This window comes from Chryseobacterium sp. SIMBA_028, from assembly GCF_046535285.1.
Taxonomy (GTDB): domain Bacteria; phylum Bacteroidota; class Bacteroidia; order Flavobacteriales; family Weeksellaceae; genus Chryseobacterium.
The window spans coordinates 115,343-173,013 of sequence record NZ_JAWRWZ010000013.1 but is presented as its reverse complement, the minus strand read 5'-3'; the positions used below and the strand labels follow the sequence as shown (position 1 = coordinate 173,013).

At 34.4% G+C, this 57,671-nt stretch carries 51 protein-coding genes (1 of these 51 cut by a window edge); 45 read left to right on the top strand and 6 right to left on the bottom strand.

Annotated features, from left to right (window positions below; all coding sequences use genetic code 11):
- Window positions 1–698: the 5' portion of an extracellular solute-binding protein gene (locus SCA31_RS17980; protein ID WP_410698395.1), read on the bottom strand. The gene continues 754 nt to the left of window position 1, outside the view; the window shows 698 of its 1,452 coding nt (coding positions 1–698); its start codon is at window positions 696–698; the stop codon falls past the left edge of the window.
- A gap of 512 nt (window positions 699–1,210) precedes the next feature.
- Between SCA31_RS17980 and SCA31_RS17975 the strand changes: the two genes are divergently transcribed.
- The 4 genes from SCA31_RS17975 to SCA31_RS17960 all read left to right on the top strand — a co-directional run bounded on the left by SCA31_RS17975 (window position 1,211) and on the right by SCA31_RS17960 (window position 7,561).
- Window positions 1,211–1,597: a hypothetical protein gene (locus SCA31_RS17975; RefSeq protein ID WP_410698394.1), complete on the top strand. Its 387-nt coding sequence runs from the start codon at window positions 1,211–1,213 to the stop codon at window positions 1,595–1,597.
- A gap of 683 nt (window positions 1,598–2,280) precedes the next feature.
- Window positions 2,281–2,793 carry a hypothetical protein gene (locus SCA31_RS17970; protein WP_410698393.1) on the top strand — a complete coding sequence of 171 codons (513 nt, stop codon included), beginning with the start codon at window positions 2,281–2,283 and terminating at the stop codon, window positions 2,791–2,793.
- A gap of 449 nt (window positions 2,794–3,242) precedes the next feature.
- The gene (locus tag SCA31_RS17965; RefSeq protein WP_410698392.1) at window positions 3,243–3,857 is read left to right on the top strand and encodes a hypothetical protein; all 615 of its coding nucleotides are present in this window, start codon (window positions 3,243–3,245) and stop codon (window positions 3,855–3,857) included.
- Window positions 3,858–3,937: 80 nt separating this feature from the next.
- Window positions 3,938–7,561, top strand: coding sequence for a hypothetical protein (locus SCA31_RS17960; RefSeq protein WP_410698391.1), 3,624 nt, complete (start codon window positions 3,938–3,940; stop codon window positions 7,559–7,561).
- A 114-nt stretch (window positions 7,562–7,675) separates the two neighbouring features.
- Here the strand turns inward: SCA31_RS17960 and SCA31_RS17955 are convergent, their stop codons facing one another.
- The 5 genes from SCA31_RS17955 to SCA31_RS17935 form a co-directional block, all read right to left on the bottom strand.
- A complete protein-coding gene (locus SCA31_RS17955; RefSeq protein ID WP_410698390.1) occupies window positions 7,676–9,244 on the bottom strand; it encodes a hypothetical protein in 1,569 nt (522 codons plus the stop codon).
- A gap of 6 nt (window positions 9,245–9,250) precedes the next feature.
- Entirely contained in the window at window positions 9,251–9,823 is a 573-nt protein-coding gene (locus SCA31_RS17950; RefSeq protein ID WP_410698389.1) for a hypothetical protein, read from the bottom strand.
- A gap of 678 nt (window positions 9,824–10,501) precedes the next feature.
- Entirely contained in the window at window positions 10,502–12,160 is a 1,659-nt protein-coding gene (locus tag SCA31_RS17945) for a ribonucleoside-diphosphate reductase subunit alpha (protein ID WP_410698387.1), read from the bottom strand.
- Between the two features lie 55 nt (window positions 12,161–12,215).
- The gene (locus SCA31_RS17940) at window positions 12,216–12,506 is read right to left on the bottom strand and encodes a hypothetical protein (RefSeq protein ID WP_410698385.1); all 291 of its coding nucleotides are present in this window, start codon (window positions 12,504–12,506) and stop codon (window positions 12,216–12,218) included.
- Between the two features lie 110 nt (window positions 12,507–12,616).
- Window positions 12,617–13,591 (bottom strand): ribonucleotide-diphosphate reductase subunit beta, encoded by a 975-nt coding sequence (locus SCA31_RS17935; RefSeq protein ID WP_410698383.1) that lies wholly within the window; start codon window positions 13,589–13,591, stop codon window positions 12,617–12,619.
- A 425-nt stretch (window positions 13,592–14,016) separates the two neighbouring features.
- Between SCA31_RS17935 and SCA31_RS17930 the strand changes: the two genes are divergently transcribed.
- The 41 genes from SCA31_RS17930 to SCA31_RS17730 all read left to right on the top strand — a co-directional run bounded on the left by SCA31_RS17930 (window position 14,017) and on the right by SCA31_RS17730 (window position 57,535).
- Window positions 14,017–14,706 (top strand): ABC transporter ATP-binding protein, encoded by a 690-nt coding sequence (locus tag SCA31_RS17930; protein WP_332561700.1) that lies wholly within the window; start codon window positions 14,017–14,019, stop codon window positions 14,704–14,706.
- Window positions 14,707–14,795: 89 nt separating this feature from the next.
- The gene (locus SCA31_RS17925) at window positions 14,796–16,025 is read left to right on the top strand and encodes an ABC transporter permease (protein WP_410698381.1); all 1,230 of its coding nucleotides are present in this window, start codon (window positions 14,796–14,798) and stop codon (window positions 16,023–16,025) included.
- 93 nt (window positions 16,026–16,118) lie between these two features.
- Complete coding sequence (locus SCA31_RS17920; RefSeq protein ID WP_410698379.1) at window positions 16,119–17,390, top strand: ABC transporter permease; 1,272 nt, start codon at window positions 16,119–16,121, stop codon at window positions 17,388–17,390.
- Window positions 17,391–17,441: 51 nt separating this feature from the next.
- A complete protein-coding gene (locus tag SCA31_RS17915; RefSeq protein ID WP_410698377.1) occupies window positions 17,442–18,653 on the top strand; it encodes an efflux RND transporter periplasmic adaptor subunit in 1,212 nt (403 codons plus the stop codon).
- Between the two features lie 423 nt (window positions 18,654–19,076).
- Window positions 19,077–20,384 carry a hypothetical protein gene (locus SCA31_RS17910; protein ID WP_410698375.1) on the top strand — a complete coding sequence of 436 codons (1,308 nt, stop codon included), beginning with the start codon at window positions 19,077–19,079 and terminating at the stop codon, window positions 20,382–20,384.
- Window positions 20,385–20,404: 20 nt separating this feature from the next.
- Entirely contained in the window at window positions 20,405–20,959 is a 555-nt protein-coding gene (locus SCA31_RS17905) for a DUF6705 family protein (RefSeq protein ID WP_410698374.1), read from the top strand.
- A 402-nt stretch (window positions 20,960–21,361) separates the two neighbouring features.
- Window positions 21,362–22,891 (top strand): glycosyltransferase family 39 protein, encoded by a 1,530-nt coding sequence (locus SCA31_RS17900; RefSeq protein WP_410698372.1) that lies wholly within the window; start codon window positions 21,362–21,364, stop codon window positions 22,889–22,891.
- A 101-nt stretch (window positions 22,892–22,992) separates the two neighbouring features.
- The gene (locus SCA31_RS17895) at window positions 22,993–23,895 is read left to right on the top strand and encodes an NAD(P)/FAD-dependent oxidoreductase (protein ID WP_410698370.1); all 903 of its coding nucleotides are present in this window, start codon (window positions 22,993–22,995) and stop codon (window positions 23,893–23,895) included.
- A gap of 71 nt (window positions 23,896–23,966) precedes the next feature.
- The gene (locus SCA31_RS17890) at window positions 23,967–24,293 is read left to right on the top strand and encodes an ArsR/SmtB family transcription factor (RefSeq protein WP_106914889.1); all 327 of its coding nucleotides are present in this window, start codon (window positions 23,967–23,969) and stop codon (window positions 24,291–24,293) included.
- 58 nt (window positions 24,294–24,351) lie between these two features.
- Window positions 24,352–24,825 (top strand): DUF6428 family protein, encoded by a 474-nt coding sequence (locus tag SCA31_RS17885; protein ID WP_410698368.1) that lies wholly within the window; start codon window positions 24,352–24,354, stop codon window positions 24,823–24,825.
- 26 nt (window positions 24,826–24,851) lie between these two features.
- Window positions 24,852–25,463 (top strand): low molecular weight phosphatase family protein, encoded by a 612-nt coding sequence (locus SCA31_RS17880; RefSeq protein WP_410698366.1) that lies wholly within the window; start codon window positions 24,852–24,854, stop codon window positions 25,461–25,463.
- Between the two features lie 2 nt (window positions 25,464–25,465).
- Window positions 25,466–26,500, top strand: coding sequence for an ACR3 family arsenite efflux transporter (gene arsB / locus SCA31_RS17875; protein ID WP_410698364.1), 1,035 nt, complete (start codon window positions 25,466–25,468; stop codon window positions 26,498–26,500).
- 134 nt (window positions 26,501–26,634) lie between these two features.
- Window positions 26,635–27,900 carry a serine hydroxymethyltransferase gene (glyA, locus tag SCA31_RS17870; protein WP_410698362.1) on the top strand — a complete coding sequence of 422 codons (1,266 nt, stop codon included), beginning with the start codon at window positions 26,635–26,637 and terminating at the stop codon, window positions 27,898–27,900.
- A gap of 62 nt (window positions 27,901–27,962) precedes the next feature.
- Window positions 27,963–28,433, top strand: a complete 471-nt coding sequence (locus SCA31_RS17865) for a regulatory protein RecX (protein WP_410698360.1) — start codon at window positions 27,963–27,965, stop codon at window positions 28,431–28,433.
- A 23-nt stretch (window positions 28,434–28,456) separates the two neighbouring features.
- A complete protein-coding gene (locus SCA31_RS17860) occupies window positions 28,457–29,593 on the top strand; it encodes a DegT/DnrJ/EryC1/StrS family aminotransferase (protein WP_410698358.1) in 1,137 nt (378 codons plus the stop codon).
- A gap of 131 nt (window positions 29,594–29,724) precedes the next feature.
- The gene (locus SCA31_RS17855; RefSeq protein ID WP_410698356.1) at window positions 29,725–31,653 is read left to right on the top strand and encodes a polysaccharide biosynthesis protein; all 1,929 of its coding nucleotides are present in this window, start codon (window positions 29,725–29,727) and stop codon (window positions 31,651–31,653) included.
- A 36-nt stretch (window positions 31,654–31,689) separates the two neighbouring features.
- On the top strand, window positions 31,690–32,508 hold the full coding sequence (locus SCA31_RS17850; protein ID WP_410698354.1) for a polysaccharide biosynthesis/export family protein: 819 nt from the start codon (window positions 31,690–31,692) through the stop codon (window positions 32,506–32,508).
- An 8-nt stretch (window positions 32,509–32,516) separates the two neighbouring features.
- The gene (locus SCA31_RS17845) at window positions 32,517–34,904 is read left to right on the top strand and encodes a GumC family protein (protein WP_410698353.1); all 2,388 of its coding nucleotides are present in this window, start codon (window positions 32,517–32,519) and stop codon (window positions 34,902–34,904) included.
- A gap of 4 nt (window positions 34,905–34,908) precedes the next feature.
- On the top strand, window positions 34,909–36,195 hold the full coding sequence (locus SCA31_RS17840) for a nucleotide sugar dehydrogenase (RefSeq protein ID WP_410698352.1): 1,287 nt from the start codon (window positions 34,909–34,911) through the stop codon (window positions 36,193–36,195).
- Complete coding sequence (locus SCA31_RS17835; protein WP_410698351.1) at window positions 36,182–37,468, top strand: oligosaccharide flippase family protein; 1,287 nt, start codon at window positions 36,182–36,184, stop codon at window positions 37,466–37,468. The genes SCA31_RS17840 and SCA31_RS17835 overlap by 14 nt, the downstream gene beginning before the upstream one ends.
- The gene (locus SCA31_RS17830) at window positions 37,461–38,090 is read left to right on the top strand and encodes a CatB-related O-acetyltransferase (RefSeq protein ID WP_410698350.1); all 630 of its coding nucleotides are present in this window, start codon (window positions 37,461–37,463) and stop codon (window positions 38,088–38,090) included. The genes SCA31_RS17835 and SCA31_RS17830 overlap by 8 nt, the downstream gene beginning before the upstream one ends.
- Before the next feature lie 31 nt (window positions 38,091–38,121).
- Entirely contained in the window at window positions 38,122–39,237 is a 1,116-nt protein-coding gene (locus SCA31_RS17825) for an EpsG family protein (protein ID WP_410698349.1), read from the top strand.
- Window positions 39,238–40,029 carry a hypothetical protein gene (locus tag SCA31_RS17820; protein WP_410698348.1) on the top strand — a complete coding sequence of 264 codons (792 nt, stop codon included), beginning with the start codon at window positions 39,238–39,240 and terminating at the stop codon, window positions 40,027–40,029. It begins immediately after the preceding gene.
- Window positions 40,029–41,012: a glycosyltransferase gene (locus SCA31_RS17815; protein ID WP_410698347.1), complete on the top strand. Its 984-nt coding sequence runs from the start codon at window positions 40,029–40,031 to the stop codon at window positions 41,010–41,012. The genes SCA31_RS17820 and SCA31_RS17815 overlap by 1 nt, the downstream gene beginning before the upstream one ends.
- A gap of 94 nt (window positions 41,013–41,106) precedes the next feature.
- Window positions 41,107–42,324 (top strand): glycosyltransferase family 4 protein, encoded by a 1,218-nt coding sequence (locus SCA31_RS17810; RefSeq protein ID WP_410698346.1) that lies wholly within the window; start codon window positions 41,107–41,109, stop codon window positions 42,322–42,324.
- Window positions 42,318–42,935, top strand: coding sequence for a CatB-related O-acetyltransferase (locus SCA31_RS17805; protein WP_106914905.1), 618 nt, complete (start codon window positions 42,318–42,320; stop codon window positions 42,933–42,935). Before SCA31_RS17810 ends, SCA31_RS17805 begins: the two co-directional genes overlap by 7 nt.
- A 185-nt stretch (window positions 42,936–43,120) precedes the next feature.
- A complete protein-coding gene (locus SCA31_RS17800; RefSeq protein WP_106914906.1) occupies window positions 43,121–44,269 on the top strand; it encodes an N-acetyl sugar amidotransferase in 1,149 nt (382 codons plus the stop codon).
- Window position 44,270: 1 nt separating this feature from the next.
- A complete protein-coding gene (gene hisH / locus SCA31_RS17795; RefSeq protein ID WP_106914907.1) occupies window positions 44,271–44,888 on the top strand; it encodes an imidazole glycerol phosphate synthase subunit HisH in 618 nt (205 codons plus the stop codon).
- Window positions 44,882–45,652 (top strand): AglZ/HisF2 family acetamidino modification protein, encoded by a 771-nt coding sequence (locus SCA31_RS17790; RefSeq protein ID WP_106914908.1) that lies wholly within the window; start codon window positions 44,882–44,884, stop codon window positions 45,650–45,652. Before hisH ends, SCA31_RS17790 begins: the two co-directional genes overlap by 7 nt.
- 10 nt (window positions 45,653–45,662) lie before the next feature.
- On the top strand, window positions 45,663–46,697 hold the full coding sequence (locus tag SCA31_RS17785) for a polysaccharide biosynthesis protein (RefSeq protein WP_106914909.1): 1,035 nt from the start codon (window positions 45,663–45,665) through the stop codon (window positions 46,695–46,697).
- Between the two features lie 46 nt (window positions 46,698–46,743).
- The gene (locus SCA31_RS17780; RefSeq protein ID WP_410698344.1) at window positions 46,744–47,157 is read left to right on the top strand and encodes a sugar epimerase; all 414 of its coding nucleotides are present in this window, start codon (window positions 46,744–46,746) and stop codon (window positions 47,155–47,157) included.
- On the top strand, window positions 47,154–48,272 hold the full coding sequence (locus tag SCA31_RS17775) for an NAD-dependent epimerase/dehydratase family protein (RefSeq protein ID WP_410698343.1): 1,119 nt from the start codon (window positions 47,154–47,156) through the stop codon (window positions 48,270–48,272). The genes SCA31_RS17780 and SCA31_RS17775 overlap by 4 nt, the downstream gene beginning before the upstream one ends.
- 93 nt (window positions 48,273–48,365) lie before the next feature.
- Window positions 48,366–49,505, top strand: a complete 1,140-nt coding sequence (wecB, locus tag SCA31_RS17770) for a non-hydrolyzing UDP-N-acetylglucosamine 2-epimerase (protein ID WP_410698342.1) — start codon at window positions 48,366–48,368, stop codon at window positions 49,503–49,505.
- Window positions 49,505–50,707, top strand: coding sequence for a glycosyltransferase family 4 protein (locus tag SCA31_RS17765; RefSeq protein ID WP_410698341.1), 1,203 nt, complete (start codon window positions 49,505–49,507; stop codon window positions 50,705–50,707). The genes wecB and SCA31_RS17765 overlap by 1 nt, the downstream gene beginning before the upstream one ends.
- A complete protein-coding gene (locus tag SCA31_RS17760; protein ID WP_410698339.1) occupies window positions 50,707–51,591 on the top strand; it encodes an NAD-dependent epimerase/dehydratase family protein in 885 nt (294 codons plus the stop codon). Before SCA31_RS17765 ends, SCA31_RS17760 begins: the two co-directional genes overlap by 1 nt.
- Window positions 51,592–51,599: 8 nt before the next feature.
- Complete coding sequence (locus tag SCA31_RS17755; RefSeq protein ID WP_410698337.1) at window positions 51,600–52,562, top strand: MraY family glycosyltransferase; 963 nt, start codon at window positions 51,600–51,602, stop codon at window positions 52,560–52,562.
- An 11-nt stretch (window positions 52,563–52,573) separates the two neighbouring features.
- Window positions 52,574–53,728 (top strand): hypothetical protein, encoded by a 1,155-nt coding sequence (locus SCA31_RS17750; RefSeq protein ID WP_410698335.1) that lies wholly within the window; start codon window positions 52,574–52,576, stop codon window positions 53,726–53,728.
- 28 nt (window positions 53,729–53,756) lie between these two features.
- Window positions 53,757–54,302, top strand: coding sequence for a dTDP-4-dehydrorhamnose 3,5-epimerase (gene rfbC, locus SCA31_RS17745; RefSeq protein WP_076352575.1), 546 nt, complete (start codon window positions 53,757–53,759; stop codon window positions 54,300–54,302).
- 96 nt (window positions 54,303–54,398) lie between these two features.
- Complete coding sequence (gene rimO, locus SCA31_RS17740) at window positions 54,399–55,700, top strand: 30S ribosomal protein S12 methylthiotransferase RimO (protein WP_410698333.1); 1,302 nt, start codon at window positions 54,399–54,401, stop codon at window positions 55,698–55,700.
- A 386-nt stretch (window positions 55,701–56,086) separates the two neighbouring features.
- Complete coding sequence (locus SCA31_RS17735; RefSeq protein ID WP_410698331.1) at window positions 56,087–56,740, top strand: hypothetical protein; 654 nt, start codon at window positions 56,087–56,089, stop codon at window positions 56,738–56,740.
- Window positions 56,741–56,773: 33 nt separating this feature from the next.
- Window positions 56,774–57,535: a hypothetical protein gene (locus tag SCA31_RS17730; RefSeq protein ID WP_410698329.1), complete on the top strand. Its 762-nt coding sequence runs from the start codon at window positions 56,774–56,776 to the stop codon at window positions 57,533–57,535.
- Window positions 57,536–57,671 lie beyond the last annotated feature (136 nt).

Genomic DNA, 57,671 nt, shown 5'->3' with positions numbered 1-57,671 from the left:
TAAAGGTTCTGCCAGTTTGAAAACTGACTGGTATTCTCAAAAATAGCCGGACGGTAATAGAACATCATGGCATCTGCCCTGATCGGGATAGCCAGTACTTTTTTATTCAGAGAAACAGAATTTATAATAGAACTGAAAAATTCATCATTACGTGTTGCTATATAAGGAGATAAATCAAGGATTTGTTCTTTTCCGGATAATTTATAGATGGCATAAAACGGAGTAATAATATCACAGGAACAGTCTTTGGCATCCAGACTTTTGTCGTAGGCATCATCCATGTCTCCCGTATAGGAAAAAGGTTTGACGGTAATGTGAACACCATTGTTTTGTGCGTTGAACTGATCAATCAGGGGCTGATCCATTTGCTCGATTACAGAGGCCAGCAGCGGCAAAGGGCAATAGACCACTTCTCCTTTTGCAGAGGCCATTAGTGCTGGGTCGAGAGTGTTTGCAGTCACGGTATCCCGGCTGCTGCATGAAATACTTACCGACAGGACCGAAAGACTGGCGGCAAGAATACCGAAACGCAGAGGTGGGACTGGGAAAAAACTTTTTTCGGAGACTATACCGGAAGCATTTTCGGAAATAGGTGAAGAATCTGTTAAACCTTTCTCTTTAGAATCCATACCATTGAGAAGACGGGCGTAAACTTTTCCTGGAAAGTCTACCCCAAGACGAAATAAGATCTTGTACATGTTAAGTGTTTTGGTTGTTAAAATGGACATTTTATACCGATGTATAAAATATTACTTTATCAATGTATGGCTTTTTTTATTGCGTGTGGAATAATAATTTATGCTTTATTTCAATATCTTATATAGTAAAATATCTATTAATTTGATTTAAATTAAATTATTAATAAGATATTGATTTGTAATGAAATGTATCAATTGAATAAATAGTTTAACTTAATTTAATCAATGTAATGTCGAGATAAATTGATATTGGCTGACTTTAAATCATTCACAATCAGAAATGTTTTTTTCCGGGAACGAGAAAAGTGGTGTCTACATTCCGAATAGTGACAGTCTTTTTATTGTGAGTTTTTTTGGGGAGGATTAGTTTTACCCCTAAGCAAAAAATCTTGATCAAAGAAATTGAAGAACCTCATGTGGTAGATGACAAGTGCTAAAGAAAAACTACATAGCCATACATTATTAATATCCCTCATTAGAATAATCTAATGCAAGTTTAAAAATAATTGATGATGAATAGTAATGAAAGAAAAATTCCAGGCATGACTCCTTTTGAGTGGAAAGAGTTTCGATATGTTTCAGATGATGGAACCGGGGAGTTCCTTAGTAAACAAGACTTGTTGGAAGACAAAGGTTTATTTGAAAGACTTACTGAACAGATAGACCCACCCATTCCGAAAGCAGGAGGTGCTTTAACAGAGAATTGCAGGCTATGTCTTCCCTCCGGAGAACTCTTACATGCATTGTCCTATCGGGGAGATATTAAGGGCTGGAGAAAGCAGATTGAGCAGGGGGCCAGGCAGCTGGGCTTACTGACCGGGAAAATAATAGAAGATGAAATCATGCTTTCAGATGGCCGAAGCTACCCACTTGCACAATGTACTGCTGAACTTTATTAGATGGAGGATGGTGAAAGATATCGAAATAAATATTTTTTATAATTTGAAATTGAGAAGGATACGATTAAAAGTGGAAGAACTTTAAACAATCTCTGTTCAGCATTCTAAAGATTCCGATCAAAATAATTGTATCTGATCACTATGGAAAAGCTAAGAAAACAAAAAGAATACCTTAGAAAATAGACAGGCACTACAGACTATAGTATAGCATAAAAAATCTGCTTTCGTATAAGAAAGCAGATTTTTTATGCCCTTATTCTGAGTGAAAAACCAATACCCCGTTTCAAAGTCCCTATACCCCGTTAGGTAACCGTCTCGAGGGGGTTCGGAAGACCCTCTCGAGACGGTTACCTAAGGGGGGAGAGGGGGGAGATAAGGGGGGATAGCCCCTTAATGAACGGGCTGTAGGGTCTTCAGAACAGCCTTGAGACCGTTTGGGAAAGGGTAGGAGGTGGTTGGTAAGCTCCCTGGAGGGGCTTCGAAAGGGTCTGGAGTGGTGTACAGAGCACTTTTTAATAATTTAAGCTGTTTCTATAAGCCTGGATTATATCAAAAAGGCTGTCATTATTCGGAATAGTGACAGCGTCTTTATTGTGAGTTGATGGGGTGCAGGTTAGTTTCGCACCCGGTTAATGGCTTATCATTAACAAGATAATCGATAGAACACACTAAAAGGAAAAAACATGAATATACTGAATATTCTCAGCGACGAATGGAGTAGCTTAAGAGAAGCAGAAGAATCTCTTTTAGTCAGCAGATACAATATCAGAAGAGGAGATGATTTTATGGTCATTATCCTGCTGGCTTTAGGAACATTATCTGAACAGACCACTGCCCTTCGGTTTTTAAAAAATGATGAAATGGAACTGGAGGATGTCGAGCTGATCAGGATCATTCCGGATATTATAGATATTACCGTGGATGGCAATAAGGAGAACAGGGAGATAGCAAGATCCGTATTGATAAGGTATTCATCCCATTTCTTGGGGAAAAGACAACTTATAAAAGATGCATTGGACAGATTGCTGAACAGATACCTGATCAGAAAAGACGAAAAAGTGTACAGAAGACTGGCTGAGCTGCTCGTTGATATGCATTATCCGGAGTTCCTCAAAAAACTGATGCAGGCCTGCAAAAAAGAGCACCAGGAGAATATCTCTAAAATTTACAGTGACTTTTTAAAATTCATAGCATAGGTAAGATAGAATATAGTAATCTGGAAATTCAAAATTCACCTCTTTTTTTCTCAGTTCATCCCTATGGAAAAAAAATAAGCAGCAGAAAAATGAAGAACTTCAGTCATCACAGATTCCTGAAAAATAAAATGGGAATAGTAAAAAAATTAAAAATAGATTCTTTAATTTCTTACTAAAAATCAGTGAAATGAAAACAAAATAATAGGGATTTATAGGGTTGTTTTTATTGAGGGCTGAAAGTGGAGTTTATTGATGTATTTGTCTTGTTTATAATGTTTTGCGTTGTTGTAAAGGCTGTTATTATTCGCGAATAATAACAGCCTTATTCTTGTATACTTCATGATATCAGGTTAGTTTTGCGGTCCATTAAAATGGCTGAAACATCATCTGAAAAATAAACACATAATGGATGACATTGATTTTGTTTATTCCGTTAAAATTCTAAACTAATGAAAAAAACAATTATTTCTCTTGTACTACTGATCTCAGGATTTAGCCTTGCGCAGGTTGGAGTTCATACCCCCAATCCACAGGCCACTTTAGATGTAACGCTGCAGTCAGGATATGTTTCCGGAGGTAAAGCAGGAATCGCATTTCCACAGCTGTCCGGAAACGATATTGAAGCGATGAATATCACAGGATTAAAATCCGGAACACTGGTATACAGTACCTCTGCTTCTACGGCAGCCACCAAAGATATTACAGGAATAGGCTATTGGTACTGGAAAGATGCCACCGACAAATGGGAACCTGTCCTGATCAATGCCCCGAGGTTTTTCTATTCTCCTTCCCTGCCTATTGATACTTCCGTGGCTTCAGGATCTGTTGACCTGTATGCTAATTATACGGGACAATTTGCCACCCCTATGGCAAGCAGTACAGGATCACCTGGCAGTATTCCGGTCTATGCCGTGGATGAAATGGAATATTATGTAACCTGGTTTGACGATACCATCTTCAGCAATGTAAGAATAGATGCTGCCGGAAAACTGACCTATGACGTCTTAAGTACCGCAGATACCAGTAAGCCCACGTATATGAATGTTGTTTTTCTGGTCAAATAAAACCGGAGGAAAAAAGACATTTAATCCATAATTAATTGAACAGGATTATGAAAGCCTAAGCTTTTATCCAAAAATTAGAAATGATGACAATACAAAAACACAAATTCAAATATATCTGTTTCCTGCTGCTGTTCTTTTTATGTTCTGTAAAAGGAATGGCAGCCAATTATTATTGGGTAGGCGGAAGCGGAAACTGGAGCGACATCGGCCACTGGAGAACTGCATCCGGAGGAAGCGGTATCCCTTCGGTAGTACCCGGACCTACGGATGATGTTTTCTTTGATGCCAATTCCGGGTTTACAGCGTCCAGTAAAACGGTTACTGTGAATGTAGTGGCCAACTGCCATAATATTATTTTTTCGGAAAGTGGAATAGCTCCCATTTTATCAGGGTCTGGTACAGAACTTAATATTTATGGTTCTTCTGAGTGGCAGCTCGGGATGATAGTGAATGTATCTTCTGTTTATTATCGGAACACCAATATTCCTAAAACGATCAAAAGTAATGGAGTTTCATTTGGTGGTGATGTTAACCTGGAAGAAGAAACTTCGGTCAGTCTTTCAGATGATTTCTCAGTTTCAAGATATTTAAGACATAACGCAGGAACATGGAATACCAATAATTATAAGGTGACTGCAAATCTTGGATATTCTGGAAATTCCGGAACAAAACCAAGAACGTTGAATATGGGAAGTTCAGATTTCTTTATAGCAGAAAATTTTTATGGGTTTAATTCAGATTCATCTTTACTAACGCTCAACGCCGGGACCTCCCATATTCATTTATCAGGTTCTAATGTCAGATTGCAGCCTTATGCAGGACAGACTTTTTATAATGTGACTTTTGACAATCCATTGGCAACAGGTGAGCTTGGCTATTTTCAAACCGGAAAAGTTTATTATAACCGGGTAGAGTTTAAGGGAGGTGGAACATTTAAGAGTAATAATGAAATTAAGGAATTAATTTTTGCAGAAGGGAAAAATTATATCTTCCCTGCTTCATATACACAGACGGTCACCTCATCATTTAAAACTGTTTCTTCCGATTGCGGACAATGGATCAGCATCAGTTCTTCAACTTTGGGAACACGGGCTAAGCTAGTGGCCTTACCCGGGGTCTCCATTGATGTTTCCAGAGCCGTTATAACAGATATACAGGCTTCAGGAGGTGCTTTATTTACCGCTGCTCATTCTACTGATAGCGGAAATAATTCGGGCTGGACTTTTCCTTCTTCTTCTCTGCAGAATTTATATTGGGTAGGTGGTAATGGAGACTGGAATGATAAACAGCACTGGTCAGCGACCAGTGGGGGGAGCGGAGGTTCTTGCTTACCAGGTCCCGGGGATAATGTCTTTTTTGATGGAAATTCGGGCTTTAATACAGTTGGTAAAACAGTTACCTTATCCTCCGTTAGCTATGCTCATGATGTTACTTTTTCAGGCAGTGGTGTAGCACCCGTCTTAAAGGGAGAAAGTATAAAACTCAATATATATGGGTCTTCCGAATGGCAGACGGGAATGGAAGTAAAAGTAGATGAGATTTTCTACAGGAATACGAATGAAACAAAAACCATCAAAAGTAATGGGGTCTATTTAAATTCTTTTGTACGGTTTGAAGAAGAATCTTCAATAAGCCTACTGGATGATTTTTATACAAAGATTTTATACCATATTGCAGGGACATGGAATACCAACAATTACAAAGTAACTTTAGAGAACAGTTTCGGGATGGGAACTGGGGTAAAAGCAAAAATAATTAATATGGGGAGTTCAGATTTTTATATAGTGGGAGACGCTGGTCAATTTTCAACGAACACTTCCTTTTTAACACTCAATTGCGGGACTTCTCATATTCATTTTTTAGGGCTTAATCCTTCTTTTACGCCTTCCGCTGGGCAAGTCTATTATGATATAAGCTTTGAAAATGCGGATGGAAATGGGAGATTGGGATTTCTGCAAAGTAGTAAAGTCTATTATAATCGGGTAGAATTTAAAGGGAATGGAGCTTTGTTCAAAGATCATCAGATGAAAGAGTTGGTCTTTGCTCAGGGCAAAAAATATACGTTGAGCGCTTCTTCGACACAGACGATTACCTCCTCATTTATTGCTCATGCACCCACCTGTGGAGAATGGATATCTATAAGCTCGTACGCAACCGGAACACAGGCTAAAATAGTGGCGGCATCAGGAGTGTCCATTGATGTATCAAGGGTAATGGTGAGAGATATTCAGGCCTCAGGAGGAGCCGTGTTTACAGCAACCCACTCAACTGATGGTGGAAATAATACAGGCTGGACCTTTCCGGCTTCTTCAGTTAATAACCTGTACTGGGTGGGAGGCAGTGGAAACTGGAATGACAGATACCATTGGTCGCAAATAAGTGGAGGGACAGGTGGATACTGTATACCGGGACCAGCAGATAATGTTTTTTTTGATGAACATTCTGGTTTCACGGCTACTTCAAAAACGGTTACTTTGGCTGAGAATGCGAGCTGTCGTGATATCAATTTTTCGGATAACGTGGCATCGTGTATTTTAAATGGGAACAACAAAGAACTTAATATTTACGGTTCTTCCCAATGGCAGAATAGTGTTGCGATTAATATTTCCAAAATATATTTCCGCAATACAAATGAGGCGAAAAGCATTAAAACGAACGGAGCGCGTATGATGGATGTTTATTTTGATGAAAAAACGTCAATCAGTCTGCTGGATGACTTTTCTATATCGGGAAGTCTTACCCACAATGCAGGAACATGGAATACCAATAATTATAAAGTAACTCTATATTCAGGATATATCGGTAATGATGGGACTATCGCAAGAACAATTAATATGGGAAGTTCAGGGTTTTATATTAACTCTGGTCCTTTCTCAGCAGATTCTGCTTTATTGACCCTGAATTCGGGTACCTCACATATTCACTTTTTATCTCAATCTTATATTGCCTTAAATCCTTATGCCGGGCAGACGTATTATGATGTAAGTTATGAAGGAACTGCAGGCAGTTTAGGAAAGACACAGACCGGTAAAGTATACTACAACCGGGTTGAGTTTAAAGGCAACGGAACTTTCATCAAAGACAATCAGATCAAAGAACTGATCCTGACAGCAGGTAAAACATATACTCTTGATGCAGGCAGTACACAAACTGTTACCGATCAGCTGTATGCCAGCGGGAACTCGTGTTTTATCCTGTTTTTAAAAAGCTCAGCAGCAGGAACCAAAGCCAATTTAAATATAGAAGGAGGTCCCACTAATTTTGATTTTGCGAATGTTAGAGATATCAACGCGTCAGGACAACTGCTGAATCTCGGAAGCAAATCCAGCGATGCAGGCAATAACTCCAATATGACTTTTGAAACGTATGACCCGAGTGCTTTTTCAGGATTTGCTGGTCAGGACTGGAGTAAGGCAAGGTTTAAAAATAATGATCCTGATTCTTATACGCTGAGCTCAGCAGGGTTCTACGGAAATCCCTACACAACCTACAAATGGTCTAAAATCAATGATCCTGCACACACGGGAATAATTGCCACAGGATCTACTTTAGATATGAGAAGTTTTGGATATGGAACCTATCATGTCAAGGTAGAGTATTCTGCTCCGGGATCACCGGATTATTGTGTGGTGGAAGAAAGTATCATGGTAAAAAGTTTTGTTCCAAGTATGATGAATCCGGGATTGCCGATGAGGAATTATTAATAAATGATTGTGCTTATTTACCCAATGCAGTGCCTTATTGTGAAGTAAGTTTAATGCAACAAAAACCATAGAATTTCTATGGTTTTTATTTTTTTTATAATTGGATTTGTGTTTTTATCTCACATCCTGTGTGATCATTCCGTTGGAGATTACCGAATAGATACATCCGGAAGTTTTTAGATTCACTGTTATGGTTGCCGGAACCGAACGATAGGCTGTATCGCCATAGGGTTCAGTAATCTTTCCGTTTGAATCCCTTACCGTTCTTCCTTTTACGGTATAGGTCATTGTTGCCGTTCCTGTAAACCCGTTTGAAGGGCTGAAAGTCACAATACCTGTAGCTTTATTGTACGACCATGTTCCCTGCGGAGTTACTTTTTTGCGGTACAAAACCAAATCTGTGTCGCCGCTTTTGGTAAAACTGAATGTTTTGTAGTCAATATTTGTATTACTGGCTACCGGTGGTGTGGTAATACTGATAGGACCCTTGTAAGCAATATCGTTATTGAAAACCGGAATAGATACCGGTTGAAATTTACAGGTAGATGCCACATCATCATTCGTCACGGCCGCATACGGCAGGGTAAGCTTCACATTTCGGATGATATGCTGCTGATAGGCAGCTCCTGTTGCTGCTGCAAAACCAAGTTTTAGAACAGCCGGAACCGTGGCATCCAGCGTTTGGGAAGTGGCAGGTCCTTCCACATCTGAAGTATTGAAATCCGTGGTCTGTGGATTGGCATTTTCAGTATAGGGAACGGAAGTCTTGTAATGGTAATAATTGATGATATTGACAGGCGTACCATTTTGTGTAGTTTGCATATCCACTTTGATATCAAATCCATCCGTTGTAGTGGGACTTGTAAAATGGGGGATGAGGTCAAGATATACCTTTCTGAATTCTCCACCGTTGTTTCTGAGATCAAATACAGAGGAAAGTGTATTGGAAGTAGCCGCATAGCTTCTATCTGTCTGCAGGACTCTACCCACCACCCCTGTATTACTTAAAGTAGAACGTGTAACCAAAACCGGATATCCGGAAAATCCTAATCCTAAACCTGTTGTATTAAGGGCAGCTCCTCTTGCCCCCCTTAAAGTAACATGGCTGGTCGACTGGCCCCAGGTAACACCCGAAATCCCATTGACTCTGGAGTCCCCCTGAAAACGTTTGGATTTAAAATTTCCGAACTCATCCAGCGCAATCCCCAGATAAGCGCCGGATAAACCTGCTTTTCTTTGAGCTGAATAGGTATTCTGAGTTCTGTTATAGGAATATCCAAGTCCTGCACCTGCAGCTCCAATGATAGGGTTTGTTACCGCACCATCATAAAGGAAAAATGATAAACCGTCTCCATAGGTGCCGCTTAGCGGAAGTCCGGTTTTCATATCATATTCAAACTCAACGTGAAGTCCGTTTACTGAAGTAAAAGATCTCCCGTTGATAAACAGTCCTCCAAACTGTCCTGAAGTGTCCGGAGTAAGCTGTACTCCGGTAGCTGTATGTGAGGCATTTCCCTGTATCGTAAGTTCTGATGCTGAAGAAGCATTCATCAGTGAACTTGAATAAGAATAAAACCCATAAATACTAGCCACTTCAAGACTGTCCGTCTGTGCATACATGAAGTTTGTAAGCATCGTGAAAACAAGGCTCATCAGAGATAGCCCTTTAAAATTCTTTTTCATAACCGCTTATTTTACAACAAATACGATGTTGATGAAAGATGCTGAAGTAGCATTTGATAAGACATCATAATTCAGTACACCCGCGCTACTGATGCTGTTTATTTTGAAAACAGAGGCGTCATACCCTGTTACATAATAATACAGATCTCCTGCATTGGGAAAAAACGGAATCGCTGCCGGTGCTGCCGCACTTCTTGCATTCGCTGGTACATTCGAGAACTGGTTCTTGTACAGAGTATACAGATCTTTTGTCTGTCCTGTTCCGGTAGTGGTGGTATCAAAAACTACGCTCGGCATGTAGAAAAATTTAGCTACGTACGGCGAAAGACATACCCAGTCCGGAGTGGCGGGAGTTCCTACGTTCTGGCTGATACATTTTTTGTTGGTATCAAAAATGACCAGTCCTGTAGCGGGAGTTGTAACCGTTGAAACGTTGCTTATTCTTGGAAGAAGAACACCTTTAGAAGTACTTGTAACATCTAATACGGAGCTTGGGTCAGGCGAAGAAGTATTAATGCCTACCTGTGCGGTAATGGTGCAAAAAGCCATTACCAAAATTAAAGTAATAAATTTGTTCATTTCGAAATAATTTTTTTGTGTGTTTTGATCTATTAACAAACTTCGTGCTAATAGGAAATTAATGATTTAATCTAATAATTATGTTTTTTTATTTTTTAAATGATATTTTTTAATATCAAAAGGAAAAGTAATTCCTGGCAGATGTCATTGGAGTTTGTATAAGAAGAATGTTTGTGTTTTTTTTAGGGGTTAGAGGGTTTTTCTATTTTTTCAGGGTATTGTGTTTTTTGAAAATTTGTATTTTTTTGAGTGGTTTTTCAATGCATTATTTTAACTGAATATGTGTTTTTATTTGTAAATATTTAGTTTTATATTTTTTATGGGTTAGTTCAAAAATTTATTTTCTTTTCAGAAATTGAATTCCATGTTTAGATTGATTCAATGCTAAGGATTCTTCTGATTGTTAATTAATATTTTTGTCAAACAGTTGTTTTATTGGTATATTTTAAACAAATGTATATAAAATTGCTTCATAATAATAACTAAATATGCCTGCTATAGGGACTTGATTCACTGTTTGGGGAGTGAGGTGCTTATATATTCAGTATTGATGAATGATTAACGAAGAATAAATTTTTTTTAACAGAGTGTTAAAATTTTGTTAAATTTTAAATGTAATAAAAAAGCACGCTGAAAAGCGTGCTTTTTTATTATAGTGAAGTTGATAATGAATGAATATTAAGCCTCACAAGCTGAACAGGTAACGAAATTAACCATCATTTCTTTGGAGACAGAAGAACTTCTTTGATAATAAAGAGTCTTCACACCTTTTTTCCAAGCCTCAATGTATAGATAGTTTACATCTTTTACCGGCATTGTAGAAGGAATCTGAAGGTTCAGAGACTGAGCCTGATCGATGTACTGTTGTCTTTGTGCTGCCTGGGAAATGATTTCCATTGGGGAGATTTCCTTGAACGTTTTGAATACTGCCTTTTCTTCAGGAGTAAGTTCGTTTAAGTGTTGTACAGAACCGTGGTTCAGCATGATTGTTCTCCATGTTTCCTCATTATCCAGTCCTTTTTCTTTCAATAATTTTGCTAAATACTTATTCTTACGCATAAAGTTTCCTTTAGCAAGACCAGCTTTATAATAGTTAGAAGAGAAAGGCTCAATTCCCGGAGAAGTTTGTCCTAAGATTGCAGAACTTGAAGTAGTAGGAGCAATAGCCATTGTAGTGGTATTTCTTAATCCGTATCCTTTCAATACTTCTGGTTCTCCATAGATGTTGGCAAGCTCTCTTGAAGCCTGCTCAGCCTGTTCTTTGATATGTCTGAATGCTCTGGCATTGAACTGAGTAGCCTCAAAGCTTTCAAACGGGATCATATTTTTCTGTAAATAAGAGTGGTATCCTAAAACACCTAATCCAAGCGCTCTGTGACGCATAGCAAAGGTTCTTGCTCCTTGCAGGTAGTAGTTTCCTTCAGTTTTATCAATAAATTCGGATAATACAGCATCAAGGAAGTATACTGCTAATTTCACGGCATCAGTATCTTTCCACTCATCATACAGCTCAAGGTTCATGGAAGACAGACAGCAGATGAAAGATTCTTCCATAGTAGAGGGAAGCATGATTTCAGAACAAAGGTTACTTGCGTTTACCGTCATTCCTAAATCTTTATAAACCTGAGGCTTATTTCTGTTCACGTTGTCTGTGAAGAAAATATACGGAAGACCTTTTTGCTGACGGCTTTCCAATACTCTTGCCCAAACCTTACGTTTATCCATATCACCATCAATCATATCCTGCATCCAGTAATCGGGTACACATACTCCTGTGAATAGGTTTTGAATTGGGCTACCGATATCTTTAATTGATAAAAATTCTTCAATATCCCCGTGGTCAATATCTAAGTAAGCAGCAAAAGCACCTCTTCTTACGCCACCTTGAGAAACAACATCCATGGCTGTATCGAAAAGCTTCATGAATGAAACTGCTCCTGAAGACTTTCCGTTATCAGTTACAGCCGTTCCTCTGTTTCTTAGTTCTCCAAAATATCCTGAAGTACCACCTCCGATCTTGGTTTGCATGATGACCTCACCCATTTTGTGGGTAATTCCCTCAATGCTGTCCGGAATGTGAGCGTTGAAACATGAGATAGGAAGACCTCTCTCTGTTCCCATATTAGCCCATACAGGAGAAGAGAAACTGATCCAACCTTTAGTGATCATTTCCTTGAATGCCGCCTGAAGTTCTGGCTTGTATAATCTTTTTGCAGCAGCAGTAGTGATTCTGTCGATAGCTCCGTCCACCGTTTCACCTTTCAACAGATATCCTCTGTTCAGCATTTGCTCAGACTCTTCATTGAGCCACCATATATTTGAATTTTGCTCTTCCATAGATGTTATATTTTCGAATTCCGGAATGAGGGTATCACTCCGGAATTTTGTATTTTTATATTATTGGTTGTAAAATTTCTACTTTGTGAGAACCGTTCAGTCCACTTTCATCTCTTAATCTCTGAAATTCCTTAAAAGATGGAACATTCAAAACTTCATGCTGAACTTCTTCATTACGATAGTTTGAATAATGTACAAAAGTAACACCGTCTTCCTTTAGGTAAACCTTGTATTCAAATGTGGATTGATCCAAATTCTTGAAATCATCCAAAAATTTTTGAACATTGGCTTTGTTTGCAGGAACAAATTCAGGGTTTACAGTATAGCTTACGATTACATTAATCATCTTTTATATTGTGCTTATTAAGTCAATTGGGATTTTGTTTTTAAAGTATTATGAATGCTTTCATTCTCATACTATTTGCTTTTACGCTCGCTTCGCTCGCGCCTTTTACATTAAAACAAGTCGTTTGCTGTAATACTCTTATCGTGTTTTGTGTAATCTACAGGTCTTTTTGCAAAGAAATCATCTAATGAATTGGCAAAAACTTCCTCTTCGAACCACACCATTGGTCTGTACTGTTCCGGAGTGATGTTGTATCTTGTTTTCATGTTGATTTTCTTCAAGCTGTCATCTACACGGTACTTCATGAAGTTCAATAGATCTTCTTTAGATACATTGTCGATTTCCCCTAATTCGAAGATCCAGCTAAGGATATCCCCTTCTTTTTCGATAGACTCATCTACAAGCGTATAGATATCTTCAATATCGCTTTCCGTTAAAAGGTCCGGTTGTTCTTCACGGATCTTGTTGATTAGATAGATTCCTGCATTAGCGTGAATCTGCTCATCTACAGAAGTCCATGCGATGATGTTGGAAACATTCTTCATGAATCCTTTAAACCTTGTGAAAGAAAGGATGATGGCAAATTGAGAAAAAAGAGAAACATTTTCTACTAAAATACTGAATAGCAATAATGCTGAAACATATTCTTTAGGAGTTGCAGAGTTGGCATGTTTTAAGGCATTTCCAAGAAACTCGATTCTCCCTTTTACAGCAGGGATTTCAATTACGCTAAGGAATTCATCATTATATCCTAATACCTCTAATAAACGGGAATATGCTTCAGAATGACGGAACTCGCATTCTGCAAAAGTAGATCCTAATCCATTGAACTCCGGTTTTGGAAGGTGGTTGTATAAATTTCCCCAGAATGTCTTTACAGACACCTCGATCTGTGCAATGGCTAAAAGCGCATTTTTTACAGCATGCTTTTCATGTGGTTCCAACTGCGAATGAAAATCCTGAACATCTGCAGTAAAGTCCACTTCCGAATGTACCCAGAACGATTTGTTGATTGCCTCTACAAATTGAAGAACCTCCGGGTATTCAAATGGCTTATAACTTACTCTTTTATCAAAAATTCCCATATTAAATATCTTTATAATTTAAATAATTTAGATCTCTGTGGATAACGTTCAGGAAATACCTAACTTTTTGTTTGTCTGCTTATTGTGAATAAAATTTATTCACGGGGGCAATTCAATATTTCTTGTAAAGAACTAAGTACAAAGTTCGAAAAAAAGAACTGATTTTGAAAGGGGTAAATACTAATAGGCTGACTTTTAGCTGTAAAAGTTTTCCACATTTACATGAAACAGGCACGGATAATAGCTTAGACAGGTATACGGGGGATAAATAGATGGAAAACTTGAGTTACAGTTAAACAGTTTTATGTAATTTGTTTTAAACAAAGGATTAATCAATTAAACAAAAAAATATTTGAATAAATTTTCAATCTTGTAACAATTTGAAAATATCATCTACTTATTGGGTATAAAACATACATCACTTAATGTTAGTAATTCAGGATTTACACAAGTCATACGATACAGGAAAAAGCAAGCTTCATGTTCTGAAAGGAATTAATCTGAATATTTCAGAGGGCGAGTTTGTTTCTATCATGGGAAGTTCCGGTTCCGGAAAGTCCACTCTTCTTAATATTATTGGTATTCTGGATGAAAAAGATTCAGGAACCTATGAATTGGATGGTGTTCCTATAGAACATCTGTCTGAGGTAAAAGCCGCTGAATACAGAAGTAAGTTTTTAGGGTTTATTTTTCAGTCTTTTAACCTGATCAGCTATAAGACGGCTTTAGAAAACGTAGCACTTCCTTTATACTATCAAAATGTACCGAGAAAAGAGCGAAATCAGAAAGCGATGGAGTATCTGGAAAAAGTAGGACTTGCACAATGGGCGAATCATCTTCCCAGTGAACTTTCCGGAGGACAGAAACAGAGAGTAGCTATTGCAAGAGCTTTGATTACCAATCCTAAGGTAGTATTGGCAGATGAACCTACCGGTGCACTGGATTCCAAAACGACGCATGATATTATGAAGCTTCTTCAGGATATTAACAATGAGGGAAAAACAATCATTGTTGTAACCCACGAACCTGATGTGGCAGCACAAACCAAAAGGAATGTAGTACTGAAAGACGGTATCATTGAAAGTGATGAGTTTATTAAGCAGATTGTGCTGTAGATTAATTTTAGAATCTGAAAATGAGATAATTTGAAAATTGAAAAGCAGATTCGCTGAACAATTTTTTCAATCTTTTAATATCAAAAAAAATGTTTGACCTAGATCGTTGGCAGGAAATATTCAGTTCTATCCGTAGTAATGTACTTCGGACGGTGCTTTCAGGATTTACAGTGGCTTTAGGGCTGTTTATCTTCATTGTACTTTTTGGAATTGGAAAAGGACTCCAAAATGCCTTTTCGGAAGGATTCTCCGGAGATGCGAAAAACCTGATTACTATTTCTACCGGAAAGACAACATTGGCTTATAGAGGACTGCAATCTGAGCGAAATGTTACCATGAATAATGAGGATTACGACTTTCTAATCAATACAGAGAAAAAAAATGTTGGAGCTTCCAGTCCCAGATATAATGCAAGTTTAATGGTGAAATACGGGAAAGAAAGCGGAATCTATCAGATACATGGTGCTGAACCCGGAGAACAGGTGATAGAAAACAGAAAAATGATAGATGGCCGCTATATCACCCCAAGAGATTTGAACGGAAAGCAGAATGTTGCCGTGATTGGTAGAATGGTCCAGAGGGATTTAATTAAAAATGGAAGCCCTATAGGAAAAGATCTGGATATCAATGGAACCATGTTTAAGGTTATCGGAGTATTTTCAGATGATGGAGGAGACTGGGATGAAAGACATATTACAGTTCCAATAACCACCTTGCAGCAAATGAAAAAAGGATCTGATACCGTAAATATAGCCTACATCTCCTATAGTGACAAACTTACCCCAGAGGAAGCAATCAAATATGGGGATGAATTAAAAGATAAATTGAAATCGAGGAAAAATGTCTCTCCTGACGATGAAAATGGGGTCCGTATCTGGAACAATGCCAAAAACATGAATGATACCTTTACCTTTATGGCCGTTCTTACAGCTATTGTTGGGTTTATTGGTATGGGAACCCTATTGGCAGGAATTATCGGGATCAGTAACATCATGGTGTATATTGTAAAAGAAAGAACTAAAGAAATAGGAGTACGAAAAGCCATTGGGGCAAAACCAAAAGGAATTGTTGCTTTAATTGTTCAGGAAAGCGTAGTCATTACAGTAGTTTCGGGATTTGTCGGAGTTGGAGTAGGGGTGCTGACCCTAAGTCTTATTGGAGACAGCCTGGAGGAATTTTTCATAAAAAGTCCAAGCGTTGGGTGGGCAACCATCTTTACAGCATTCATTGCATTGGTCTTTTCAGGATTGATTGCAGGATTTGTTCCGGCATACAGAGCATCAAGAATTAAACCAATTGAAGCATTGAGAACAGAGTAATATATTGAAAGCGTAAAAGATAAAAAGCTCTGAAATAAGAAATATTAAATGAGTCATTCATAACTCACAGTTTATAATTTATAATTCAAAAAGGTGAATATCATATTTAAAATAGATACTTGGCAGGAGATTTATTATTCATTGAGGAATAATAAGCTTCGTACATTTCTTACCATGATTGGAGTAGGATGGGGGATGTTTTTGTATGTGAGCCTTCTTGGGGCAGCAAAGGGAATGGAGAATGGTTTTGATAAATTATTTTCAGGTTTTGCTACCAATTCCATTTTCTTGTGGGCGCAAAAAACCTCTATTCCCTATGAGGGATTTCCTAAGGGAAGAGAGGTCCATTTGAATCTATCCGATATGGAAATGCTGAAAAGAAAAGTGACAGCCGTAGATTATATTTCTCCTCAGAATGCAAGAGGCAGCTTTACGGGGACCCCTGGAGAATCAATGTCCAGAAACGGTAAAAGTGCTACCTATTCTCTTACAGGAGACTACTCCGTAGGAAATAAAATTTCAGAAAAGAAACTTATTTTCGGACGCTATATCAATGATGCAGACGTCTCTGGAAATAAAAATGTAGTAGTAATTGGAGAAGAAATCTATAAGAACTTTTTCGATTCCAAGAAAAAAGAAAACCCAATCGGAAAATCTATTAATATAAAAGGGCTTTTCTTTAATGTAATTGGAGTTTTCAGAGTGAAAAAAGGAGGTGGTTTTGAGAATGACCAGACAGCCTTTATTCCATTATCCACTTACACTAAAATGTATAACGCAGGAGATCAGATAGACATGTTTGCTATTGTAAGTAAGCCCAATGCCAACGTTAATTCAGTAGAAGAGGATGTAAAGCGGGTGTTGAAAACTAAAAATAAAGTTTCTCCGGAAGATACCAATGCGTTTGGAAGCTTTAACCTGGGAAAAGAGTTTAAAAAACTGACAGGTTTCCTTACAGGGATGCAGCTTTTAACCATTATTGTAGGAACACTCACGATTCTTGCAGGCGTCATTGCTATTTCAAATATCCTGCTGATTACCGTGAAAGAAAGAACCAAGGAAATTGGGATCAGAAGAGCCCTTGGAGCAAAACCAGCAGAAGTAAGAAATCAAATATTGCTGGAAAGTGTTGTTATTACCCTCTCTTCAGGATTGCTAGGTTTCCTCTTTGGGATCTTTGTACTAATGGTGCTGAATGCCATTACACAAGGACAGGATGCATTTCCTTTTTATAACCCTACGGTAAACTATGGCAACGTGTTCGCAGCAATGGCCGTTATGGTGATTTTAGGATTAATTATCGGGATGATTCCGGCACAAAGAGCCGTGAAGATTAGGCCGATTGAAGCATTAAGAACAGAATAATCTTGTCATTTTTAAATCATTCAATCTTTTAATAAAAAATAAACTATACATATGAAAAAGAAATTCACTTGGAAAAAAGCCATTTATATAGTGTTGGGGCTTTTATTTGCAGTGGCATTGTTCTCAGGGATTGGCTATCTTGTAAAATCAAATTCTAAAGAAAGCGAATCCTTCCTTACCCGTAAACCCAGCGTTCAGAACATGGATGATAAGGTGATGGCTACTGGAAAAATTGTTCCAAAGGAAGAAATTGAAATTAAACCCAATATTACAGGGATTATTGATAAGATCTTAGTAAAAGAAGGAGATAAGGTAGAAGTAGGTCAGCTGATTGCTACCATCAGAATTGTACCAAGTATCTCCGAAGTGAATGCTGCTCAGCAAGAAGTTCAGAATGCTCAGCTTCAGATCAATAATTCACAACTGAATGTTGCGAATATGCAAAAACAGTTTGAAATGCAGGATAAGCTTTTCAAGCAAGGGGTAGCTTCCAGACAGGAATATCTTAACTCTCAGCAGCAGTTATATTCTCAGCAGCAATCTCTTAAAAATGCTCAGCAACAATTAAATACAGCTCAGAAAAGACTACAGATTGCCAAGACAGGAGCAACACCTGAACTTCAAGGACAAGGTTTGGCAACGACACAAATTCGTTCCAAGGCTTCAGGAACCGTACTTGAGGTACCTGTAAAAGTAGGTAGCCAGGTAATTGAAGCCAATAACTTCAATGCAGGAACCACAATATGTTCCGTAGCTGATCTGAACTCTTTGATCTTTAAAGGAGAAATTGATGAAGCTCAGGCCGGAAAATTAAGCCAGGGTATGGATATGAATATTGTGATCGGAGCATTACAAAACAAAACTTTCCCGGGAAAACTGACGATGATCGCTCCTAAAGGAAAAGACAATGCAGGAACCATTAAATTCCCTGTAGAAGGAAACGTAGATAATCCTAATAACGAATATATCAGAGCCGGTTTCTCAGCAAACGGGGAGATTGTATTAAGCTCTCAAAAGAATGCCTTATTACTGGACGAGTCCTTGGTTCAGTATGAAAAGAAGCAAGGGAAAGATGTTCCATTTATAGAAGTAAAACAAACAGATGGAAAATTCAAAAAAGTATATGTAAAATTAGGTGCCAGCGATGGTATTAATGTTCAGATTCTTCCGGGATCTAATATTACAAAAGATTCTGAAGTGAAAGTTTGGAATCCGTCAGATAAAGACAAAGAGGAATTAAAAGAAAAATCAAAAGCCAAATAATAAACTGATAGTATAAACTATTTAACTGTTAGATCCCGAAGGAATTTTTCTTCGGGATTTTTATTTGAAAATGTAGAAATCCCTCTCATTTGTAACCTCGAAAATGAAGATCTGGTAAAAGTGGTTTAACAAAAATATGGTGAGATGTAATAAATATGAATATTAAAACATAATCGGCGAAACCAAAAGTGAAAAAATATGACTATGCCTGCCGGATATTCAACTGAAAAATTCAAACATTTTAAAGAATGTTTAAAGGCTATTTAAACCAAATTAAAAATGCACTCATTTGAGTGCATTTTTAATTTATCAATTTCCGTAATGTGATAATGAAGAATTAATTTGTTTTTACAACCGTGATAAAAAATCACGTCAAATAGAATTAATTATTATATTTACAATCAAACAAAAAAACAAATGCTTATGAAGAAAAATTTAGTCTATGGACTTCTACTGTTAAGCACGCTTACTGTATCCCTTAATTCATGTAGGACAGATGAGATGTTAACAGGCACAGAACAAACACAAAAGGAGAAAATTGCCTTTTTTGAACGCTTTGAAAAGGAAAAGAGTCTTTCCAAAAATGCAGGTTCCAGTAATTACGCAATACCCTTTGGAAACTCAATGTTGGCTTACTTTGATAAATATCCCGAAAAGAAAACCGAACTTGAAAACAAGTATGGAACAGTGGATCTAAAGGTTTCCTCACAGGATATTGGAGGAGATGAGGGAGATGATAGAAAACTTTTATTTTTCCCTATGCTAAAGGACGGAAAGGTAACGGCTGTAATAGCTGGAGTGATAAATGCAGAAAGAGACTATCTCTATTTTGATGTTCACCAAAACACTCATTCTGATGTTGTTTACCTAATTAATAAATTTCAAAACTACTACGATACCAAGACAGTATCCCGAAATAGCAATGATCCCATTGATGTGGGGGAAGTTATCATTATTGTAACCAGACCAATAAAACTAACGATGTATGACGTATGGAGTGGAGGTGGAGGTATTGGTAGCGGAGGACACGATATGGGAGGCGGAAACGGAGATTTTTCCGACGGTGGTGGTGGAGGAAGTGGAAACAACCCGAATACACCCAATACTACAAATCCTTGTGAAAAAATGAAAGCAGAAAATCAGAGCAAAGCTTTCAAAGATAAGGTTGCAGATATTGACAAGAAAGAAAAGTTTGATAAGGATAAGGAATCTGGTTTTGTTGCTGCATACGGGCCAAATACAAATTATGAACCTTTAGCAAATAATAATGATAACCTAAAAATGCCAGAGGGAAATAAGTACTTTGGATTTATGCATGCTCATTTGGATAGTAAAGATGGTATTGTTAAAATTTTTTCACCTGCTGACATTTTCACTTTCCTCACAACTTGTGTAAGAAATGCTGAATCTAAGGGATCAATGTCAGATGCATATGCAATGGTTATTACCTCCCAAGGGAATTACATTTTGAAGTATTCCGGTGATGGAAGTTTTGGTGTTGGACCGGGAACACGTGCTAGCTGGCAATCTTCTTATGAAAAAATATTTTCAGGCCTTACAGAGAGTCAACTTTTAGACCCTAATATAATTGAAAAAGAATTTACAAAGTTTATGGATGAAAAAGTGAAAATTGATGGATTAGAGGTATATAAAAGTGATAAAACAACAGGTAATACCACTAAATTAAAATACGATAAGGCTACAAATAAAGTAGTTCCAACCCCTTGTTAATGACTAAACATTTAAAAATCATGAAGAATAAATTTTTAATTATACTTTTTTTTGTTGCTACTTTTTGTAATGCACAACAAATTTACTCACTCCGACCAGCAGAAAGCTCTTTACCGGAAGGATCATATCAAAAGGATACCAATAATGAGTTGCCAGAATATGAGGGGACTTGGAAAGGGACTTGGGATAACAAAACTGTTTTCGTTACATTCAAGAAATTGACAAATCAATACGATATAGATTTAAAGTATTATAAAGATTACTTAATTGGAAAATTCAAAGTTATTGATGGTAACGGCAGTGTGCTTTTTGATAACTCAACTGCCACTGATGCCGGTGCAAAAATAACGGGACACAGTTTCAGAAGATACAATGATAGATATTTATTATCTTATATTGATTATGATTTATGTAATACAAATGCAAACATAGCGATAAAGTTTACAGATTCCTCCAAAACACAACTAATTTGGAAACTTACTTATGGAAGTAACATGATAACAATCGAATGTCCATATTATAATACTCAAGTTCCTGAAGCTTTGCCCAAGGATATTATTCTAACAAAACAATAATTAATTTTAAATATATAAAAAAGCGTTCAATTAGAGCGCTTTTTTATGCAGTTAGCTTATAGATCATATTATCTTCATATGCTGAACTAGAATTAACACGATTTGTTGTTATTTTTACTGTTTCACTAGCAAAAGGGCTACAGCCGTAATTGTTATTATGTAGCTAATTGAATAATTCAACAATTTGGCTTTTATTACTGGTGAAGTAAAAATAAGGGCGATTTTCAATTGTTCTAATAATATTAAGATAATCAGATAACTTCCACTATCTACATGCTTATAATTTTTTACATCTGTAGAAAGATAAGGTGAATCAACAATAAAAACTACATTATCTAAGTTTTTATATATTTCAAAAAGCACCTTATAAAAATGTCTTAATTTTAATATCAAAATATAACCATGAAGAAAAGCTATCTGATTCTGTTTCTCTTTATTATCGCAAAATTTGTTCTCCAGTATTCATTAATAAATCCGGAGTATGAATTACACAGGGATGAATATCTGCATCTGGATCAGGGAAATCATCTTGATTGGGGATATCTTTCTGTCCCATCTGTCAACTCACTATTTGCCTGGCTGATTAAAATATTAGGTAATTCTGTATTTTGGGTGAAATTTTTTCCGTCACTCTTTGGTGCGTTAACAATAGCCGTTGTTTGGAAAACCATTGAAGAGCTAGACGGTAATTTTTTTGCAAAGATCCTTGGTTCTCTGGGAATATTGCTTTCAGTTCTTCTTCGTGTAAATATGCTGTTTCAGCCAACATCTCTGGAGATTCTTTTGTGGACGTTTCTTTATTACTCGCTGATAAAATATATTAATTCAGAAAAAGTAAGCTGGCTTTACATTGGAGCAGTAGCTTTCGGAATTGGGTTTTTAAATAAATATAACATTGCTTTTTTGGTTTTAGGGCTTATCCCTGCGTTATTACTTACCAGACAAAGAAAAATCTTTACACAACCCCATCTTTATTGGGCAGGACTTTTAGCCTTAATCATTATTTTCCCTAATCTTCTCTGGCAGTATCAAAACAAATTTCCTGTCATCCATCATATGAAAGAGTTGGCCGAAAGACAGCTAGTGAATGTAAACAGGATTGATTTTCTCAAATCCCAGATTTTATTCTTTATTGGATCTATTGTTGTTGTTATTGCAGGCTGGGGTTCATTGCTATTGTACAAACCTTTCGAGAAATTCAGATTGTTTTTCTGGAGTTATATTATTACCATAGCATTGTTCTTATTCTTTAAGGCAAAAGATTACTATGCTATAGGATTGTATCCAGTTTATATAGTATTTGGTTCCGTTTTTCTGGCTTACTTTCTGGAGGATGGATGGCGAAGATTTCTAAAGCCGGTTTGTATACTCATTCCCGTGTTATTATTTCTTCCTCTGTATAATGTTGCCTTTCCCAATAAAAGTCCGGAGTATATCATAAATCATCAGGAAGAGTATAGAAAATTAGGATTGCTGCGTTGGGAAGACGGAAAAGAACATTCTTTGCCACAGGATTTTGCTGATATGCAGGGCTGGGGAGAATTGGCTCAAAAAGTAGATAGAGAATATTCCAAACTATCTCTGTCAGGGCATACTTTGGTTCTATGTGATAACTATGGGCAGGCGGGGGCTATTAATTATTATTCGAAAAAAGGAGTGCGGGCAGTGTCATTCAATGCCGATTATATCAATTGGTTTGATTTGAGTAAAAAATATGAAAACCTTATTCGGGTTAAGGAATATTCAGAAAATGAAGATGAACTTAAAGAAACAGGACCTTACTTTCAAAATTCCCGGCTTATTGGTTCCATAACAAACCCTTTTTCCCGTGAGAAAAGAACGATGATTTTTAGTTTTAAAGGAACAAAAATAGACATAAGGATGAGAATTAAGAATGAAATTGATGCCATTAAAAAAGAATACGAAAGATAAAATCAGTATTTCTCGCTTAATGATTATTAAAAAAAACAAAATGCAACACTATTGCAATATTAGAATTTATTTTAACTTTGCATTGATTAAATAATTAAACAATGCAAAATAAAACCTTTGATGTCATTATAATAGGAGGAAGCTATGCCGGATTATCTGCAGGAATGGCTTTAGGAAGATCTTTAAGAAATGTTTTAATCATAGATAGCGGAAAGCCTTGTAACAGGCAGACTCCACATTCTCATAACTTTATTACCCATGATGGAATTCCTCCCAAAGAAATTAGCAGTTTGGCAAGAAAGGATGTGGAAAAATACACCACAGTGCAATTTCACGAGGGAATTGCCGCACAGGTATTGAAGAAGAATAGCTTTGAGGTTGAAACATTATCCAGTGAAATATTTTATGCTAAAAAAATTATTCTGGCTTCCGGAGTAAAAGATGTTATGCCGGATATTCCCGGATTTAAAGATTGCTGGGGAGTTTCTGTATTGCACTGTCCATACTGTCATGGCTACGAAGTAAGAAACGAAGTAACAGGAATTCTTTCCGATGGCGATCTAGCGTATGACTTTTCAAAACTCATTTTTAATCTGACAAAAAGCCTGACTTTGTTTACGAATGGAAAATCTATTCTTACCAAACAACAGATTGAAAAATTAAAACAAAACGAGATTAATTTAAATGAAGAAGAAATTGAAGGAATTGAGCATGATAACGGGTGCATTCAAAAAATAATTTTTAAAAATGGAAGCTCTGCCTTGTTAAAAGCGCTGTATGCAAAAATTCCTTTTGAACAGAATATCAATATCACGGAAAGCTTAGGATGTGAATTAACGGAACAAGGATTTATTAAAGTGGATGCTATGCAGAAAACATCGGTTCCGGGAGTTTTTGCCTGTGGAGATAATGTTACCATGATGAGGTCTGTAGCCAATGCTGTAGCACAAGGGAATTTCGCTGGTGCTGTTGTAAATAAAGAATTATCTGAAGAAGAATTTTAAAAGATAGATTTTTTAAGATAAATTTTGTGATGATAATTTATTATCGTAATATTGCGATATACTTTTGAATAATGGGAGCTACAAAAACAGATTTTTTTACAGAAGAACAAAATAGGATGGCACTTATTGCAAAAGCATTGGGCCATCCTGCCAGAATTGCAATTATCGAATACTTGCTTAAGGTAAACGAATGTATTTGTGGTGATATCGTTAATGAGCTACCGCTGGCACAGCCTACAGTCTCTCAACATCTGAAAGAACTGAAAAACGCAGGTCTTATCAAAGGCAATATTGAAGGAAATTCAATCTGCTACTGTATTAACGAAAAAGTTTTCGAAAGCTTAAATCTATATTTTTCAAATATTATTTCGACAGTCAAGAAACAAAACTGCTGTTAAATTTTTTTTGAAAATCTATATCGTAATATTGCATTATAACAATTTAAAATTTTAAATTATGAAATTATCAGAAATAAAAAACATCTTACCGGAATTGGAGAATGTAGAATTTCAGTTAGAAAACGGAACATTTGTTCCTGAACATTTTCATGTAACAGAAATAGGAATGGTTACCAAAAATTTTATTGATTGTGGGGGAGTGATCAGAAAAGAAGAAAAAGTAAACTTTCAACTTTGGAATGCTGATGACTATGAACATCGTTTAAAACCAGGAAAACTTCTGCATATCATCCATCTTTCAGAAGAGAAGTTAGGAATTGGTGATTTTGAAATTGAAGTAGAATATCAGGACTCAACAATTGGAAAATACGATTTGGAGTTTAATGGAAAGCATTTTATTTTAAAAAATAAATTAACCGCTTGTCTTGCTCAGGATGCTTGCGGAATTCCACCACAGAAACAAAAGATAAATCTGAATGAACTGACAGGAAATCAAAATACATCTTGTACGCCCGGAAGTGGCTGCTGTTAATATTAATTTTTTATAATATTAAAAAGATGAATCCTAAGTTATCAGTATATATAGAAGAAGTTCTTTCTCAAAAGATCAGTGAGGAAAGAAAAAAGGTGTTACAACCATTGATCGATTTTATACAGGAAAAAGTAAAAAATCAAAAGTCTGTAAATATTAACTTTATCTGTACTCACAACTCGAGAAGAAGTCACCTAGCCCAAATTTGGGCACAAACGGCATCGGATTATTTTAAAATATCTAATATTTATTGTTATTCGGGAGGAACAGAAACAACGGCCTTATTTCCAAAAATTGCAGATACCTTGATAAATGCAGGTTTCAATATTTGGAAATTAAATGAAGGTGATAATCCAATATATTGCATAAAATATTCTCAGAATGCTTTGCCTGTTATTGGATTTTCTAAGAAATATGATGATGTTTTTAATCCGGATACTGGTTTTGCTGCAGTCATGACCTGTTCGCAAGCAGATGGAGGCTGTCCATTCATCGCAGGAGCAGAGAGGCGTATTGCAATTACGTATGAAGATCCCAAAGTTTCAGATGATACCCCAAAACAAAAAGAAATTTACGAGGAAAGAAGCCTGGAAATTGGTGTTGAAATGTTTTATGTTTTTTCCAAAATCAATCGTTAACAATGAATATTCAATTAAAATTTCTTGATAGATATTTGACCCTTTGGATTTTTATGTCAATGATAATCGGAATAGGATTAGGATGTTTTTTTCCTAATATTTCTGTAACGATAAACTCATTATCATCCGGTACAACCAATATACCCCTAGCTATCGGCCTTATTCTAATGATGTATCCGCCGTTGGCAAAAGTAGATTATTCTTTATTACCACAAGTTTTTAAGGATACAAAAGTCATATCTATCTCTTTATTATTAAACTGGGTAGTTGGGCCGATATTAATGTTTGTGCTGGCAATTATTTTTCTAAAAAATGAACCGGACTTTATGATAGGGTTGATCTTGATAGGTTTGGCAAGGTGCATTGCCATGGTTATTGTCTGGAATGATCTGGCGAAAGGAAATAGGGAATATGCGGCATTGCTGATAGCTTTAAACAGCGTTTTTCAAATCGTATCTTATAGCTTTCTGGTTTGGCTGTTTATTAATATTCTTCCCCAGAAATTAGGTCTTGGAGATTTTAATATTTCTGTACCCATTCAGGATGTTACTGAAAGTGTTTTTATTTATCTGGGAATTCCTTTTTTGGCAGGCTTTCTATCCCGTTATCTTCTGATAAAATCAAAAGGAAAAGAATGGTATAACCGAAAATTCATTCCTATGATTTCACCGGTTACATTATATGCATTGTTATTTACCATTATTTTAATGTTTAGCTTAAAAGGGGATAAAATATTGGAACTGCCCATGGATGTTGTGAAAGTTGCAATTCCCCTGATTATCTATTTTGTATTGATGTTTTTTATTAGTTTTTTGATCAATAAACTCATGAAAGTTCCATATGATAAAAATGTTTCAATTGCTTTTACTGCCACTGGAAATAATTTTGAGTTGGCTATTGCGGTAAGTATTGCCGTTTTCGGGATTCATTCATCTCAGGCTTTTGTAGGAGTAATCGGCCCTTTGGTGGAAGTTCCAGTATTAATTTTATTGGTAAAAGCGAGTTTATATTTAAAAAAAAGATATCAATTGAAATAAAAGAACTCAATAATTATAACTAAAATAATGAATGATATTTAAAATTTCGCACCAAAAATCATACTTTTTGATATCAAAATCTCAACGAAAATTCCGTACATTTGGGGTGAAAAATTTCAAAAACTAAAAGTAAAATGGATATTATTTTCGACCTGATTGAGAAGGAAAGACAAAGACAAGCCCATGGGTTAGAGCTTATCGCATCAGAAAACTTCGTTTCTGAAAATGTGATGAAAGCAATGGGAAGTGTACTGACAAATAAATATGCTGAAGGATATCCCGGAAAAAGATATTACGGAGGATGTGAAGTAGTAGATGAGGTTGAAACATTGGCTATCAACAGAGCAAAGGAGCTTTTCGGTGTAGACTATGTGAATGTTCAGCCGCATTCCGGCTCTCAGGCGAATGCAGCCATTTATCTTGCAGTTTTGAAACCTGGAGATAAAATTATGGGGATGGACCTTTCCATGGGAGGGCACCTTACTCACGGTTCTGCAGTGAATTTTTCAGGAATTCAATACAACGTAGTTTCTTACGGAGTTCAGCAGGAAACAGGTCTTATTGATTATGACCAAATGATAGAAGTAGCATTAAGAGAAAAACCGAAAATGCTTATTGCAGGTTTCTCAGCATACTCAAGAGATTTAGATTATGCTAAATTCAGAGAAGTAGCAGACGAAATTGGAGCAACACTTTGGGCAGATATTGCTCACCCTGCAGGTTTAGTAGCGAAAGGATTATTAAACTCTCCGTTTGAGCACTGCCATGTAGTAACCACTACGACTCACAAAACATTAAGAGGTCCAAGAGGAGGAATGATCATGATGGGGAAAGACTTTGAAAATACATATGGCCACAAAACTCCAAAAGGAGATATTAAAATGATGAGCCAGGTATTGGACGGAGCCGTATTCCCAGGAATTCAGGGAGGTCCATTGGAACACGTTATCGCAGGTAAAGCAGTAGCTTTCGGAGAAGCTTTGGATATACAATTCGAAACGTATGCAAAGCAGGTTAAAGCAAATGCTCAGGCGCTATCAAAAGCAATGATCGATAGAGGATTTGATATTGTAAGTGGTGGTACAGACAATCACTTAATGTTGGTAGATCTTAGAAATAAAGGAGTAAACGGTAAAGAAACAGAAAAAGCATTAGTTCTTGCCGATATTACATGTAACAAAAACATGGTTCCTTTTGATGATAAATCTCCATTTACAACATCTGGTATCAGATTAGGAACAGCTGCCATTACAACAAGAGGACTTAAAGAGAATGATATGGATACCATTGCAGGATTAATTTCTGAAGTAGTAGACAACATCAAGAATGAAGAAGTTCTTGCATCTGTAAGAAAGAACGTTAATGAACTAATGGAAGGTAAGGCATTATTTAATTATTAATATAGCCTATAAAATATAACAGTATAAAGAGTGGGCGGAAGCTCATTCTTTTTTTTATATCTATGGAAAAAAAGTCTTTTACTTTTGATGAGATTAAGCAGAAATTGGTAAATTATTGTGTTTATCAGGACCGCTGCCATGCAGAAATAGAACAGAAAATGAGAGAATTTTTGCTTATTGATGAAGCAAAAGAAGAAATTTTTCTATATCTCATGAAAGAAAATTATCTCAATGAAGAACGGTTCACGAGGAGCTATATCAGAGGGAAATTCTACATCAAACACTGGGGGAAAAATAAGATTAAAATGAATCTTAAACAGAAACAAATCTCTGAAAAACTGATCAGTATGTGCTTTGATGAAATACATGATGATGACTATATAAAAACGATCACCAGAATCTACGAAGATTACTCTTCCAAGCAAAAAGGTCTGCAGGAATATCAGAAAAAATCGAAAACCATAAAATATTTGATGGGTAGAGGTTTTGAATATGAGAAAATAAATGATATTTTTGACGGACTAATAACTTAATCTAAAAACTAAACACAAAATAATTGGACGAAAAAAAGATTTGGCTATCACCTCCACATTTAGGGGGGAGTGAATTGAAATATGTACAGGATGCATTTGATACAAACTGGATTTCCCAGTATGGCTCAAATATAAATGAATTCGAGAAAACACTTGAAGATTATCTTGGACATAATTCATTCATAACAGCTTTGTCTTCCGGAACGGCAGCAATACATTTAGCATTAAATTTATTGAACGTTGAAGAAGATGATTTTGTTTTGTGCCAATCATTTACATTTGTAGCGTCTGCTAATCCTATTCTTTATCAAAAAGCCATTCCTGTTTTTGTAGACAGTGAGACTTCTACCTGGAACATGTGCCCCAACGCATTGGAAGATGCCGTTAAATTCTGTTTGAAACAAGGCAAAAAACCCAAAGCAATTATCATTGTATCTCTATATGGAATGCCTTTTATGGTTGATGAAATTAGAGAAATATCCAAAAGATATGAAATTCCTATTATTGAAGACAGTGCAGAGGCTTTGGGAAGTAAGTATAAAAACCAGCCTTGTGGAACATTTGGTGATCTTTCAATAATTAGTTTTAATGGTAATAAGATTATAACCACTTCAGGAGGCGGAATCCTTATATCCAGGAATCAAAACGATAAAGATAAAGCACTTTATCTTGCTACACAGGCAAAAGAAAATAAAGATTATTATAGCCATTCTGAAATTGGATATAATTATAGAATGAGCAATATTTCAGCAGGAATAGGCAGGGGGCAATTAGAAGTTTTAGAAGACAGGATATCAAAAAGAAGAGACCATCATAAATTCTATCAGGATATTTTTGATAATTGTGATGGAATTAATCTTTTTGCAGAGCCTAATACAGATTTTTACTCCAATTATTGGTTAAATACTATCACCATTGAAAAAAGAGAAAATAGAATCACAAAAGAAAAATTGAAAAAAATATTTTCAGAAAATAACATAGAAACCAGATATTTGTGGAAACCAATGCATTTGCAATCATTATATAAGAATTATAATTTTTTTGGAAAGAATGTAAGTGGTATACTTTTTGACATGGGTCTATGTTTACCATCGGGTACTAATCTGTCTGATGAAGACAAAAATAAAATCAAGAATATCTTGATTAACTTCATATCCTGAATTTATTTTTTTAGATTTAAGGTATTGATGAGATTTTATTTTAATTTTGCATAAATACCAGGGATTAAAATTGATTTAGTAACTAGGGTTTTGTACCATACAATAATAATATATGAACACCAATAAAGACAATGTATAACTCTCTCAGAAAAAAAATATTTGGCGGAGATAATGTTGTCAATCTCTCAGACGTAAGATATCTTCCCAGATGGATAATACTTATAATAGATATTATTATACTGGCTATATCTTTATTACTTTCCACATTTATCATAGAAAAAATTACTCAAAGAGAATTTATTTACCATGATGATAAGAGTACTATTTTTGCTTTTATCATAGTGATAAATACGGTCTTTATGTATATTTTTAAGACCTATGCAGGAATCATTAGACACTCAACTTTTATAGATTTATTTAAACTTCTTGTATCATGTTTCTGTACAATGTTTGTCGTAGCTACGATTAATATTGTATATTTTTGGATTACAGGAGGGAAATTTATTCTGACTCCGTATTTGGTTCTATATTTTATTATCTCTTTTATGGGGCTATTTCTTTTCAGGCTTTATGTTAAGGAATTTTTTCATATTGTGAGAGAATATAGAAGAAGTGCATTGAAAAAAAGAATTCTTGTATTGGGGATAGACGAACAATCTATTGCAATAGCAAGAGCGATCTTAGATAACCCAAATCTTCCTTACCAGGTAGTTGGTTTTTTAACCCAAAGAACAGACTCGAAAAGAGCCTCACTTCTAGGCAAGCCAATCTATGCAAAAGAAAAGATTGAAAATAGTACAAAGGATGATCTTGTGGTAGATGGGGTTATCATCGTAAAAGAAATGATGGCTAAGGATGAAATGAATTCCTGGGTTAATTTATTTCTAGAGAAAGATCTAAATGTATTTAAGGCTCCATCTGTACAGAAATTAAGAGATAGTGATTTAGGAGGATCTATAAGAAATCTTCAAATTGAAGATTTACTGAATAGAAAACCTATAAAGATCGAAAACGAGGAAGTCAAAAGTAGACATTACGGTAAAAATGTACTTGTAACTGGAGGTGCGGGTTCTATTGGTAGTGAAATTATAAGACAGGTTGCTCAATTTACTCCTTCTTTAATTGTCGTGTTAGATCAGGCAGAAACACCTTTGTATGATATAGAACTTGAAATGAGAGAAAAATTCCCTCATATTAGGTTTAAATTTGTTTTAGCAGATGTTTCCAATATCCATAGGGTAGAACCATTGTTTCAAACTTATAATTTCTCAATGGTTTACCATGCCGCAGCCTACAAACATGTACCTCTTGTAGAGGATAATCCTAACGAAGCTATTCGTGTAAATGTCCTAGGCTCAAAAAATATCGCCGTTTTATCAAGTCGTTATAAAGTGAATAGATTTGTAATGATATCCACAGATAAAGCAGTAAACCCTACCAATGTAATGGGAGCATCTAAAAGGGCAGCCGAATTATTTGTGCAGTCATTACAGCATGCAGAAGGTAATACAACGAAATTTATTACCACAAGATTTGGAAATGTTTTAGGATCTAACGGCTCTGTTATCCCTCATTTTAAAAAGCAAATTGAGGCAGGAGGACCGGTAACTATTACGCATCCTGATATCGTACGTTATTTCATGACTATTCCTGAAGCTTGTGAGCTCGTTTTACAGGCGGGAACTATTGGACATGGAGGAGAAATTTTTGTTTTTGACATGGGAGAACCCGTTAAAATTTTAGATTTGGCCAACAGAATGATAAAACTATCTGGGTTTGAACCTAATATTGATATTAAAATTATTTATACAGGACTTAGACCTGGTGAAAAACTATATGAGGAATTGCTAAGTGATAATGCTAAAACTCTTCCAACTCATCATGAGAAAATTATGATTTCGAAGGATCCTGCAATGGTATTTTCAGAAATAGACGAGCTGATTAATTTGATTACAGAAGCTTCTGTAATCAAAGAAAAAGTAGAAGTTGTTAAGATCTTGAAGCTAATAGTTCCTGAGTTTAGAAGCAATAATTCTATCTATGAGGTTTTGGATAAATAAAAAAATATAAAATGTATATTTGTACAATTTTAAAATATGAAGAGTAAATTATTAGGTATTTTTGTTTTATGCCTGTTGATGTCATGTAAGGTTAATGAGAAAGCCAAAAATGACTTGAACTATATGCAAAATATAGAAAAAGTTGCTATAGAGGCATCTACGAAAAATTCAAGTTCTACAATACAGGCAGGAGATCAATTGGTGATACTTGTTACGGCTAAAGATATGGATGTTGTAAAGCCATTCAACCAAAATTATTCATCTTCAGAACTTATTCAAACTAATACTTTAGCTGGAGGAAATACACCTAATCAGGGAATGATAACTATCAGTGGTCCTACTTATATTGTAGATTCACATGGCGAAATTGATTTTCCAATTATTGGAAAACTTAATACTACTGGTAAAACATTAACAGAATTTAAAGACATGCTTCGGTCAGAAATGACACGATATGTTATCAATCCTACAATCAATATTAGAATATCCAATTTTAAAATTACTGTTTTAGGAGAGGTCAACAGACAAGGAGATTATATAGTTTCTAATGGGCAGGCAACAATATTAAATGCCCTAGGTATGGCAGGTGATTTAACGGTATATGGGAAAAGAGATAATGTATTAGTCATAAGAAGTGAAAACGGACAGATAACTCACGGAAAAATAGATCTACAGGATGCCAATCTGATAAATTCACCTTTTTATAACCTTAAACAAGGAGATGCCATCATTGTAGGGTCTACTAATACAAAAGATATAGCATCTAAACAAAACCCAAATACAGCACTTTATTTAACTGCAATTTCAATAGCCGTTACCGCGGCGGCAGTTGTTATAGGTTTAATCAAGAAGTAAACAAATTAATGAATAGCCAAAATACTCTGAATTCATCAGAAGCAGAAAACTCAAATAAAATAGATATTAATGAAATAATAAAGCCTTATCTACGAAATTGGGTTTGGTTTATTGTTTCAATGTTTTTATGTGCACTTATAACCTATTTTGCATTAAAATTTGTTACCCCAGTTTACAGTGTAAAAACAACAGTACTTATTAAAGATGCTAAGAATACACCATCCACTGCTGGTGATATGGGGGTACTTCAAGACTTGTCTGGTTTAGCAGGTATGAAGACCAACAGTGTAGACAATGAGGTTGAAATCATGAAGTCTAAGAAACTAATGCGTGATGTTGTAAAGTCTCAGGATTTACAAACAAATATATTTGCAAATCAGAAAATTGGATCGGTTGAATTATACAAAAGCTCTTCTCCAATTATAGTTAAAGTTGTATCTGAAAATCCATTAAATAAGTTTCCTAAAAAACCTGTCAATTTAAAGATAACAGGAGAGAGGCTACATCTTTCTTCTGCTGAAATTGGTAAAGATATTACTTCTACTTACGGGAAAACCATAAATCTACCTTTTGCAACAATTATTATTGTTAAAAATAATAAATTTAATCCTTTAACAGTAAAAGATTTATCTGTAAATGAACTTCAACTTGAAATCTCGTCTACAGAGTCTAAAGTTACCTCTCTTCAAAATATCTCCAATATTGGTGTTGTTAATAGAGATGCAACTGTTTTAGGCCTTGCATTAAACTATCCTCAAACAGAAAAAGCAATAGATATTTTGAATGCCTTAGTAGTTGCTTATAATAATGATGCTATTACTGACAAAAACTTTGAATCAAAGAAAACTTTAGATTTTATTGAAGGTCGAATCAAAAAAATTTCTGGAGAATTAGGTGAGGTAGAGAGTGAGAAAGAAAACTTTAAAGCAAAAAATAATCTTACTGATCTTGAAACAGAAGCCAAAATAAATTTAGAAAGTTCCGCCTCAGCGAGAGCTAAACAATTAGATGTAGATGCTCAATTAGAATTAACAAACTCTTTAATCAACTTCGTTTCAAAACAAGGTCATTTTCAGGTTCTTCCTGCTAACGTAGGGCTGAATAATACGGAGAGTGCAGCTGGAATTTCTGCCTATAACCAACTTATTATGCAACGTAATAGGTTATTAGAATCTGCTACACCTGAAAACCCTGCTGTGATTGATATTACTAAGCAGATTAACTCTATGCGTACAACAATTACGCAAAGTTTACAAAAAAATAGAGATGGTTTAGTGCTTGCTAAAAATGAATATTTAGGAGAACAGAATAAAGTTTCAAGCAAAATATCTAAATTACCTTCTATTGAAAAACTTTTTAGAGGAATTGAAAGACAACAACAGATTAAAGAAAATCTATATCTTCTTCTCCTTCAAAAAAGAGAAGAAACAGCAATCGGATTGTCTATTACAGCCCCAAAGGCAAGAGTAATTGATACTGCATATGCCTCAAGCTCTCCAGTATCACCTAAGAAAGCCATTATTCTTTTGGGTGCTTTAGCTGTTGGATTACTTATTCCACTTGTAATTATTTATTTAAAAGGGTTATTAAACAATAAGGTTGTTAGTAAGCATGATTTAGAAAGTTTAGTACATGGTGCTGTTATTGCAGAATTACCAAGTTTAGAAAAAGGAGACTCGGGTATTGTTCAGGTAAATGACATTACACCTATGGCTGAAGCATTTAGAATCTTAATAACTAATATGAACTTTATGCTTCCAAAAGATAAAAGCCATGGAAAAGTTGTTTTTGTTACTTCAACTGTTAAAGGTGAGGGTAAAACTTTCACTTCTGTAAACTTGGCTTTAACATTAGCTAATCCAAAGAAGAAAGCGATCATTATTGGCTCAGATATTAGAAATCCACAGCTACAAAGATATAATACAGCAAGAAAAGGATTGGCTGGACTTACCGAGTACTTATATTCTGAACAGACTCAATTGGAGGATATTATTCATGTATCATCTTTCAATCCACATTTAGATGTTATCTATTCAGGAATGATCCCTCCAAACCCTACAGAATTACTTTCGAACGGTAGATATGAATATCTATTAGATCAGCTTAAGTCAAAATATGATTATATCATTTTAGATACAGCACCATTGCTTCTTGTTACAGATACATTCCTGATTGCGGAACTTTCAGATGTTACAATTTACGTTACAAGGTCGAAATATACTGAGAAATCTCTATTGGAATTTGCCAATAGTAATATAGATCAGAAGAAGATTAAGAATGTTGGATTTGTATTAAATGACGTAAGTAAAGATAATCTGGGATACAGTAATAAATATGGTTATGGCTATAGTGCCACAAACAAATCATGGTTTGAAAAATTAAAAGAAAAATTTTAAATAGATGAAGAAAATTGCAGTTATTGGCCAAGGGTATGTAGGATTACCTCTAGCCTTAGAGTTTTCAAAACATTTTCCTGTATATGGTTTTGATATCAATGAAGATAGAGTAAAGGAACTGAGTACAGGAGAGGACCATACATTGGAAGCTGACAGTAATGAAATACGTACTCTTCTGCAGTTAGCAAACGATAGTACCTTTGAAAAGGGTTATAAACCTACAGCTTCTTTATCTGATATAGAAAATGCAGATATATATATAGTTACGGTTCCAACACCTATTGACAGATTTAATGCCCCTGATTTAAAACCACTATTAAGTGCAAGTAAAATGCTAGGTGGTATTATTAAAGCTGGAGATATTATTATTTACGAATCAACTGTTTACCCTGGTTGTACAGAAGAAGATTGTGTACCTGTTCTTGAACAAACATCTGGACTTAAATTTAATGTTGATTTCTTTGTTGGATATTCTCCAGAAAGAATTGTTCCAGGTGATAAAGTAAATACATTAACCAGCATAAAAAAGGTAACTTCAGGTTCTACACCAGAAATTGCTGAAGAAATTGATCAGCTTTATAAAACAATTATTAAAGCAGGTACCCATAAAGCTGCCAATATTAAAGTTGCAGAAGCTTCCAAAGCCATTGAAAATGCTCAAAGAGATGTAAATATTTCATTTGTGAATGAGTTGGCTTTGATTTTTGATAGAATTGGAATTGATACTCATGATGTATTAGAAGCTGCAGGAACCAAATTTAACTTTCTTCGTTACTCGCCAGGTCTTGTAGGGGGGCATTGTATTTCAGTAGATCCATATTATTTAGCTTATAAAGCTCAGGAGCTGGGGTATCATCCTCAGGTTATTTTAAGTGGTAGAAGAGTAAATGATATGATGGCACAGTTTATTGCTGGTAAAGTAGTAAAGCTTATGATTAGGAAGAAAATGAATATTCATGGATCTAAGGCTTTAATACTAGGTGTTACCTTTAAGGAAAACTGCCCTGATGTAAGAAATACAAAAGTTGTTGATATTTATAATGAACTTAATCAGTTTGGACTTGATGTAGAAGTCTGTGACCCATGGGCTAGTGCAGAAGAAGTAAAAGATGAGTATGGAATAGGTATTATTAATAATATTCCAGACGTAAGTCTTTATGATGTTGTTGTTTTAGCAGTTTCTCATAATCAGTTTATTAATATTGATTTTTCAAAAATGGATAGGAATACATCCGTTATATTTGACGTAAAAGCGTGTTTAGACAGATCCGTTGTTGATGAGAGACTTTAATGTAAAAGATAGTTTATCTAAGATTAAACTTAGTGTAAAAAATAATAAGACAGTCGTGGAGAATTATATTTTCATGACTGTCTTTCAAATTTTAAACTCTTTTTTCTATATTCTTATCTATCCGTATTTAATACGGGTTTTAGGTCCAACAAATTATGGGGTGTATGTTGTAGGAGTAAATATTGCCACCTATTTTCAAACCGTTATTACATTTGGATTTGATTTTCCTGCTTTAAAGGAGATCTCTTTATCTCGGGACAAACCCAACGAAATTAGTCAGACTTTTTCTGTGGTTTTTTATGCCAAACTCTTATTATTTTTATTGTCACTCATTGTTTTTACAGCGATCATATTTTTAGTGCCTGGCTTACTGGAAAATGGATTAATTTATTTCCTGTGCTTTATTAATATTTTTAGTTTTGTTCTTTATCCTCAATGGTATTTTCAGGGATTGCAACGAATGAGAGTAGTAACAATTGTACAACTTATTTTTAAACTCTTTTCCTTACCTTTTATTTTTATTTTTGTCAAAGAAAAAGATAATATATTAGTGTTTACAGCTATAACTGTAATTTTTAATTTACTATCATCTTTATATTTATTTTATATTATTTTGTATAAAGATAAAGTCAATATTGTTAGACCTAGTATAATTGAAATTAAGAAATGGATTAAGATGTCTTCACCATTTTTCGCTTCAAATTCTGCAAATGCTATTAAACAGCAGAGTACAACTACTTTAATTGCTATTTTCTTTTCAACCAAAGATGTTGCACTTTATGATTTGGCATTAAAAGTATTTCAGGTTCCCACATTGATTACTGCTAATATTAACGGAGCTATTTTTCCAAAGATTGTTGGAAATGCAAAATATAATTTAGTGAAGAAAATCGTTAAATATGAAACTTTAATTGGAATTTTTATTGTTTTATTTTTAGTTGTTTTTGGTAAATCTATTATTACACTTTTGGGTGGAGCAAATATGTTGGATGCCTATTCGTTGTTGGTTGCCATAAGCTTTAGTGTGTTTACCATTTTAACAGTGGGTGCTATCATGAGTTTTGTTTTTGTTCCCCATGGTTTGTATAAAATGGTGGCTTATAATCAAACCATTGCTTTTATTGGGTATTTTATTTTTATTATTTGTGGATTACTTTTGTTTAAAAGTATTGTTATAATGCCCCTTGCGGTGACATTTTCCTCATTTCTGGAAATTGGATTCACCTTTTATATTTTAAATAAATTTCGAAAAAAACTTTACAAGGATGAGTAGACTGTTTTCATATATTAAATCTATAATTGCAATAGTTGTTTTCAAAATTAAATGGAGAAAATTTAATTCACATAACTTCACGACTGCAAAAAGTTTATTTAGTAAAGATAGAGTTAAGGTAGGGCGATTTAGTTATGGACCATTAGAGGTATTTGACTATGGTGAAAAGAATGCTGGTTTAGAAATTGGAAGCTTTTGTTCCATTGCATTGAATGTTAAGTTTATTCTTGGAGGAAATCATTTCATAGATGGATTATTTAGTTATCCAATAAGCCCAATGTTGATTAACGATGGGGAAGGTGGATATTCTAAAGGAAAAATAATTATAGGAGATAATTGTTGGATCGGGTTTGGATCTACTATTGTATCAGGTGTCGAATTAGGAAATGGATGCGTAGTTGCAGCGGGAACAGTGGTAACAAAATCTTTTCCTAGTTATAGTATTATTGGTGGTAGCCCTGCTAAAGTTATAAGAAAAAGATTTGATGATGAAACAATAGAAATGTTAGAAAATAATCCAGATATATATAATAAAGATATTTCTTGGTATAAAGAAAACCATAAAGATCTGGTGAAAACAAAATGTAATATTGACCTAATTACTGAAATTCTAAAACGATAGAATTAAAATTAAATAAGCTTAGTAAAAATAAATGGATATTCCAATTCTAATTGTATATATTTTATCTGTACTTCTTTTGATTTTTTTTAACAAGAGTATCAATAGGTCGTTTGGTGCCTTATATGTTATTCTTGTTTTTTCCTATCTTATAGGAACAAGAACAGATAAAGTACCAGATACTATTATGTATTTGGCCTATTGGGGAGATGAGGATTCGGATCTTAGTGAATACAGAAATATTTCTGGTTTTGAACCAGGTTTCCGTTTCGTGACTAAAGTTATTAAACTTTTCACAGAGGAGAGCAGTGTTTATATGGGAACAGTATGTTTTATCAACATGCTAATAATTTGCTACGCTTCTAAAAAAATTGTAAAAGATTATAATGCTGAATGGGCCCCCGAATTGAAAAAGAAAATTGTATTTTTTTCATCCTTATTCCTCCTTCTTTATATTGCTTTTTTTGGATTATATGCCAATGCAATCTTAATGAGAGTAAGCATCGCATACTCTATTATTTATGCCGCTGCTGCTTTTGCCTTAGATACAAAAAAAAATAAATATTTAAAATATTTAATAGTTGGAAGTTTGTTTGGAATAGCAACCACATTACATACATCAGCTATTTTTGGTGCATTTATTCTTATAACTCTATTGTTTTCAAAACAACTAAAAAAAGAGGTACATATAGGAATACTTGTGGTGGCTTTTCTTATGTATTTTTTGAACTTGTCAGCTCCATTGGGCGTTTTCTTTTTCCAAACTTTAGGATCTGTAGGAATTGAGTCCTCTTTCTTAAGTAAGCTTGGAACCTATTCAACAGGATTTGGAACATTTGAAGCAGAAGGCTTTTCTCTTAAGTTCTTATTCTTTTTTATTATGTGTTTTATATTAGTTTTAAAAAGAGATGAGAATCAAGTATATTATAAACTATTAAATGTTCTAACAATTGGAATTTTAATATATTCTTTATTTAGGTCTGTTTTATTGGTTGAAAGAATTACGGATCATTTTACTATTTATTCTTTCCCACTTTTTTATATATTTTTAAGTAAAAAAAATAACATTTCATTTTGGATATATCTGATTGCAATCATTTTTATACAGATGATCTTTGCTCTTAGAATTATTAACGAAACAATTTTTTAAATGATGAAGTTTGAAAATTATAAAATAATGATTTTTACAAGGTCAATGAATTATGCCTTGTATAAAGCAAGTAATAACACTATTTTAATTCCTTTTGAAAGGAAAAGGCTTACTTATACCTCGGCACACGGTTATTTGTATGACATCTTAAAATATGATATAGATTATGCTATTAACATAGATGAAGACGCATTTGTAATTGATAACAATGCACTACTTGATTTATTGGAATTTGTAATAAAAAATGATTATGTTAATTGTGGAGTAAGAGATGGAGGTGCTTTATCTATCCGTACAGGTAATCCAGTTGTTACAAATCCATTTTTTAATATTTTTAATGTTAAAGAAATCAGAAAGCATTTTTCTTTATCGGAAATAGATCAATATATAAAAAATGGAGTAGATTATCCTAAATTTATACCTGATAATCTGCCACATGAATATAATATTACGGATAACTATGAACCTTTTTATCCTTTTTTTATTTGGCTAAATACAAAGTTTAAAACATTTTATTTAGATGCAGAACAAGATAAGGATGGGTATACTACTATTGTATATAATCAGAATAAAGTTCCAATTATGTATCATTCTTGGTATTCAAGAATGTTTGGAATAGATGAGTTTCATACTCAGAGAATAATGAATCTTTATACTCAATGTACTACCAAAAGTTTAAAATTTTCCTTATTTGAGAAAGGAAAAATTGCAGGTGAAAAATTTGTTAATAATAAACTAATGCCCTCTCTATTACCAATTAGAAGATTTATTTTGTCAAAAATTAAAAAATAATGATTAAATTTTCTTTAATAGTACCAGCATATCAGGTTGAAAACTTTATAAAAAAATGTTTAGATAGTTGCTTTTCACAAGACTTATTATCAGACGAATATGAAGTTTTATTCATTAATGATGGATCAACAGATAAAAGTCTAGAAATTGCTCAAGGATATTCAAGCTCTCATAATAACATTCATATTTTTTCACAAGAAAATAAAGGACTTAGTGAGGCTAGAAATACAGGCATTCGTAATGCTAAAGGAAAGTATGTCTGGTTTATTGATTCTGATGATTGGATAAATACTAATTGTCTCGCAGAAATGTATAATCTTTGTGAAAAAAATGACTTAGATATTTTACATTTTAATGCAACCGATTTTAAAAATGGACATGGGGTTATAAGGGAAGAGGATATAACATTTTATGATCAACTTCTTTCCGGAAAGGAATATATTTTAAATTCCAACTTTATAAGATTTCCTGTATGTCTTAATATTTTTAAAAGATCTTTTTTGGTAGAGAATCAGCTTTTTTTTAAAGCAGGTATTTATCATGAAGATAATGAATTTAGTCCAAGGGCATTTTATTATGCAAAAACCGTTTTTTTTGTTGAAAAGTCATATTATAATGTCTATCATAACCCTCAATCAATCACAAGAACGGCCAATTCAAAAAAATCATTTGATCTTTTACAAGTGATGGAATCAACATATCATTTTTTAAAAGAAAATGTTACTGAGGATAAATTTAAGACTAAGTTTTACAACTATATTGGGCTAGCTTTTAATGGCGCTTTTGATAATATTTTAGAAGCATCATTAGAAGATCGCAGGTTGTTTATAACTGAAATAAAAAAAAATCTGAAATTAATTAATGAAATTTCTAAATCTGAAATTTTAAAATATAGAGTACAGATTTTTATTTTTAATATGAGTATGCCGCTTTATTTGAATGTATTCTCAATATTGAAAAATAAAAAATTAACGAAATGGTAGTTTCTTTTTAAAAAGAAGATTTTTATTTAGAGATCAAATCAAAAATAAATGACTAGATCAAATTTAAAATAATCTTATCAAAGTGCAAAAACAAATGGAAAAAAAACATAACGAAACATCTTTAACAAAGTCAGAAAATCATAAGGCTAAGATAGTACACCTTTGTTTATCATGTTTTTATATTGATGATTTTTCTTATCAGGAAAATATGTTACCAAAGTATCATAAAGAGATGGGATATGATGTTACTGTAATAGCATCATTGGTCTCATTTGATAGTAATGGTAAACCATGCATACTTCCATCCGGAGGAGAATATATGGCAAAAGACGGCTATAAGGTTGTAAGATTAGATTATAAAAAACCATTTCATAAATTGAATAGTTTTATTAGAATCTATGATAACCTCATGAAATATATTGTAGAAGAAGCTCCAGATATTTTATTTATTCATGATTATTCTTTTATGGATATCCTGCCAGTAATGGAATATGCCAAAAAAAATAATGTGACAGTTTATTCTGATTGCCACACAGATTATATTAACAGTGCAAAATCTTGGGTTTCTAAGAATATTTTTCACCACTTAATATGGAGATTGATAGGGAAAAAAATAAAAAATGATATCAAATTTTTCTATGGGGTTACTCCTCTTCGGTGTGATTTCCTGAAAGATGCATATCAGTTACCGGATGAAAAAATAAAGTTCTTAAGAATGGGGGTTGATGACCACAAATTACAGGAACTCATTAATAGCAATGTAGGAGTTAATCTTAGAAAAGAATTACGAATAGAAGATGATGAATTTGTTATTCTAACAGGTGGTAAAATTGACTTCCAGAAAAATATTCATCTTGTTTTAGAAGCGGTAAGGAATATCAAAAATTCGAATAAAAAGTTTAAGCTGGTTGTTTTTGGGGTAATTGCTCCGGAAAGTAAAGAGATGATAGACCAACTTTTGGACTCTGAAAATATAATATTCGTGGGGTGGCTTTCTCAAGAGAAAATCTTAGATTATTTGCTGATGTCTGACTTAATTATTTTTCCGGGAACCCATTCAGTTCTGTGGGAGCAGGCAGTAGGGGCAGGTAAACCTGCTATTTTCAAATATTGGGATGGGATGACCCATGTAGATATTGGTGGAAATTGTCGTTTCTTGAAAAATGAATCCATAGAAGAAATAGAAAAGGTACTTATAGAAATTCTTAATGATCCTGATGTATATGAAAATATGCTAGAGAAAGCTAATTCACCACTAGCAAAAGAATTCTATTATTCTGTAATTTCGAAAAAATCTATTGAATTATGCTAAACAAAATTGAATACTACTGGTCTAAACTTTTGAAAAAAATTAGATTTAAGGCTGTTGTTGATTCTCAGATTCACAAAACGTCTAAGGTGAGTGCTGGCAGCCAGGTTGTAGGTTCTACAATTGGTAAACATTCAGATGTAGGATACGATTGTGTTATTATTAACTCTTCAATAGGAGCTTTTTGTTCACTAGGTGCAAATATCATTATCGGAGGCCCGCCCCATACATTAGATTGGGTTTCTACCTCTCCGGTTTTTAATGAAAATAAAGATCATCTTCCACAAAAATTTGCATATCATAAGTTTTCATTAGATACCTCTACGAAGGTTGGTAATGATGTTTGGATTGGAAATAATGTTCTCATAAAAGCTAATGTTACCATTGGAGACGGAGCTGTTTTAGGTATGGGAAGTGTGGTGACAAAAAATGTAGGACCCTATGAAATATGGGGAGGTAATCCGGCAAGAATGATTAGAAAGAGATTTGATGATGATGTCATAGAGAAATTACTCGATACAAAATGGTGGGAATGGGATGATAAAGCTATAAAGGAATCAGGTCATTTATTTAATGATGTAAAAGCCTTTATAGAAAAAAAAGGTTCTCATTAACGAGAACAATATTAATAAACTATAAGAAAAGTTTCTATTCAATATAAAGGCTTAATATTTTTTGATTCTTTAGAAAGGGAACAGGTTTTGTAGTAAAAAAAAAGAGGTGTTTTTCTATAATTAATTTATAACCTCTTAATGTTTTAGAATTTATAATGTAAATCGCTAATTTTGCAAAAAAATAAATGGAAATAAAAAAGCACGAAGTCCAGGTATGTACCAACTGTATTATGGACAGTACAGACGAATCTATTATCTTTGACGAAAAAGGAATGTGTGACTACTGTCACAATTACTATAATAATATTTTACCTTATTGGCATCCCAACGAACAAGGAGAAGCCGAAATACAAAAAGTTATTGATAAAATAAAAGCAGAAGGAAAAGGCAAGGACCACGATTGTATTATTGGTATTTCCGGAGGTTTGGATAGTTCTTTCCTTGTTCATCTTGCTGTGAAAAAATGGGGATTAAGACCACTTCTTTACCACGTAGATGCCGGTTGGAATTCAGATGTATCAACCAATAATATCAAAAACCTTGTTGACGGACTTGGGGTAGACTTATATACAGATGTTATTAATTGGGAAGAAATGAAAGATCTTCAAAGAGCTTTTATTAAATCTCAGGTTCCAGACATTGATACCCCACAAGACTTGGTGTTTTTCTCATCACTTTATAATTATTGTGCCAAAAATGGTATCAAATATATTCTTACAGGAGGAAACTTTTCTACCGAATGCGTAAGAGAACCTTTAGCTTGGGGTGCTTACTATCAAACTGATATGAAGTATGTGAGTGATATCCATAAAAAGTTTGGAAGCAGAAAACTTAAAACGTTCCCAACATGTGATATCTTCAAGTATAAAATTCAATACAGATTGATCAATGGTGTTAGAGTAGTAAAGCCTTTGGATCATGTTAAGTTTCTTAAGAAAGAAGCGGAAGATCTATTGGAAAATGAATACGGATGGCAACGCTACAAACACAAGCATCACGAGTCTAGATTTACAAGATGGTACGAGGCTTTTTGGTTACCAAGAAAGTTTGGTTTTGACAAAAGAAAGAACCACTTGTCATCTTTAGTTTTAACAGGACAAATGACAAGAGAAGATGCTTTAAAAAGAGTTTCATCTCCAGAATTACCAGAAGATGAGTTGATGAAAGAATTCGAATATGTAGCTAAAAAACTTGATTTTACTACAGAAGAATTATGGTCATACTTCAATGGTCAGAATAAGAACTTTATGGATTATAAGAATAACTATAAACTTATTCAGCTAGGAACAAAGGTAATGCAGATGTTAGGATTAGAAAAAAGAGCATTCAAGTAAAATGGTAACAATAATAGATTATGGTGTAGGTAATATTAATGCTTTTTTAAATATTTTTAAACAGCTTAATATTCCTGCAGCAACAGCCAAAAAAGTAGAAGATCTGGAACAGGCAACTAAACTTATTCTTCCTGGTGTTGGGCATTTTGATTATGCCATGCAACGATTTAATGACTCTGGGATGAAAGATAAGGTAAATGAGTTGGTTCTAGAGAAAAAACTTCCTGTAGTAGGGGTTTGCGTAGGAATGCAAATGATGGCTAAAGGTAGTGATGAAGGAAATTTAGAAGGGCTGGGCTGGGTAGATGCCCATGTTCATAAATTTGATGCGGCACAGGTTTCTGCCAAACTACCATTGCCTCACATGGGATGGAATGATATACAGTTAACCAAAGAAACTCCACTATTACAAGATCTAGATGAAAATCCAAGATATTATTTTCTACATTCATACTATTTTAAATGTGAAAATAATGATGATATCATTGCAGAAACTGATTATGGAATAAAGTTTACAAGTGCTATCAATCATAAAAATATATTTGGTGCTCAGTTTCATCCAGAAAAAAGTCATCATTTTGGCATTCAGTTATTAAAGAATTTCGCAGAAAAATGTTAAGACCACGTATTATACCATGCCTTTTAGTTCATGACAAGGGCCTTGTAAAAACAGAAAACTTCAAAAAACCAAGATATCTTGGAGATCCTATGAACGCAGTAAGGATTTTCAATGAAAAGGAAGTTGATGAAATTATCATTCTAGATATTGATGCCACTGCAGAAGGACGCGGGCCTGATTTCAAAATGATAGAACATTGGGCTGAAGAATGCAGAATGCCATTGTGCTATGGAGGAGGAGTAACTACAGTAGAACAGGCTCAAAGAATTTTTTCATTAGGAGTAGAAAAAATAGCATTCAGTAGTGGTGCATTGAAAAACCCTCAACTCATTAAAGAAATTTCAGATAAAGTAGGAAGCCAAAGTGTAGTAGTAGTACTGGATGTTAAGAAAAAACTATTTGGTGGCTATGAAGTTTATACCCATAACGGGAAAAAATCTACAGGAAAATCCCCTTTTGAACTCATTAAAGAATTTGAGAGACTAGGTGCTGGAGAAATCGTTATCAATTCTATTGACAACGACGGTGTTATGAAAGGATATGACATGAAACTGATGGAAACAGCAAGAAAAGAGACTACATTGCCAATGACCGCTATTGGTGGTGCAGGAACAATGGATGATGTGGGACAGCTAATTAATAAATTTGGTATAATAGGAGCTTCTGCAGGTAGTCTTTTTGTTTATAAAGGCAAACTCAAAGCTGTATTGATCAATTATCCAAATTTTAAGGAAAAAGAAGAAATTATAAAGCAGTACTTTTAAGGAATACCGTATGCAAATTCAACATAAAACACTTTTGATTACTGGTGGTACAGGTTCATTTGGAACAGCTGTACTTAATCGCTTTTTAGCGACAGATCATTTCAAGGAAATTCGTATTTTTTCTCGTGACGAAAAGAAGCAGGATGATATGCGAAACCTGTATAAAAATGAAAAAATAAAATACTATATAGGTGATGTCCGTGATTATAATTCTGTAGAACCGGCAATGCGGGGTGTAGATTATATTTTTCATGCGGCAGCACTGAAGCAGGTGCCATCATGTGAATTCTTTCCAATGCAGGCTGTGAAAACCAACGTTGAGGGAACTCAGAATGTTATCCGCGCAGCTGCAGCAAATGGAGTGAAAAAAGTTATCTGTCTTTCTACAGATAAAGCAGCTTACCCCATTAATGCAATGGGAATATCTAAAGCAATGATGGAAAAAGTTGCTGTTGCAGAAGCCAGAAACCTTACAGATACCGTTGTATGTCTTACACGCTATGGAAATGTAATGGCATCCAGAGGTTCTGTTATTCCTTTGTTTTTAAATCAAATTCAAAAAGGAGAACCTATAACAATTACAGATCCTAATATGTCACGTTTCTTCATGTCTCTTGAAGACGCTGTAGACTTGGTATTATTTGCTTTTGAAAATGGAAATCCTGGTGATTTGTTTGTAAATAAAGCACCGGCAGGAAGTATTGGTGATTTGGCTAAAGCTTTAATAGAGCTTACAGGTAAAGAAGTTCCTATCAAGATTATAGGGACTCGTCATGGTGAAAAGTTATATGAAACACTTTGTACCCGTGAAGAAATGCTAAAAGCTGAAGATATGGGAGATTTCTACAGAGTGCCTGCAGATAATCGTGATCTTAACTATGCGAAGTATTTCTCGGAAGGAGAAGAAGATATTTCTAAAGTAGAAGATTATCATTCTCATAATACAGAGCAGCAAGGAGTAGACGGGCTTAAAAAGCTGGTTTCAACTTTGCCGTTAATTAAAAAAGAAGTTTTTGGAGAAGATGTGATGCAATATCCTTACTAGAAGATATACTTATTCTTTCCATAAAATGAAATAAAATAGAGTATTTATGTTTAATAAAGGGAATAAGTTTAAGGATGAAAGAGGAGTTATTAAATTTAATAATGATTTCGATGCTTCAGCTGTAAAAAGAATTTACACAATAGAAAATTCGAATATTGATTTTATAAGAGGATGGCAGGGACATGCTATAGAGCAGCGTTGGTTTGCTTGCACGCAGGGCTGTTTTAGAATAGCCGTTATCTATGTTGATAACTTTGAAAACCCGTCACCTGATTTAGAAATAAAATATTACGATCTCAATGCTGATACTTTAGATTTTCTTCATATAGAACCAGGAGGTATTACTGCGATCAAGGCTATGGAAGAGAATAGTAAATTGTTGGTACTTGCTGATCACGGATTGGGTGAAATTAAAGATGAGTACAGATTTCCGCTCAATCACTTTAATATTAATTTATGAAAAAAATTGGAATAACCGGACAAAATGGATTTGTTGGCCGGCATTTATATAATACCTTAGGATTATTTCCTGAAGAATTTGAACGTGTTGATTTTCAGAAAGAATACTTCGAAAATACAGAAGCTCTGGATGCCTTTGTTGCAACATGTGATGTTATTGTGCATTTAGCTGCAATGAACCGCCACGAAAATGCAGAAGTTATCTACGAAACGAATGTTAGGCTAGCCCAAAATCTTGTTGATGCTTTAAAGAGAACCAACTCCAAAGCACATGTTCTTATTTCATCCTCTACACAAGAAGAGCGTGATAACCTTTATGGCAAATCCAAACGTGAGGGAAGAGAAGCTTTAGTAAATTGGGCAAATGATAATGGAGGCAAAGTTTCAGGATTAATTATTCCTAATGTTTTTGGAGCTTTTGGAAAACCATATTATAATTCATTCATTGCTACATTTTGTTATCAGCTAACCCATGGCGAAGTACCTAATATTGATAACGATGGCGAAGTAAAGCTAATCTATGTTCAGGAGCTGGTTATGAGAATTATTTCTGAAATTCGTTCAGAAGAAAGTCATCCGGAATTATTTGTAGATGCAACTGCTACAAAAAAAGTTTCTGAAGTTTTAGCCTTATTGAATGATTTTAAAATCAAATATTTCGAGGGGGGAGAAATTCCTGCTTTAAAGGATACATTTGAGCATAACTTATTTAATACGTATCGTTCTTATATCAATCATCAAGAACATTATCCTGTAAAGTTTACACAGCATACAGATCCACGTGGAGCCTTTGTTGAAGTAATCCGTCTGGGAATTGGCGGACAATGTTCATTTTCCACAACTGTTCCGGAAATTACAAGAGGAAACCATTATCATACCCGAAAGATAGAACGTTTTGCAGTCATTAAAGGAAAAGCCTTGATTCAATTAAGAAAAATTGATACTGATGAAACATTAGATTTCTATTTAGACGGAACAGAACCAGCTTATGTAGATATGCCTATCTGGTATACTCATAACATCAAAAATATTGGAAACGAAGACTTGTATACTATTTTTTGGATTGATGAACCTTTCAATCCTCAAGATTCAGATACCTACTTTTTGGAAGTATAACAAACCCTAACAGGTTAATAAATACTACAAAAATAAAATATAATAATATCAAATTGCTGAAAGCCCAATGCTGAAAAGCCAAACGCTATTACAATGAAAAAACTAAAAGTGATGACGGTCGTAGGAACCAGACCGGAAATTATAAGACTATCAAGAGTATTATCAGCCTTAGATGCTTCTGAGGCAATAGAACATACTATTGTTCATACCGGACAAAATTACGATTACGAACTAAATCAGATCTTTTTTGAAGATTTAGGTCTTCGTAAACCGGATCATTTTCTTGAGGCTGCCGGAAAAACGGCAACAGAAACAGTAGGAAATATCCTTATTAAAATAGATCCTCTTTTGGAAGAACTACAGCCGGATGCTTTCCTGGTTTTAGGAGATACAAACTCTTGCTTGTGTGCAATTCCTGCAAAGAAACGTCATATTCCAATTTTCCACATGGAAGCAGGAAATAGATGTTTCGATCAACGTGTTCCAGAAGAAACGAACCGTAAAATTGTAGATCACACAGCCGATGTTAACCTAACTTATTCTGATATTGCTCGAGAATACCTCTTACGAGAAGGTCTTCCTGCTGATAGAATTATCAAAACAGGTTCACCAATGTTCGAAGTCTTGAATCATTACTTACCTCAAATAGAGAGCTCTGATGTTTTATCACGCCTGAGCTTAGAAGAAGGGAAATATTTTGTAGTTTCATCTCATAGAGAAGAAAATATTAATTCTGAAAAGAATTTTAGAGGATTGATGGAGTCATTAAATGCCATCGCTGAAAAATATCAATATCCAATTATTGTATCAACGCATCCACGTACCAAAAATATGATTGATAAGATGCAGATTGAAATGCGTCCTGAAATACAATTCCTGAAACCATTAGGATTCCATGATTATAATGCACTTCAGATGAGATCATTTGCAGTACTTTCAGATTCAGGAACTATCTCAGAAGAATCTTCAATCCTGAATTTCAGAGCCCTTAATATTAGACAAGCTCATGAAAGACCAGAGGCTATGGAAGAAACATCTGTAATGATGGTAGGTCTTTCGCCGGAGAGAATTTTACAGGGTATGGTACAGCTTCAACAGCAAACTATTGGTAAAGAAAGGAATTACAGACCCGTATCTGACTATTCTATGCCGAATGTTTCTGAGAAAATGGTACGTATTATTCTTTCATATACAGATTATGTGAGAAGAACTGTTTGGTCACAAGATATATAATGGAAAAAATCTGGATAGCAACGGAGCTCTTTTTCCCCGAAGAAACATCAACATCGTTTATACTCACAAAGGTTGTCAATAAACTATCTTCCAAATATCAGGTAAATGTTATTTGTGGAGAGCCGGTTTATGACAGTGCAAAAAGTAAAAGTGAAGGATTTTCGCTGGATTCCAGAGTAAAAGTATCAAGAATTAAAGGCTTTGCAAATAATAAAAATAGCTTGATCGGAAGAACTTTCAGGTTTATATTTCTTAGCTTTTTAATTTTTTATAAACTACTCGTCAATGTAAGAAAAGGCGAAAAGATTTTTATTGTTACAAATCCCGCCCCTTTAGTTATTCTTGCTGTATTGGTGAAAATAATAAAAAGAAGTCAGCTGATTATTCTGGTTCATGATGTTTTTCCGGAAAATACAATTCCGGCAGGAATTGTTAAGTCAGAATCATCAATTGTTTACAGGGTATTGAAAAAGATTTTTGATAAAGCCTATTCAAAAGCAGACCTCCTGATTGTATTGGGAAGAGATATGAAAGAAGTAATACAATCGAAGATAAAGAATACTAAAGCAAAGATTGTTATTATTGAAAATTGGGGAGATGTTGATCAGATAATTCCGGTACCTAAAGATGATGTCTTAACATTAGATTCGGAGTTAAGAAAAAAGCTAATCATTCAATATGCCGGAAATATTGGAAGGGTACAAGGACTCATGAATTTTTTAGAAACCGTCAGACAAGTTCCAAATGAAAACATAGCCTATTACTTTGTGGGAGAAGGAGCTGTTAAAAATGAGATGAAGAACTATGCAGAGACAAACAAGCTTAATAATGTTTTCTTTGCAGGAGCCTATTCAAGGGCAGAGCAGCAAACAGTGCTTAACCAGTCAGATATAGCCTTGATAACTCTAGCGGAGGGTATGTTTGGATTGGGAGTCCCATCTAAAGTATATAATATACTGGCTGCCGGTAAACCCATTTTATTTATAGGAGACCCTAGAAGTGAAGTGAGCTTGCTGATTAAAGAATACAATATTGGCTACGTATTTACTTCTCATAAAGATCCCGGACTTGTTGAATTTTTAAATTCAATAGATGAAAGAGTTTTAAAGGATATTGAAGAAAAAAGCAGAAAAGCGAGAATGTTGGCTGAAACAAAATTTTCAGAAAAAGCAATCTTAGATAAATTTTATGAAATAATCTGATGAAAATACTTTTTACAGGTTCGAATGGTTTTGTTGGTAAAAATGTTATACCAATTTTAAATGAAAAAGGTTTTGAAGTTAGTACCCTGGGTTCAAAACATGGAGATATCGTGGCTGATTTAAGTAAAGAGATTCCTCGGGTATCTGATCGTTTTGATATTGTTTTTCATGCAGCAGGAAAAGCCCATTCAATACCGGGCTCTTTACAAGATGAAGAACAGTTTTTCAAAGTAAATACTCATGGAACTGAAAATCTTTGCAAGGCATTAGAACTAACCCCTCCGAAAATATTTATCTTTCTTAGTACTGTAGCAGTATATGGAAAGGAGACCGGCGAAAATATTGATGAAGAATATTCTACTTTGGGGACAACGCCTTACGCCAAAAGCAAGCTGTTGGCAGAAAACTATCTGATAAATTGGTCAAAACAACATAATGTAAAGCTTTTCATTTTTCGTCCATCTCTTATTGCCGGACCTAATCCTCCAGGTAATTTAGGAGATATGATTAATGCAATCAATAAAGGACGATATTTTAATATTGGAAAGGGAGACGCTCTTAAAAGTATATTTTGGGTAGATGATTTTGCCCATTTGATTGAACTTTCACCATATAAAAAAGCGGGGATATATAATGTTTGCGATTCACATCCGCCTACTTTTAAAGAGATAGGTGATGCATTGGCAAAAAAGCAGAACAAAAGAGTTTTATCCATTCCTTTTTTTATAGCAAAAAGCTTAGCTTTGTTTGGAGACTTGCTTGGGTCAAAAGCACCAATCAACTCTTTAAAATTAAAAAAAATAACAAAATCTTTAACTTTTTCCAATAAACGACTTATTGAAGAGTTTGGATGTACACTAACAAAATCTATAGATAAATTTTAATCCAGTCTATGCAGTATTTATTCATCATTGTTGTTCTTTTTGCATTAGAACTTTTATATTTTAAGATAGCAGATAAGTTCAATATTATTGATAAGCCTAATCACAGAAGTGCTCATACGCAAATGACACTTAGAGGAGGAGGAATTATTTTTCCACTCACTTTTATTTTGTTTTGTATTTTAAACTTTAATGAGACGCTGGAAGGATATTGGACCTTTGGACTCGGATTACTTGCTATTTGTACGGTAAGCTTTATTGATGATATTAAGACTTTATCCAATAGAATAAGACTTTCCATTCACCTAATAGCCGTTGTATTATTACTATATTTTACAGGAGCTTTTGAAATGGTTCCTTTTTGGGCATGGCCCATTTTATTTGTTATGATTATCGGAACCCTGAATGCCTACAACTTTATGGACGGTATTAATGGTATAACAGGATTGTATAGTCTTGTTACCTTAGGTTCTTTAGCTTATATCAATAAAGAAGTTGTCCAGTTTACAGATTATAACTTTATATATTATCCTATATTGGCATGCCTTGTTTTTCTTTTTTTTAATTTCAGAAAAAAAGCAAAATGCTTTGCTGGAGATGTAGGAAGCATGGGGATAGGCTTTTGGGTAATTGGGCTCATTACCCTTTTAATTATGAGGACAGGAGAGTATAAATATATTCTGCTTCTATCAATCTATGGATTGGAGGTTGTACTGACCATAATGGAAAGGTTATTATTAAAAGAAAATATTTTTGAAGCTCACAGAAGACACTTGTATCAGCTTTTTGCCAATGAAAAAAAGATTTCTCATTTAGTCATTAGTTCTGTGTATGCTCTTTGTCAGCTATTTGTGAATATATTTTTAATTCATTCACAATTGCCAGATTGGGCTATTGCTTTAATTATATTTATCCCTATAGGTTGTATATACCTGGGTCTAAAATTGAAGCTAAAGAAAGAGTATAATTTATAGAAATAGTAAAAATGAAAAAAACGTATACCTTATTTCTCATTTTATTTTTTTTCAAATTAGTATTTTCTCAAACCAACCAGATACAAGTCGTTGCTTGGAATGGAGTTCCGTCTGGTTTTACTAATGCGAATACTTATAAACAGCTTGTGAATGCTGGGATTACAATTAATCATGTTGGTTTTCATTCATTAAATGATGCTATTAAAGCTTTGGATTTGGCAGAAAAGAACGGCGTAAAGTTGCTTCTCAATTGCCCGGAAATGTTTGATGCACCTGAAGAAACTGCAAAAAGGATGATGAATCATCCTGGGTTGGCTGGCTATTTTTTGGCAGATGAACCAGGGGTGAAAGAATTTGAAACGCTGAAGAGAATACACAGGCAGATTAGTTCTATAGACAACAAACATATTTTTTACATTAACTTGTTTCCTATAGACGCACCTGCCAATCTTTTAGGAGCAAACAACTATAAGGACTATCTTGATCAATTTTTTAAAAATTTTAATTTAAAAATTTATTCTTTTGATTTTTATCCAATATATAATGGAGTAGTAAAACCCAATTGGTATAGCAACTTGGAAGTATTTTCAGAATATACCAAAAGTAAAGGGGCTAACTTTTGGGCATTTGCAAAAACGACATCTTATAGTGATCAAAATGAAAAAATCACAATTGAAGATTTAAGATTACAGGCATTTACTAACCTAGCATACGGAGCACAAGGAATACAGTATTTTACCTATTGGATGCCTGAAAAGGATTATTTTAATGGACCCATAAACAGTAGAGGAGTAAAACAGACAGGTTATGATAATGTAAGTGTGATCAGCTCTGAAATTAAAGCCGTTTCACCCGTTTTTTATAATTCAACTGTTGAAAAAGTATACCATACTGAAAAACTTGAAAGAACAACATTGTTCAAAAATGACTTCACAGAACTGAAACTGAATTCAGGTAAAGATCTGTTGATTTCTAGAATTAGAAATGGAAATAGCCGCTATATTGTTTTTGTTAATAAAGACCTTTCTAAGGTAAATAACATAAGTATTTCTTCGAAAAGAGATTTTAATATAATCAACAAAAACCAGAAAGCGGTTCCATTCAAGAAAAATATTTCGAAGTCATTCTCAATAGGAAAAGGTGATTTGCTAATTCTTAAATATTAAAAAGAAGATAATTTCATAAAAATTAATAATGAAAATAAAAGAAACTCCACTTAAAGACTGTTACATTATAGAGCCTACCGTATTCGAAGATGATAGAGGGTACTTTTTTGAAAAATACAACGAAAAAAGGTTTGAGGAACTTACGGGAATGAATGGACATTTTGTTCAGGACAATATTTCTAAATCTTCTTATGGTGTTTTAAGAGGATTACACCTCCAGAAAGGAGAACACGCACAGGCCAAATTGGTATCATGCCTTGAAGGGAGTGTATGGGATGTTGCCGTAGACCTTAGAGAAGACTCTCCAACTTTCGGGAAATGGTTTGGTATTGAACTTACAGCTGAAAATAAGTTACAGCTTTATGTTCCTAGAGGCTTTGGACACGGATTCTCCGTATTGAGTACCCATGCTGTATTTTCTTATAAATGTGATAACTTTTATAACAAAGAATCAGAAGGCAGTGTGAAGTTTAATGACCCGGATATAGGTATTGACTGGAAAATTGATGAAAAAGATGCTGTTTTATCAGAAAAAGATGAAAATGCACCAAGTTTTAAAGAAAAAAACTTTTAAAGTATAATATTGAAAACCACTTTTTTAAGGTGGTTTTTATTTTTATAATCGTTACTATTCAATATTTTGTATCTTTGCAGACTCAAAATCAAAAAGATGCGTACAAAATCTGTAGGGAAGAAGAAAATCAATGTAGTTACTCTTGGATGTTCCAAGAATGTATATGATTCTGAAGTATTAATGAGCCAACTGAAAGCCAATGGCAAGGAAGTGGTTCATGAAGACCGCGGAGATATTGTGGTTATCAATACTTGTGGATTCATAGATAACGCAAAAGAAGAATCTATCAATACGATCCTTGATTATGTTGAAGCCAAAAACAGAGGTGAAGTAGAAAAGGTATTTGTTACAGGCTGCCTTTCCGAAAGATATAAGCCGGATTTGGTGAGAGAAATTCCTGATGTAGACCAGTATTTTGGAACAAGGGATCTTCCTATTTTATTAAAGCATCTTGGTGCAGATTACAAGCATGAATTGGTTGGGGAAAGATTAACCACTACTCCAAAGCATTATGCGTACCTGAAAATTTCTGAAGGTTGTGACAGACCTTGTTCTTTCTGCGCTATTCCATTAATGAGAGGTGGGCATATTTCTACCCCTATCGAAAAGTTGGTAACAGAGGCTCAGAAATTAGCAAAAAAAGGAACAAAAGAATTAATTCTTATTGCACAGGATCTTACTTACTATGGGTTGGATCTTTATAAAAAACGTGCTTTAGGAGACCTATTAAAAGAGTTGGTGAAAGTAGAGGGAGTGGAATGGATCCGTCTTCATTATGCTTTTCCAAGCGGATTTCCAGAAGATGTTTTGGATATTATTCGTGAAGAACCTAAGGTTTGTAACTATATAGATATTCCGCTTCAACACATCAATTCTGACTTGTTGAAATCCATGAAGAGAGGAACAACTCATGAAAAAACAGATGCGCTTTTGGCCAAGTTTAGAGAGAAAGTTCCTGATATGGCTATTAGAACAACCCTTATTGTAGGATATCCGGGTGAAACGGAAGAAAGATTCCAAGAACTTAAGGATTGGGTTAGAGAGCAGAAATTTGACAGATTAGGATGCTTCACTTATTCCCATGAGGAAAATACTACAGCACACGTATTAGAGGATGATATTCCGCAGGAAGTCAAAGAAGCAAGAGTAGAGGAAATCATGGAATTGCAGTCTCAAATTTCTTGGGAAAAGAACCAGGAAAAAGTAGGTAAAACATTCAGATGTGTCTTTGATCGTAAGGAAGGAAATTATTTTATCGGAAGAACAGAGTATGATTCTCCAGATGTAGATAACACAGTTTTAGTATCAGCTGAAGATACCTATATCTCTATTGGAGAGTTTGCGGATGTTAAGATTACTTCAGCAGAAGAATTTGACTTATATGGTGAATTAGCCTAAAATATAAATTCCTATTAATCAGTAATGAAGTGATATTTTTTTAAATGTAAAAATTTGAAATATTACTTGAATTTAACATAAATGGCTTAAATGATTAAATATTTATGTGTTTGATTTTCAGTTATTTGTTATTTTTGTATATTAAGATTTTTTAATTTCTTTTTATAAAGTATATAAATTAAAAAATTATGTCTTAAATTTGCACATAAGCAATGTTTTTAAATCATATGCTTTCAATAAGTTATTTGTTTAAATAGAGCTAAAAACACTAAGAAAATAAGTGATTTTTTTATTTATTTTGGCTTATACTAATAACAAGTTGAGATGTGTCTTCCTCTTTTGGAAATATTGATGAAAAATAATGTAATTAAAATCTTTAAAAACTTATGAAAAAATTTTTATTAACAGCAATTATGCTTGTTGGCCTTTCGGCCCTTTCTAAGGCTCAACAGGGGCGAGTGGGGATTAACACAACCACACCTGCCGCGACTTTAGATGTAGTAGCTAATACTACAGATAATGCTAGACCTGATGCCTTATTAGTCCCTCGTTTGTCAAGAGCTGAATTAGAAGCTAAAAACACAGCTTATGCTGATGGTGCTGCAACCCCAAGTGCTCAGAATGGAGCCCTTGTGTTTGTAACTGCTTTAGGAGGTAATGGAACTGGTAAAACAGTAAATGTTACAGCAACTGGATTTTACTACTATGATGGTACATCTGGTAACAATGTTTGGAAAGCACTAGGAGGCGGAGGCGGAGTAATTTCTGCACCTAACATTAGAATTTCCAGTACTGGAAACGATTTTACAGCTACAGACCTTAATGGTTATGTTTTTCTTACAGGAAACACTGCTGACTTAACCGCTTTCCCTGCAAATGCATCTAATAAAGGGAAAACCTTGACACTTGTTAGAATTGGAACATCAAATATTTCTATTAATGGAATGAGTTCTACTTCTGTAAATGCTATTCAGGCTGCTGGTAGAGGTATTGCTTTTATTTCTGACGGTACAAACTGGCAATCTTTCTCGGCACAATAATTTATCTTAATAACTTTTATACACATTTAAGTCATGAATAAAAAATTTATACTAATAGTTGCCTCTACATTTGCAATGTTCCAATATTCTAATGCTCAGTTAAGAACGAATGGTTTTGCCAGTGGTAATATCCAAGGGCAGGCTCCATTTATGGATGCTTCTGGTGCAACGAATGGATTTAGTGATGATACTAACACTACAGATGGAAAAGGATTAGTTTTTCCTAGAACAAACTTAACAAACTTTACATTTGCATCACCAGTAGGTGATGAAGATAACTTTCCTACTGCCTATGATGGTATGATTGTTTATAATACAGGAACTGGTAACACTCCAGCTGCGGGTTCAGGAGTCGGAGCTCAGGCTGTTACACCTGGATTTTATTATTTCTCTAATCCAACTGCAGGACCTACTTCAGGAAACTTTTCTGTAACAACAGGTAGATGGGTTGCAATTGGTGCTTCTCCAAAAGTAACAATCGGAACTGCTGAAACAACTACAAATACAATTATAAATGTTAGTCCAGGTGTTGATAAGCAAGTTTATGCTATCAAAGGATCTTTTACTGCTAATGGTACATCCACTACAGTGAGTATTCCGTCTCCTTCAGGAATGACTTCTTTATATGGTATTACCATTTATAAGGCTACAGGTACAGGAAATAAAGTAGTTTATTCTAGAGACCTTTATTCTTATAACGTAGGTGCTACAAGTAATGCTGTTACAGGTTCCCCAAGCATGTCTGTAGTTTATCCTCCTGATACTTATGATTATGTATTAGAATACATTAAATAAGATTTATATCTTAATTATATAATGAAAACCAATGATTTACTCATTGGTTTTTTTGTTTTCAATATATTGAAGAGAATCATGAATGCTGTTTAAAAGATTTAAGTACTCTTAAATTCATTATTTCTATGAAACACTT

Excerpts from the sequence above, each read along its gene's own strand:
- SCA31_RS17975 (WP_410698394.1), top strand. The coding sequence starts at position 1,211 with ATGAATAGTAATGAAAGAAAAATTCCAGGCATGACTCCTTTTGAGTGG.
- SCA31_RS17970 (WP_410698393.1), top strand. The coding sequence starts at position 2,281 with ATGAATATACTGAATATTCTCAGCGACGAATGGAGTAGCTTAAGAGAA.
- SCA31_RS17965 (WP_410698392.1), top strand. The coding sequence starts at position 3,243 with ATGAAAAAAACAATTATTTCTCTTGTACTACTGATCTCAGGATTTAGC.
- SCA31_RS17960 (WP_410698391.1), top strand. The coding sequence starts at position 3,938 with ATGATGACAATACAAAAACACAAATTCAAATATATCTGTTTCCTGCTG.
- SCA31_RS17955 (WP_410698390.1), bottom strand. The coding sequence starts at position 9,244 with ATGAAAAAGAATTTTAAAGGGCTATCTCTGATGAGCCTTGTTTTCACG.
- SCA31_RS17950 (WP_410698389.1), bottom strand. The coding sequence starts at position 9,823 with ATGAACAAATTTATTACTTTAATTTTGGTAATGGCTTTTTGCACCATT.
- SCA31_RS17945 (WP_410698387.1), bottom strand. The coding sequence starts at position 12,160 with ATGGAAGAGCAAAATTCAAATATATGGTGGCTCAATGAAGAGTCTGAG.
- SCA31_RS17940 (WP_410698385.1), bottom strand. The coding sequence starts at position 12,506 with ATGATTAATGTAATCGTAAGCTATACTGTAAACCCTGAATTTGTTCCT.
- SCA31_RS17935 (WP_410698383.1), bottom strand. The coding sequence starts at position 13,591 with ATGGGAATTTTTGATAAAAGAGTAAGTTATAAGCCATTTGAATACCCG.
- SCA31_RS17930 (WP_332561700.1), top strand. The coding sequence starts at position 14,017 with ATGTTAGTAATTCAGGATTTACACAAGTCATACGATACAGGAAAAAGC.
- SCA31_RS17925 (WP_410698381.1), top strand. The coding sequence starts at position 14,796 with ATGTTTGACCTAGATCGTTGGCAGGAAATATTCAGTTCTATCCGTAGT.
- SCA31_RS17915 (WP_410698377.1), top strand. The coding sequence starts at position 17,442 with ATGAAAAAGAAATTCACTTGGAAAAAAGCCATTTATATAGTGTTGGGG.
- SCA31_RS17910 (WP_410698375.1), top strand. The coding sequence starts at position 19,077 with ATGAAGAAAAATTTAGTCTATGGACTTCTACTGTTAAGCACGCTTACT.
- SCA31_RS17905 (WP_410698374.1), top strand. The coding sequence starts at position 20,405 with ATGAAGAATAAATTTTTAATTATACTTTTTTTTGTTGCTACTTTTTGT.
- SCA31_RS17900 (WP_410698372.1), top strand. The coding sequence starts at position 21,362 with ATGAAGAAAAGCTATCTGATTCTGTTTCTCTTTATTATCGCAAAATTT.
- SCA31_RS17895 (WP_410698370.1), top strand. The coding sequence starts at position 22,993 with ATGCAAAATAAAACCTTTGATGTCATTATAATAGGAGGAAGCTATGCC.
- SCA31_RS17890 (WP_106914889.1), top strand. The coding sequence starts at position 23,967 with ATGGGAGCTACAAAAACAGATTTTTTTACAGAAGAACAAAATAGGATG.
- SCA31_RS17885 (WP_410698368.1), top strand. The coding sequence starts at position 24,352 with ATGAAATTATCAGAAATAAAAAACATCTTACCGGAATTGGAGAATGTA.
- SCA31_RS17880 (WP_410698366.1), top strand. The coding sequence starts at position 24,852 with ATGAATCCTAAGTTATCAGTATATATAGAAGAAGTTCTTTCTCAAAAG.
- arsB (WP_410698364.1), top strand. The coding sequence starts at position 25,466 with ATGAATATTCAATTAAAATTTCTTGATAGATATTTGACCCTTTGGATT.
- glyA (WP_410698362.1), top strand. The coding sequence starts at position 26,635 with ATGGATATTATTTTCGACCTGATTGAGAAGGAAAGACAAAGACAAGCC.
- SCA31_RS17865 (WP_410698360.1), top strand. The coding sequence starts at position 27,963 with ATGGAAAAAAAGTCTTTTACTTTTGATGAGATTAAGCAGAAATTGGTA.
- SCA31_RS17855 (WP_410698356.1), top strand. The coding sequence starts at position 29,725 with ATGTATAACTCTCTCAGAAAAAAAATATTTGGCGGAGATAATGTTGTC.
- SCA31_RS17850 (WP_410698354.1), top strand. The coding sequence starts at position 31,690 with ATGAAGAGTAAATTATTAGGTATTTTTGTTTTATGCCTGTTGATGTCA.
- SCA31_RS17845 (WP_410698353.1), top strand. The coding sequence starts at position 32,517 with ATGAATAGCCAAAATACTCTGAATTCATCAGAAGCAGAAAACTCAAAT.
- SCA31_RS17840 (WP_410698352.1), top strand. The coding sequence starts at position 34,909 with ATGAAGAAAATTGCAGTTATTGGCCAAGGGTATGTAGGATTACCTCTA.
- SCA31_RS17835 (WP_410698351.1), top strand. The coding sequence starts at position 36,182 with ATGAGAGACTTTAATGTAAAAGATAGTTTATCTAAGATTAAACTTAGT.
- SCA31_RS17830 (WP_410698350.1), top strand. The coding sequence starts at position 37,461 with ATGAGTAGACTGTTTTCATATATTAAATCTATAATTGCAATAGTTGTT.
- SCA31_RS17825 (WP_410698349.1), top strand. The coding sequence starts at position 38,122 with ATGGATATTCCAATTCTAATTGTATATATTTTATCTGTACTTCTTTTG.
- SCA31_RS17820 (WP_410698348.1), top strand. The coding sequence starts at position 39,238 with ATGATGAAGTTTGAAAATTATAAAATAATGATTTTTACAAGGTCAATG.
- SCA31_RS17815 (WP_410698347.1), top strand. The coding sequence starts at position 40,029 with ATGATTAAATTTTCTTTAATAGTACCAGCATATCAGGTTGAAAACTTT.
- SCA31_RS17810 (WP_410698346.1), top strand. The coding sequence starts at position 41,107 with ATGGAAAAAAAACATAACGAAACATCTTTAACAAAGTCAGAAAATCAT.
- SCA31_RS17805 (WP_106914905.1), top strand. The coding sequence starts at position 42,318 with ATGCTAAACAAAATTGAATACTACTGGTCTAAACTTTTGAAAAAAATT.
- SCA31_RS17800 (WP_106914906.1), top strand. The coding sequence starts at position 43,121 with ATGGAAATAAAAAAGCACGAAGTCCAGGTATGTACCAACTGTATTATG.
- hisH (WP_106914907.1), top strand. The coding sequence starts at position 44,271 with ATGGTAACAATAATAGATTATGGTGTAGGTAATATTAATGCTTTTTTA.
- SCA31_RS17790 (WP_106914908.1), top strand. The coding sequence starts at position 44,882 with ATGTTAAGACCACGTATTATACCATGCCTTTTAGTTCATGACAAGGGC.
- SCA31_RS17785 (WP_106914909.1), top strand. The coding sequence starts at position 45,663 with ATGCAAATTCAACATAAAACACTTTTGATTACTGGTGGTACAGGTTCA.
- SCA31_RS17780 (WP_410698344.1), top strand. The coding sequence starts at position 46,744 with ATGTTTAATAAAGGGAATAAGTTTAAGGATGAAAGAGGAGTTATTAAA.
- SCA31_RS17775 (WP_410698343.1), top strand. The coding sequence starts at position 47,154 with ATGAAAAAAATTGGAATAACCGGACAAAATGGATTTGTTGGCCGGCAT.
- wecB (WP_410698342.1), top strand. The coding sequence starts at position 48,366 with ATGAAAAAACTAAAAGTGATGACGGTCGTAGGAACCAGACCGGAAATT.
- SCA31_RS17765 (WP_410698341.1), top strand. The coding sequence starts at position 49,505 with ATGGAAAAAATCTGGATAGCAACGGAGCTCTTTTTCCCCGAAGAAACA.
- SCA31_RS17760 (WP_410698339.1), top strand. The coding sequence starts at position 50,707 with ATGAAAATACTTTTTACAGGTTCGAATGGTTTTGTTGGTAAAAATGTT.
- SCA31_RS17755 (WP_410698337.1), top strand. The coding sequence starts at position 51,600 with ATGCAGTATTTATTCATCATTGTTGTTCTTTTTGCATTAGAACTTTTA.
- SCA31_RS17750 (WP_410698335.1), top strand. The coding sequence starts at position 52,574 with ATGAAAAAAACGTATACCTTATTTCTCATTTTATTTTTTTTCAAATTA.
- rfbC (WP_076352575.1), top strand. The coding sequence starts at position 53,757 with ATGAAAATAAAAGAAACTCCACTTAAAGACTGTTACATTATAGAGCCT.
- rimO (WP_410698333.1), top strand. The coding sequence starts at position 54,399 with ATGCGTACAAAATCTGTAGGGAAGAAGAAAATCAATGTAGTTACTCTT.
- SCA31_RS17735 (WP_410698331.1), top strand. The coding sequence starts at position 56,087 with ATGAAAAAATTTTTATTAACAGCAATTATGCTTGTTGGCCTTTCGGCC.
- SCA31_RS17730 (WP_410698329.1), top strand. The coding sequence starts at position 56,774 with ATGAATAAAAAATTTATACTAATAGTTGCCTCTACATTTGCAATGTTC.